Below are 55,250 nucleotides of genomic sequence, written 5' to 3' on the forward strand. Positions count from 1 at the left end.
CAGGATCATGTAGCCGATCTGCGACATCGTCGAACCGGCCAGCGCCTTCTTGATGTCGTCCTTCGCGCAACCGACGATCGCACCGAAGAGGAGCGTGACCGCGCCGACCGTCACGACGGCCAGCTGCGCGTCGGGGGCGGCGTTGAAGATCGCGCCGGATCGGGTGATGAGGTAGACGCCCGCGGTCACCATGGTGGCGGCGTGGATGAGGGCCGAGACCGGGGTCGGGCCCTCCATCGCGTCACCGAGCCACGACTGGAGCGGCACCTGCGCCGACTTGCCGCACGCGGCCAGCAGCAGCATCAGCCCGATGGCCGTGAGCCTGCCCTCGCCGGTGTCCCCGTTCGCGGACGCCTCCAGGACCGGCCCGAAGGTGAAGGTCCCGAAGGTGGTGAACATCAGCATGATCGCGATGGACAGGCCCATGTCGCCGACACGGTTGACGATGAACGCCTTCTTGGCCGCCGTCGCCGCACTGGGCTTGTGCTGCCAGAAGCCGATGAGCAGGAACGACGCCAGGCCGACGCCCTCCCACCCGACGTACAGCAGCAGGTAGTTGTCGGCGACGACCAGCAGGAGCATCGCCGCGAGGAAGAGGTTCAGGTAGCCGAAGAAGCGGCGCCGGCGCTCGTCGTGCTCCATGTAGCCGATCGAGTAGATGTGGATCAGCGTGCCCACACCGGTGATCAGCAGCACGAACGTCATCGACAACTGGTCGAGCTGGAAGGCGACGTCCGCCCGGAAGTCCCCGACGGGAACCCAGCTGAACAGGTGCTGGCGCATCGTCCGCGCCTCGGCGTCGTACCCCAGCATCGCGCCGAACAGCACCACGCCGACCACGAACGAGGCCGCCGCGAGCAGCGTGCCGATCCAGTGGCCCGCGCGGTCGAGCCGCCGGCCGCCGCACAGCAGGACCGCCGCTCCGAGCAAAGGCGCTGCGACGAGCAGCGCAATCAAGTTCTCCACGATTCTTGCGACCCCTTACAGCTTCATCAGGCCGGCGTCGTCGACCGAGGCCGAGTGGCGGGACCGGAACAGCGACACGATGATCGCGAGACCCACCACGACCTCGGCGGCGGCGACGACCATCGTGAAGAACGCGACGATCTGGCCGTCGAGATTGCCGTGCATCCGGGAGAAGGCGACGAACGCGAGGTTGCAGGCATTGAGCATCAGCTCGATGCACATGAAGACGACGATCGCGTTCCGCCGGATCAGCACACCCGCCGCGCCGATGGTGAACAGCAGCGCCGCGAGATACAGGTAGTTGACCGGGTTCACTTCGCGACCTCCGATTCGTCCTGGCCGCGCCCGGACTCATGGCCGGACTCGCGGCCGAGCCGCTCCGCGGCGCGCTGCTCCAGCGCCTTCAGGTCGGCCATCGCCTCGCTCGACACGTCGCGGATCTGACCGCGCCCGCGCAGCGTCTTGTTGACCGTGAGCTCGGACGGCGTGCCGTCCGGCAGCAGGCCGGCGATGTCGACCGCGTTGTGCCGGGCGTACACACCGGGGGCGGGCAGCGGCGGCAGGTGCTTGCCGCGTACGCGCTCCTCGGACATCTCCCGCTGCGTCTTCGCGCGCTCGGTGCGCTCGCGGTGCGTGAGCACCATCGCGCCGACGGTCGCCGTGATGAGCAGGGCGCCGGTGAGCTCGAAGGCGAAGACGTACTTGGTGAAGATGAGCTCCGCGAGGCCCTCGACGTTGCCGCCGGAGGCGGCGTTGGCCCTGCCGAGCCCGTTGAAGGTGGACAGCGAGGCCTGCCCGATGCCGGCGATCAGCAGGACGCCGAAGCCGAGGCCGCACCCCGCGGCCAGCCAGCGCTGGCCCTTGATCGTCTCCTTCAGGGAGTCCGCGGCCGTGACGCCGACCAGCATGACCACGAAGAGGAACAGCATCATGATCGCGCCGGTGTAGACGACGATCTGGACGACGCCGAGGAAGTACGCACCGTTGGCGAGGTAGAAGACGGCCAGGATAATCATGGTCCCGGCCAGGCACAGCGCGCTGTGCACCGCCTTCTTCATGAGGATGGTGCACAGGGCCCCGACGACGGCGATCGTGCCCAGCACCCAGAACTGCACGGCCTCACCGGTCGAAGTGGCCGAGGCGGCAAGCGTGTTCATCCCCCGATCACCTTCTTCGACATCGGCTCGTCCTCGCCGAAGGTCGACGCGGCCTCCTGCGGCCGCTCGCCCCTGCTCAGCGCCACCTGCCGCTCCGTGCCCGGCGCGGCCTCGGTGACCAGGCCCCGGTAGTAGTCCTGCTCGTCCATGCCGGGGAAGACCGAGTGCGGTGCCTCGACCATGCCTTCGTCCAGACCGGCGAGCAACTGCTCCTTGGTGTAGATCAGCGACTCGCGACTGCTGTCGGCCAGTTCGAACTCGTTGGTCATCGTCAGCGCGCGGGTGGGGCACGCCTCGATGCACAGGCCGCACAGGATGCAGCGGGCGTAGTTGATCTGGTAGACGCGGCCGTACCGCTCACCCGGGGAGTAGCGCTCCTCGTCCGTGTTGTCCGCGCCCTCGACATAGATCGCGTCGGCCGGGCAGGCCCAGGCGCACAGCTCGCACCCGACGCACTTCTCCAGGCCGTCCGGATGGCGGTTGAGCTGGTGCCGCCCGTGGAAGCGCGGCGCTGTCGTCTTCTGCTGCTCCGGGTACTGCTCGGTCAGCCGCTTCTTGAACATGGCCTTGAAGGTCACGCCGAAGCCGGCCACAGGATTCTGGAAATCAGACACCGTCGGCCTCCTTTCCGTCACTTGTAGTGTCCGGCCCACCACTGACAATCAGCTCGCGCTCGTGGCGCGGCCGCCTGCGGGGCACCGGCGGCAGCTCCTGCCCCGGCAGCGGAGGTACCGGGAAGCCGCCCGCCATCGGGTCGAAGGCGGCCGGCTGTGCCGCGTCCCGCGCCGCCTCCTCCTTCTCCTTCTTGTCGCGGAAGATGTCGGCGACGAAGGAGAGGAGCAGGATCGCGACGATCGCTCCGGAGACGTAGAGCACGATGTTCTGGAATTCCATGTTCTCGTTGCGCATCGCGCGCACCGTGGCGACCAGCATCAGCCAGACCACCGAGACCGGGATCAGGACCTTCCAGCCCAGCTTCATCAGCTGGTCGTAGCGCACGCGTGGGAGCGTGCCGCGCAGCCAGATGAAGAAGAACAGCAGCAGCTGGACCTTGACGACGAACCAGAGCAGCGGCCACCAGCCGTGGTTCGCACCCTCCCAGAAGGTGCTGATCGGGTACGGGGCCCGCCAGCCGCCCAGGAACAGGGTGACCGAGACCGCCGAGACGGTGACCATGTTGACGTACTCGGCCAGCATGAACAGCGCGAACTTGATCGACGAGTACTCGGTGTTGAAGCCGCCGACCAGGTCGCCCTCGGACTCCGGCATGTCGAAGGGGGCGCGGTTCGTCTCGCCCACCATCGTGACGACGTAGATGATGAAGGACACCGGCAGCAGGATGATGAACCAGCGGTCCTCCTGCGCCTCCACGATCGCCGAGGTCGACATCGACCCCGAGTAGAGGAACACCGAGGCGAAGGCCGCGCCCATCGCGATCTCGTACGAGATCATCTGCGCGCAGGAGCGCAGGCCGCCGAGGAGCGGGTACGTCGATCCGGACGACCAGCCCGCGAGCACGATGCCGTAGATGCCGACGGAGGCGACCGCGAGGATGTAGAGCATCGCGATCGGCAGGTCGGTCAGCTGCATCGTGGTGCGCTGTCCGAAGATCGAGACCTCGTTGCCGGCCGGGCCGAACGGGATGACCGCGATGGCCATGAAGGCCGGGATCGCCGCGACGATCGGAGCGAGGACGTAGACCACCTTGTCCGCGCGCTTGACGACCACGTCCTCCTTGAGCATCAGCTTGACGCCGTCCGCGAGGGACTGGAGGAGACCCCAGGGGCCGTGCCGGTTGGGGCCGATGCGCAGCTGCATCCAGGCGACGACCTTGCGCTCCCAGACGATGGAGAAGAGCACGGTGATCATCAGGAAGGCGAAGCAGAAGACCGCCTTGACGGCGACGAGCCACCACGGGTCGCGGCCGAACATGGACAGGTCCTCGGCCGCGAGGAACATCGGATTCACGCGATCACCTCCGGTGCGTCGGTGGCGGTGGTGACGGTGGCCGCCGGGCCGATGCGGACGACCTGTCCGGGCACCGCGCCGGTGTCGGAGGCGACTCCTCCGCCCACCGAGTTCAGCGGCAGCCACACCACGCGGTCCGGCATCGGCGTGACCTGGAGCGGCAGGCGGACCGTTCCGGCGGGGCCCGTGACGGCGAGCAGGTCGCCGTCCTTGACGCCCGTGCCGGCCGCGGTCGCCGCGGAGAGCCGGGCGACGGCCGCGTGGCGGGTGCCCGCGAGGGCTTCGTCGCCGTCCTGGAGACGGCCCTGGTCGAGCAGCAACCGGTGGCCCGCGAGCACGGCCTCGCCGGCGCCGGGGTGCGGCAGCGGGGCGGCGGACTCGGCCGGGTCGGCGGCGTGGGCTCCGCCCCAGGCGCCGAGGCGGTCCAGTTCGCGGCGTACGGCACGTACGTCCGGCAGCGCGAAGTGCACGTCCAGGGCGTCGGCCAGCATGTGCAGCACGCGCGCGTCGGCGGGGGCGAGCGTGCGCGTCATCTGGTCGGGCTTGAGCGCGGCCTCGAACATCCGGGCCCTGCCCTCCCAGTTGAGGAAGGTGCCGGGCTTCTCGGCGACGGCGGCCACCGGAAGGACGACGTCCGCCCGGTCCGTCACCTCGCTGGGCCGCAGCTCCAGGGAGACGACGAAACCGGCCCGGTCGAGAGCTTCACGCGCGCGCGGCGGGTCGGGGAGGTCCGCGACCTCGACGCCGCCGACGAGCAGGGCGGCCAGTTCACCGGTGGCCGCGGCCTCGAGGATCTGGCCGGTGTCGCGCCCGTAACGGCCCGGCAGTTCGGCCACGCCCCAGAGGGACGCCACCTCGTCCCGCGCGCGCGGGTCGGTGGCCGGGCGGCCGCCGGGCAGCAGTGAGGGCAGCGCGCCCGCCTCGACGGCGCCGCGCTCGCCCGCCCGGCGCGGGATCCACACCAGGGACGCGCCGGTCGCGGTGGCGGCCCGTACGGCGGCGGTGTACGCGCCGGGCACGGCGGCCAGCCGCTCGCCGACGACGATCACGGCGCCTTCGCCGCGCAGCGCTTCGGCGGCGGCGTTCCCGTCGGTGCCGAGTTCGGTGCGGTCCGTGATCGCGTCGAGCCACTCGGGTTCGGTGCCGGGAGCGGCGGGGAGCAGCGTGCCGCCCGCCTTCGTCAGGCCGCGGGTGGCGTGCGTGGCGACGGCGAAGGTGCGCTGGCCGTGCTTGCGGTGGGCCTTGCGCAGCCGCAGGAAGACGCCGGGCGCCTCCTCCTCGGACTCGATGCCGACGAGCAGGACGGCGGGCGCCTTCTCCAGCGCCGTGTACGTCGTCCCCGTGCCGTCGAGATCGCGTCCGCGCCCGGCCACCCGGGACGCCAGGAAGTCGGCCTCCTCGCTGCTGTGCACGCGCGCGCGGAAGTCGATGTCGTTGGTGTCGAGGGCGACGCGGGCGAACTTGGCGTACGCGTACGCGTCTTCGACGGTGAGCCGGCCGCCGGTCAGGACACCGGCCCGTCCGCGCGCCGCCGAGAGCCCCCGGGCCGCCGCTTCGAGCGCCTCGGGCCAGCTCGCCGGCTCCAGTACGCCCGCTTCGCTCCGTACGAGCGGAGTGGTGAGCCGGTCGGGGCGCTGGGCGTAACGGAAGCCGAAGCGCCCCTTGTCGCAGATCCACTCCTCGTTGACCTCGGGGTCGTCGGCCGCCAGGCGCCGCATGACCTTGCCGCGCCGGTGGTCGGTGCGGGTCGCGCAGCCGCCCGCGCAGTGCTCGCAGACGGACGGCGACGACACGAGGTCGAAGGGGCGCGAGCGGAAGCGGTACGCCGCCGAGGTCAGCGCGCCCACCGGGCAGATCTGGATGGTGTTCCCGGAGAAGTACGACTGGAAGGGGTCGCCCTCGCCGGTGCCGACCTGCTGGAGCGCGCCGCGCTCGATCAGCTCGATCATCGGGTCGCCCGCGATCTGGTGGGAGAAGCGGGTGCAGCGCGCGCACAGCACGCACCGCTCGCGGTCGAGCAGCACCTGGGTGGAGATGGGGACGGGCTTCTCGTACGTCCGCTTCTTCTTGTCGAAGCGGGAGTCCGGGTCGCCGTGGGACATGGCCTGGTTCTGGAGCGGGCACTCGCCGCCCTTGTCGCAGACCGGGCAGTCCAGCGGGTGGTTGATCAGCAGCAGTTCCATCACACCGCGCTGCGCCTTGTCGGCGACCGGCGAGGTGAGCTGGGACTTGACGACCATGCCGTCGGTGCAGGTGATCGTGCACGACGCCATGGGCTTGCGCTGGCCCTCGACCTCGACGATGCACTGGCGGCAGGCGCCGGCCGGGTCGAGCGCCGGGTGGTCGCAGAAGCGCGGGATCTCGATGCCGAGCAGCTCGGCGGCACGGATGACCAGCGTCCCCTTGGGGACGGAGACCGGGATGCCGTCGATGGTCAGCGAGACCGTGTCTTCGGGGGCTTGGGGCGGCCCCGCCGCCTCGCCGCCTCCGGAGGGAGCACTTGTCGTGACGGTCATGCGTTCACCTCCGTGGGGTGAGCGGGCTTGTCGGCCCATACGGTCGACTTGGCCGGGTCGAAGGGGCAGCCCTTGCCGGTGATGTGCTGTTCGTACTCCTCGCGGAAGTACTTGAGCGAGGAGAAGATCGGGGACGCGGCACCGTCGCCGAGGGCGCAGAAGGACTTGCCGTTGATGTTGTCGGCGATGTCGTTCAGCTTGTCGAGGTCGCTCATGCCGCCCTTGCCGGCCTCGATGTCGCGCAGCAGCTGCACGAGCCAGTACGTCCCCTCGCGGCAGGGCGTGCACTTGCCGCAGGACTCGTGGGCGTAGAACTCGGTCCAGCGGGTCACCGCCCGCACCACGCACGTCGTCTCGTCGAAGCACTGGAGCGCCTTGGTGCCGAGCATCGAGCCCGCCGCGCCCACGCCCTCGTAGTCGAGCGGGACGTCGAGGTGCTCGTCGGTGAACATCGGCGTCGACGAGCCGCCGGGCGTCCAGAACTTCAGCCGGTGGCCGGCGCGGATGCCGCCGCTCATGTCGAGCAGCTGGCGCAGCGTGATGCCGAGCGGGGCCTCGTACTGGCCGGGGCTGGTGACGTGGCCGCTCAGCGAGTACAGCGTGAAGCCCGGGGACTTCTCGCTGCCCATCGAACGGAACCAGTCCTTGCCCTTGTTGAGGATCGCGGGAACGGACGCGATGGACTCGACGTTGTTCACCACGGTGGGGCACGCGTAAAGACCCGCGACGGCGGGGAAGGGGGGACGGAGCCGGGGCTGGCCGCGCCGGCCTTCGAGCGAGTCGAGCAGCGCGGTCTCCTCACCGCAGATGTACGCGCCCGCGCCCGCGTGCACCGTGAGTTCGAGGTCGAGACCGCTGCCCAGGATGTTCTCGCCGAGGTAGCCCGCCGCGTACGCCTCGCGTACGGCCTCGTGCAGCCTGCGCAGTACGGGGACGACCTCGCCGCGCAGGTAGATGAACGCGTGGTTCGACCGGATCGCGTAGCAGGCGATCACGATGCCCTCGATGAGGGAGTGCGGGTTCGCGAAGAGGAGCGGGATGTCCTTGCAGGTCCCGGGCTCCGACTCGTCGGCGTTGACGACGAGGTAGTGCGGCTTGCCGTCGCCCTGCGGGATGAACTGCCACTTCATGCCGGTGGGGAAGCCGGCGCCGCCGCGGCCGCGCAGACCGGAGTCCTTGACGTACGCGATGAGGTCGTCCGGCGACATGGCGAGGGCCTTGCGCAGGCCCTCGTACCCCTCGTGCCGCCGGTAGGTGTCCAGGGTCCAGGACTGGGGCTCGTCCCAGAACGCCGACAGGACGGGCGAGAGCAGCTTCTCCGGGCTGGTCTCGCCCCCGGTCTCCGGCCGGGAGGCGCCCCCGTATTGGGTGGACAAGGTCATCACTCCCCCTCCTCGGCTTCCGGTCCGGCCGGGTGAGCGGGGTCGGACGCCGAGGTCTGCTGCGGAGCGTCGTGCGAGCTGAGGTGCTCGGACGGCGAAGGATCGTGCGGTGACCCGTCCTGCCGGGCCTCCCCGCGCGGGTGGACCACGCGGTGCTGCGGTGCCTCGCCCTTGGCGAGCCTGAGGCCGGTGAGCGAGGCGGGTCCGGCGCCGCCCGTGGCCTCGACGGCGCCGGGGCGCTGGTCGGGGAAGCCGGCCAGGATGCGGGCGGTCTCCTTGTACGTGCACAGGGGCGCGCCGCGGGTGGGCCGGACGGGCCGCCCGGCCCGCAGGTCGTCGACGAGCCGCTTGGCGGATTCGGGCGTCTGGTCGTCGAAGAACTCCCAGTTGACCATCACCACGGGCGCGAAGTCGCAGGCCGCGTTGCACTCGATGTGTTCGAGGGTGACCTTGCCGTCCTCGGTCGTCTCGTTGTTGCCGACGCCGAGGTGCTGCTTGAGTTCGTCGAAGATGGCGTCGCCGCCCATCACCGCGCACAGCGTGTTGGTGCAGACGCCCACCTGGTAGTCGCCGCTCGGCTTGCGCCGGTACATCGAGTAGAAGGTGGAGACGGCGGTGACCTCGGCGGTGGTCAGGTCCAGCGTCTCGGCGCAGAAGCGGACGCCGGTGCGGGTGACGTGTCCCTCCTCCGACTGCACGAGGTGCAGCAGCGGCAGCAGGGCGGACCGGCTGTCGGGGTAGCGGGCGATCACCTCCCTGGCATCCGCGTCGAGCCGGGCGCGCACGTCGGCCGGGTAGTCGGGAGCGGGGAGCTGCGGCATCCCCAAAGACATCTCTTGATTTGCTGGTGTGGCTGTCACCGGTCGACGCCTCCCATCACGGGGTCGATGGACGCGACGGCGACGATGACGTCGGCGACCTGGCCGCCCTCGCACATCGCCGCCATGGCCTGCAGGTTGGTGAAGGACGGGTCGCGGAAGTGGACCCGGTAGGGGCGGGTGCCGCCGTCGGACACGACGTGCACGCCCAGCTCGCCCCTGGGCGACTCGACGGTGACGTACGTCTGTCCGGCCGGGACCCGGAAGCCCTCGGTCACCAGCTTGAAGTGGTGGATCAGGGCCTCCATGGAGGTGCCCATGATCTTCTTGATGTGGTCGAGCGAGTTGCCGAGGCCGTCCGGTCCGAGCGCGAGCTGCGCGGGCCAGGCGATCTTCTTGTCGGCGACCATCACGTCGCCCGGTTCCCGGAGCCGGTCCAGGCACTGCTCGACGATCCGCAGCGACTGCCGCATCTCTTCGAGCCGGATCAGGAAGCGGCCGTAGGAGTCGCAGGTGTCGGCGGTCGGCACCTCGAAGTCGTACGTCTCGTAACCGCAGTAGGGGTCGGTCTTGCGCACGTCGTGCGGCAGGCCGGCCGAGCGCAGGACCGGCCCGGTCACGCCGAGCGCCATGCAGCCGGTGAGGTCGAGGTATCCGACGTCCTGCATGCGGGCCTTGAAGATCGGGTTGCCGGTGGCGAGCTTGTCGTACTCCGGCAGGTTCTTCTTCATGGTCTTCACGAGCTCGCGCAGCTGGTCCATCGCGCCCGGGGGCAGGTCCTGGGCCAGGCCGCCGGGGCGGATGAACGCGTGGTTCATGCGCAGGCCGGTGATCAGCTCGAAGGCATCGAGGATCAGTTCACGATCACGGAAGCCGTAGATCATGATCGTGGTCGCGCCCAGCTCCATGCCGCCGGTGGCGATGCACACCAGGTGCGAGGAGAGCCGGTTGAGCTCCATCAGCATCACGCGGATGACACTGGCCCGGTCGGGGATCTGCTCCTCGATGCCGAGCAGCTTCTCGACGCCCAGGCAGTACGCCGCCTCGTTGAAGAACGGCGTCAGGTAGTCCATGCGCGTGACGAGGGTCGTGCCCTGCGTCCAGTTGCGGTACTCGGCGCTCTTCTCGATGCCGGTGTGCAGGTAGCCGATGCCGCAGCGGGCCTCGGTGACCGTCTCGCCGTCGATTTCGAGGATGAGCCGGAGCACGCCGTGCGTCGACGGGTGCTGCGGGCCCATGTTGACGACGATGCGCTCGTCGTCGGCCTTGGTCGCGGCCTGGACGACCTCGTCCCAGTCGCCGCCGGTGACGGTGTAGACGGGACCTTCGGTGGTCTCGCGCGCTGACGCGGGTGGGGTAGTCACGAGTACGACCTCCGCTGGTCCGGAGCCGGGATCTGGGCGCCCTTGTACTCGACGGGGATGCCGCCGAGCGAGTAGTCCTTGCGCTGCGGGAAGCCCTGCCAGTCGTCCGGCATCATGATCCGGGTGAGGGCGGGGTGCCCGTCGAAGACGAGGCCGAAGAAGTCGTACGTCTCGCGCTCGTGCCAGTCGTTGGTCGGATAGACCGAGACCAGCGAGGGAACGTGCGGATCGCTGTCCGGCGCGCTCACTTCGAGGCGGATCAGCCGGCCGTGGGTGAGCGAGCGCAGGTGGTAGACGGCGTGCAGCTCGCGGCCCTTGTCCTCCAGGTAGTGGACACCGCTGACGCCCGTGCAGAGCTCGAAGCGCAGGGCCGGGTCGTCACGCAGCGTCTTCGCCACCTGCACCAGGTGTTCGCGGGCGATGTGGAAGGTGATCTCGCCGCGGTCGACGACGGTCTTCTCGATGGCGTTGTCCGGGAGGAGGCTCTGCTCCTCCAGGGCGCCTTCGAGCTCGTCCGCGACCTCGTCGAACCACCCGCCGTACGGCCGCGGGCTGGCGCCGGGCAGCGTGACGACGCGCACGAGGCCGCCGTAGCCGCTCGTGTCGCCGCCGTTCTTGGCGCCGAACATGCCCCTGCGTACGCCGATGACCTCGGCGGTGTCCTCGCGCTGGGCGGGGAGGCCGCCGTTCCCGGGGACGCCGTTGTTCTGCTCGCTCACCGCAGCAGCCCCTTCATCTCAATGGTGGGGAGCGCCTTGAGGGCCGCTTCCTCCGCCTCGCGGGCCGCTTCTTCCTGGTTCACCCCGAGCTTGGAGTTCTGAATCTTCTGGTGCAGCTTCAGAATCGAGTCGATCAGCATCTCGGGGCGGGGCGGGCAGCCGGGCAGGTAGATGTCGACGGGAACAATGTGATCAACACCCTGCACAATTGCGTAGTTGTTGAACATTCCGCCCGAAGAGGCGCAAACACCCATGGAAATGACCCACTTGGGGTTCGGCATCTGGTCGTAGACCTGCCGCAGCACCGGCGCCATCTTCTGGCTGACCCGGCCCGCCACGATCATCAGGTCGGCCTGGCGCGGCGAGCCGCGGAACACCTCCATGCCGAAGCGGGCCAGGTCGTAACGGCCCGCGCCCGTCGTCATCATCTCGATGGCGCAGCAGGCGAGGCCGAAGGTCGCGGGGAAGACGGAGGATTTCCGCACCCAGCCCGCGGCCTGTTCGACGGTGGTCAGCAGAAAGCCGCTGGGCAGCTTCTCTTCGATTCCCATTGGTGACCCCTCAGCCCCTCAGTCCCATTCCAGGCCGCCGCGCCGCCATACGTACGCGTAGGCAACGAAGACGGTGAGCACGAAGAGCAGCATCTCGACGAGCCCGAAAAGCCCCAGGGCGTCGAAGGAGACGGCCCAGGGATAGAGGAAGACGATCTCGATGTCGAAGATGATGAAGAGCATCGCCGTCAGGTAGTACTTGATCGGGAAGCGACCGCCTCCGGCGGGCGTGGGTGTCGGCTCGATGCCGCACTCGTACGCTTCAAGCTTTGCCCGGTTGTAGCGCTTTGGACCGATAAGCGTGGCCATGACCACGGAAAAGATCGCAAACCCTGCCCCGAGGGCGCCGAGCACGAGGATGGGCGCGTAGGCATTCACGCTCCTCGCTCCTTCCAGTCGTCCTTGACCGTTGGACCGCACCGGAGCTTGCGTTTTCCGCCGCCTCCGCGATCTTCGCCACGCGAAGATCACGTACATGTGAGGCAGTTCACAAACCCGGCTGCTTCGCATCCTATGCCTGCCGGTCTGTGATCTGCGACACGGGGTACGACAACGTCTTTGTGATCTCCAACACCCGACGAAGGATCATGAAGTTGGATGAGCGGTGATCTTTATACGCGAAGCACACGACTGGTCACGAGCCGTCACAAGTGAGGGTGTCGCCGCTGGTCGGGGGCGTGTTGCGCTATCAAGGCAGATGCGCTCAGGCAAATTCGCAATGGGCGGCGCCGGGTGGTAGAGGGCGCGCTCACCCCGACGGGGGAGCTTCGCGTACGAATGTGGACGCGTGCGCGCGTTCACGAGCGCCGACGGCACTCCGAGGGCGGCCAATCTGTGACCTGCATCACACCGCCCCGGCTTCCATACAAGCGGGCTTGGCCAACAGTGTGAACGGATGGTAAGCGCCCGGCAATTGGGACGTATTGCGGAAAACCCATGATCACAGGCTTGATCGCGCATGCCCGTATTGCCCGTTACGGCGTCAATAAAGCCCGAGCGGCGTCCGATTCGGGCCGCCGTGGCGCAACTGTGGCGCACCCCACCTTTCTTGAAGGGAACCGCGAACCCCTGATAGCGGTTGTCCCATGTCCCTCACCGCTCACATACCCAGCCACCGGAAACCCCGCCGCAGCGCCTCCAAGGTCGCGCTCCGTGCCGGAGTTGCCGGTGGCGTCCTCAGCACCATCGCGGTGGCCGGTGCTGCCGGGCCGGCGAATGCCGAGCCGGTGACCGCGACCCTCGAGATGCCCACGATCACCGCGGACCTGGCGACCACCGTCGCCGTCTCCGCCGAGGCCACCCAGCAGGTCGCGCACGCCTACGACCTCCAGGCCCAGCAGGACGCCGCCGCCGAGAAGGCCGCGAAGACCGCCAAGAAGGCCAAGGCGGACGCCGACCGCAAGGCCGAGGCCGAGCGGAAGGCCGAAGAGGCCGCCAAGAAGAAGGCCGCGGAGGAAGCAGCCGCCAAGGAAGCGGCCGCCGAGAAGGCCGAGCAGGAGCGCGCCTCGCGCACCGCGGAGCGCACGACGCTCAGCGCCTCCGCCGGTGACTCCGGCGTCTCCGTCGGTTCCTCCGACTCCTCGTCGTCCTCGTCGGCCCCGTCGTCCTCCACCGCCACGGGCAGCGCGGCGGCCGTGGTCGCCTTCGCGCGCGCCCAGGTCGGCGACGCGTACGTCTCCGGCGGCACCGGCCCCAACTCCTGGGACTGCTCCGGCCTCACCCAGGCCGCGTTCCGCTCGATCGGTGTCGACCTGCCGCGCGTCTCGCAGGCCCAGTCGACCGCGGGCACCCAGGTCGGCCTGGACAACCTCCAGCCGGGCGACATCCTCTACTGGGGCGGCGCGGGCAGCGCGTACCACGTGGGGATCTACGTGGGCGGTGGCAACTTCGTCGGCGCGCAGAACTCCGGCACCGGTGTGGTCGAGCGTCCCCTGGCGTACGACATGCCGACCGGTGCGGTCCGCGTGCTCTGAGCGGTCTCCGCATCTTCTCCACGACGGAGGGCCGTCGTTCCCGGACCCGGGAACGACGGCCCTCCGTCGTGCGTCCGACCGCCGGCCCCCGTCGTCCGGCGTCGCTCAGCCCTTGCGGAACAACTCGACGAGACGCGCGTAGCTGTCCCCGCCGTTCCCCTCCTCGACGGCCCGCTCGATCAACGCCTGCGACAGCTCGGGCAGCCGCCCGTCTATGCCCGGTCCCTCCCCGCGTGGACCAGGTGCGCGATCGCCACGCGCTGCATGGCGAGAGTGGCGTCGTCGCCCGGGTAGTGACCGGCGTCCACCTGCTCGGCGTACGTCCCCATGAAGCCCGTCACCGCGCCCAGCCAGCGGACCGCGACCGGGGTGAACACCGTCGCGGCCACGCCGTCGGCTCCGGCCAGGGCCGTGGCGTGCAACCAGCCGCTCAGCGTCGTCCACATCAGGTCGAGCAGCGCCAGGTCGTAGAGCGAGGCGACGCCGGGGTCGTCACCGAGGCCGACGGGGTCGCCCAGGGCGGCCAGGGTGTCCCGGTGGGCGGCGAAGGCGGCGGGTGAGCCGCTGTAGAGGAACATGCTCGCCGGGTCGCCGACCCCGGGCGGCGTCGACATGACGGCGCCGTCGAGGTAGTCGAAGCCGTGCCCGGCCGCCCAGGCCGCCGTCTGCCGGGCCTGCTCGGGCGAGCCGGTGGTGAGGTTGACGACCGTACGGCCCGCGAGCGACCCGGCCACCGGCTCCAGCAGTTCCCGTACGGCGTCGTAGTGGAGCACGCAGACCACCACGACCCCGGCGGCCGTCACCGCGTCGCCGGGCGTCGCCGCGCGCACGGCGCCCCGGGCGACGAGCGGGTCCGCCTTGGCCGGGGTGCGGTTCCAGACGGTCGTGGGGTGTCCGGCCGCGAGGAAAGCGTCCGCGAGCGCCGTCCCCATCTGTCCCAGGCCGAGGACCGTAACGTTTTCCCGGTTCATTGGCGTATCTCCCAAATGCGCAGTGTGTATGGCTTCTTGGTGAGATCAACCCTCGCAGCGCCCGGCGTCCGCCGACAGTGGCAGGAGTGCCTCCCTCCGCAAAATTCCTGCCATATGCTCGCCCGCATGCACACCGTCGCCATAGCCGTGGCCGAGGACGCCGGCATCTCCCCCTGGGAGCTGCACGAACTGTCGATCGCCTGCGCGGTCTTCGGTGTCCCGCAGCCCGATCTCGCCGACCCCTGGTACGACCTGCGCCTGTGCGGTACGCGCAGGAGCGCCCCCCGTACCGGCTTCTCCCTCTCGACCCCGCACGGACTCGACGCGCTCACCGGGGCGGACACCGTGATCGTGCCCTCGGTCCCCGACCCGTGCGTCGAGGACGGACAGGACGTGCCGCCCGAACTCGTCGACGCGCTGCGCGCGGCCGCCGGCGCCGGGGCCCGCGTGGTGTCCCTGTGCACCGGCGCGTTCGCGCTCGCCGCGGCCGGACTGCTCGACGGCCGCCGCGCCACCGCCCACTGGCAGCACACGGCGGCGCTCGCCGAGCGCTACCCGAAGGTCCTGGTCGACGACTCCGTCCTCTACACCGACGACGGCAACGTCCTCACCAGCGCCGGAGCCGCCGCCGGCCTCGATCTCTGCCTGCACCTGGTCCGCCGCGACTTCGGGGCCCGGGTCGCGGGCCAACTGGCCCGCCGCCTGGTCGTCCCCGCCCACCGCACGGGCGGGCAGGCCCAGTTCATCGACCACCCCGTCCCCGAGACCGACGACGACAATCTCGGCCCGGCCCTCCAGTGGGCGGCGGCCCGCCTCCACGAGCCGCTCACCGTCGACGACATGGCCCGCCGCGCCCGCATGAGCCCGCGCACCTTCTACCACCGCCTCCAGGCATCCACCGGCACCACCCCGCTCCAGTGGCTGCTGGGCCGCCGCCTGGCCCACGCCCAGTCGCTCCTCGAATCGACCGACCTGCCGATCGACCGCATCGGCGAGGAGAGCGGCCTCGGCACGGCGGCCAACCTGCGCCGCCACTTCACCCGCCAGGTCGGGGTCTCCCCCAGCGACTACCGGCGCAGCTTCAGGGCGACGCGCACCTCACCGTGACAGCCCCTGCACCGTCCGAAGCCTGACGTTTGTCATGTGTTTCCGTGCAGAAGATCGTGCTGCGGGCGGAGGGCGGGCCGCGGCGGCGCGACAAGGATGGGGAAATCGAACACCCACCGTGCACGCGTGACGAAACAGGAATGACCATGCCCCTCGCCCGCGTCAACGCCCCCCGCCCGGAGCGCCGGAGACTCCGCCTGGCCGCGGTGGCCACGGCCGCCGTCCTGTCGCTCGGGGCCGTGCCGGCGCAGGCGGCCGCGCCCGCGGCGACCGCTCCCGCCGCCACCGGGTCCGGCTCGTCCGCCGCACCGTTCGCCGGGCCCGGGCGCGGACTTGACCGGGCGGCCCTCCGGAGCTCGCTCGCGGCCTTCCACGAAGCCGGTATGTACGGGGCCTATTCCGCGGTCCGCGACGGCTCCGAGCAGTGGCGGGGAGCCGCCGGGCTGGCCGACGTGGACACCGAGCGCCGGATGCGCCCCGACTTCGAGCACCGGATCGGCAGCATCACCAAGACCTTCACCGCGGTGGCCGTCCTCCAGCAGGTCCGCCAGGGCCGCATCGGACTCGACGCGCCGATCGGACGCTACCTGCCCGAGCTGATACCCGGCGAGCGGGGGCGCGAGGTGACGGTGCGCATGCTGCTCAACCACACCAGCGGCATCCCCGACTACGTCCTTCCCGCCTTCCCCGGCCTGACCGTGGACCCGGGCAAGGAGCTCGACGAGAACCGCTTCCGCCGCCTGCGACCGGAGCAGCTCGTCCGCCTCGGGCTCGCGGCGCCGCCGGTCGCCGAGCGCGGCACGCACTCCTACGCGAACACCAACTACGTGATCGCCGGGCTGCTGTTGCAGAAGGTGACGGGCGAGGACCCGGAAACGTACATCACCCGCAACGTCATCCGTAAGGCCGGGCTGCGGCACACCTACTTCCCGAGCTCGCCCCGCGTATCCGGGCCGCACGCCAGGATGTACGAATCGATGTACGGCTACATCGAGCCGGCCCGCGACTACAGCGTCTACGACATGTCCTGGGCGGGCACGGCCGGAGCGATGGTCTCGACGATGCGGGACCTCAACGACTTCCACCGTCAACTGCTGGGCGGCAAGCTGCTCGGCCCCGCCGAACTGCGCGCCATGAAGACCACCGTCCCGGCCTACGAGCCCGATCCGGGCCAGGACGTCGCGATGCGCTACGGCCTGGGCATCTACACCCTGCGCATGCCCGGCGGCGGCTGGTACTGGGGCCACGACGGCGGTGTCTTCGGGGCCGGGACCTGGGCGCTCTCCACCGAGAACGGCCGCAGGCAGGTCGCCGTCGGCTACAGCCTCATGAAGTACGAGCGGTTCGACGAGCAGAACAAGCCGAAGCCGGACCCGATAGGGGCGGCGCTGTTCTCGTACGTCGACGGAGCGCTCAGCGGCGGAGCGGGCAAGCCCTCGACGACCCTCCGCCAGTCGGCGCCCGGCTCCCTGCCCCCGCTCCGGTCCCTGGTCACGCCCGAACAGTTGCGCTGACAGCCCCCGGCCGGGTTCTGTGCCGAGCGGCCGGGTGGTGACTTCCGTGTGCCGGGGTAAAGGAACGGAACCGACCGATCCAGCACCAGCCCCACGAAGGACTCGAAGATGACGGACGACGCCTACCTGTTTCTCGCGGACGCCTCGGCCACGCACCTGGGGGTGGCGTTGTCCGTCGTCGGCGACCTCGAATGCCTGGAGACCTCCGCCGTGCAGGCGTGGTTCGACGCCCAGGGCGTCACGGCGCACCAGGAGCACGTGCGGGTACTGCCGCCCGAGGAGAACGGTTTCGTCCCCGAGGGGGCCGAACGGCTGCCGGTCCCGCTCAGCGAGGAGGAGCTCGAACGCGTCCGGCGGGCCGGTGCTCCGGAGGAGACGGCCCGCCTCGAAGAGGAACTCCTGGCTTTCCGCGACTGCGCCGACGGGCGGGACGCATTGCTCGGCAAGGCCCTGGCGGCCGGTGTCCCGCCGCACCGCATCGTGGAGCTGACCGGGGTGGATCCCGCCACGCTGGCGGCGGCCACCGAAGCCTGAGCCCGGCACCGGCGCCGACGCCGGCACCCCGTCCGTCCAGCCGGCCGTGTCCGTCCCCCGGGCCCGCCCCGCGCACGAGCGAGGCGGCGTACTCCGGCACGGTTTCGGAGTACGCCGCCCTGGGGCGCCGGGAGCCGAGGGGGGCCGCGGGCTCATGGCGGTTGCTTCGGGTCGCGGCCGCACTTCGATGTCCCGGCCTGCCGCAGCGTGCGGCCGGGTGGACCCGGCCGTCCACACCGGTGGGCACCGGCCGGGGCGAGCGAGCCGGCTCGGCCCGTGCGGGTCCACGCCGCCGGCTCCGTACTACTGGGCCGGTTCGGCCGCGTCGGCCGGTCCGTCCTGCCCGCCGCCGAACACCTCCTTGGCGAGCCCTTGCGTCGCCTTCTGGAACGCCACCGCCATGGACAGCGCGGCGTCGTCGACATAGTTCAGCGCGGCGGTCAGGGTCTTGCTGCGCCCCGCTCGTCGTGCACGCGCGTCGTCACCCCGGTGAAACCGGACTCGGCCATCTCCTCGATGGCCTTCCGCAGCTCCGGGCGGTCCTGGTCGGCAGGAGTGACGGACATGGTGGTGTGCTCCTTACTGTCACGGAATTCGGCTGGACGGACGGGATCACCGCGGGGCGCCCCGCTCAGAGGCTGCGGGCGGTGATGTCGCCGTAGGCGGTGGTCGCGTGGATGTTCAGGCCGGCGGCGGCGCCGTCGGTGTTCTTGAGCGCGTTGTGGATCCGGCCGTAGGCGGTGCCGGCGTCCAGGGAGGCGGAGACTCCGCGGGCGGCGCCGACCGAGATCTCGCCGGACTCGGTGCGCAGCGTGACCGTCCCGCGCACGGCCTCGGCGATGCGGAGGTCGCCCTTCTGGGTGCTGATCTCCGCGGGGCCGCCCAGGCGGCCGACCGAGACGTCGCCGTCGAGGAGGGCGAGGCGGGCGCTCGCGGTCTCGTCGAGCTTGACCGTGGCCTGCGCGCCCTCGAAGGCGACGTCGCCGAGCCGTCCGACGCCCCGGAACTCGGCACTGGCCGCCTTCGCCTCGACGCGGGAGCCGGCGGGCAGTTGGATGGTCACCTCGACGGATCCGGAGTGGCCGAGGATCCGGTCCTTGGCGGGTGCGGTCCCGATCCGCAGGACACCGTCGCCGTATTCGACCGTGGTCTGCTCCGCCGCCTTCACGTCGCGGCTCTTGGCGGTGTCAGCGGGCAGGACCTCGACCGTGGTGTCGGCCCGGTCGGCGGCGATGAACCGGATGCGTCCCGCGGGGATGTCGAGGATGGCGGAGACCGGGGCGGGGGTGGCGAACTTCTGCATGGTGCGCTCCTTCGGCTCGTTGTTTCCGATGACCAAAACGCTACGTTGCATTCGTAGTTTAGGCAACGTCAACGTTGCATCCAAACCCAATAACCCCAGGTAAAAGCAAGGAAATCGTTGCAATGATTCTGACCGTAACGCAACAGCCCTCACCTCGTTCGTTGCAATGAGTTGAAGGCGAACGCTATGCTGGCGACTCCACGGACCACGAAGGAGACCCCGATGCCGGGAGGCAGACTCACCCAGCAGGAACGTCAGCAGATCGCGCTGGGACTGGCCGACGGCCTCGCCTACGCGGAGATCGCCAGGCGCCTCGACCGCCCCACCTCGACGATCACGCGCGAGGTGATGCGCAACGGCGGCCCCACCACCTACCGCGCCGACCTCGCCCACCGCGCCACCGAACGCCGCACCCACCGGCGCGGGCAGGCCGCGCCCCGGGGGCCGGAGGCTTCCCCGCAGCCCTACGGGCGCGACCCCGAGGCGGTGCACGAGTACGAGGAGACGTTCACCACCGTCCTCCTGACTTCGGGCATGCCCGCGATGATGTCCCGGGTGATGGCCTGCCTCACCCTCAGCGACGCCGGCAGCCTCACCTCGTCCGAGCTCGTCCAGCGCCTCCAGGTCAGTCCGGCGTCCGTCTCCAAGGCGATCACGTTCCTCGAGAGCCAGGGCTTCGTCAGCCGGGAACGCGACGAAGGCCGCCGTGAGCGCTACGTCGTCGACGACGACATCTGGTACCGGTCGATGATGGCCAGCGCCCGGTCCACCGCCCAGATCGCCGAGACCGCACGGCAGGGCGTCGGCGTCCTCGGCCCCGCCACCCCGGCCGCCGCCCGCCTGGAGAACGTCGCCCGCTTCCTCGACTTCGTCAGCGAGAGCACCGCCCACGCCGCGGAGCAGGCCCGCGACATCCTCCACACGAAACCCGGAACGGCCCCGGACAACACCGCCTGAGCCGCGTCCGGACGCGACGGTTCAGGGCGCCGGGCGGAGTTTGTGCGTACGGAGTGCTTCCCGGAGCCGGGCCGCCTTTCCGCGTACGACGTCGGCCGGGAGGCGGTCGTCCCGGCGTACGCACGGTTCGCTGCGGCAGACGCGGCACACGCCGCCGGGCAGGGATTCCGGCATCCCGGGGGCGTGGCAGTCCGCGCACTCCATGACATACCGGCCCTGGGCGGGGGCCGGGGGCACCGGCGGCAGCTTCGTGATCAGCCGGTTCTGTACGAAGCCGAACGGGTGCCGGACGGGGTCGGGCAGCATCGAGGCGACGGCCCGCACGAGTTGCGCCTCGGTGGCGCCCCGCCGGAACCAGTCCCCGGCCAGACCGGCCAGCGCCTCGCATTCCACGCCGGACAGGGCGAGTCGGGGGTGGCTGTGCGCGAGCCGGGCGAGGGCGTCGCGGCCACGCGCGTCGGGTTCCCGCGCGGGCGCGGGGTCGGCCATCCCGGACTGCGGAACGTCACCGCCGAGGAACGCGGCCCACCAGGCGTCGGGGCGTGCGGTGCGGGTGAAGTAGGTGCGGTAGACCCACCGCGCGCCTTCCGCGTCCTGCACGTCCCGGCGTACGCGCCGCAGGTGCCCGGCCTCGGAGAGCCTGCGCAGCGCGGTGCCGACGGCGCACTGGCCGAAGTCGTCCAGCTCCCTGGCCAGCGTCTTGATCGAGATGTCGGCGCCGTCGGGCAGCCGGTCGATGTACCCGGCGATCACCGCTTCACGCTTGGGCAAGTGTGCGAAGTCGCGCCCGCGACGGGGTTCCTGGTCGGGTGCGGACCGCTTCCCGAATCCGGGCTTGGCCATCGGATGGGCGGGCGCGTGCAGGACGGCGCGGCTAAGCTGCTGAACAGCCATGAGATCGGCTCCACGATCTTGTCGGTCAGACCCCTGTGCGGTGCTGGTAACACCGCATGGGGGTCGTTTGCTGTGCCGCACGCTACACGGCAAAAGCCCTGCGTGGCGACCTGATCACAAAAAGTCATCTGCGCTGGTGCACCGGCCGGTTGGCGCACCACAGGGAGGGTGGGTGGGAGGAATCCCCACCCACCCTTCCCAGCAAAAGGCGCTCGCACCTCGCCTCCCGGAGCTCAAGCGCCGCCGGAGCCGTTCGCCCGGCATCGGGGCAGCGGCACGGCGGGTACTCCATCGACCCGGGCGGCAGCTCCGCCCCCTCCACCGGCTCCCCTGCCGCGTCGAGCCGGAGCACGCCGTCCGTTCCGTAATCCGCCATCAGCTCCGCGAGCCGCGCCCGCGCCTCGCTCCTCCGTGGTGCGTTCATCCCTGTTCCTTGCCTCGCTCGATGCGTCGCTTTCCGTGTCCGATCGTTGCGCTGTGTGCATACGATGGGTAGGGGGCAGCGGACAACAACGGTGTTGAAACGCAGGGGAGTTCAGTGGTGAGCAAGCCAAACAAAGGCCTGAGCTTCGCTCAGGGCAAGGTCGGGTGGCCGTTCTTCGGCTCCGAACTCAAGCGGCAGCGAGAAGCGGTAGCGCTCACCCAGCAGCAGCTCGGGGAGCGGGTCTACGTCTCGGGGACGTACATCGGCCAGATCGAGGCCGCCATCCGCAAGCCCCAGCTCGACCTCGCGCAGCGCATCGACAGCGAGCTGGGGACGGACGGGCTACTGGCCCGCATGTGCAAGGAGCTGATCGACAGCAGTCCGCACCCTGCCTATTTCGCCGATGCTGCCGCCTTGGAGTCGGAAGCCCTCACCATCAGCGAGTACGCGCCGACGCTGGTTCCAGGACTGCTCCAGACCGAGGAGTACGTACGGGCGTTGATGGCACCGGCTGCCGCGCTCATCCTCGACCACGACATGGACACGTGGGCCCGGGCCCGTGCGGCGCGGGCTGCCCTGCTCGATGGACCAACAAGGCCCGTGTTGTGGGTCGTCCTCCATGAGGCCGTGTTGCGCATCCCCGTGGGCGGCCCGGAGGTGATGGCTCGCGAACTTGAGCACATCGCCGAATTGGTTCGACGCGGACGCATCCTCGTCCAGGTGCTGCCCTTCGCCGCCGGGGCCCATGCCGCAAGCAGCGGCATGTTCGCAGTCATGACGTTCGACGACGCACCGCCCGTCGCTTACTCGGAAGGGCAGCACTCGGGTCAACTGCTGGACATCCCCCCGCTGGTCGCCAAGTACCAGCGGTCTTACGATCTGATCCGGGCCGCCGCGCTGTCGCCGGAGGCGTCCCTGGCCCTGATCGAATCGGCGGCGGAGGACTTCGCACCATGAGCACTGCGCATGACCTGAGCGGCGCCACGTGGCGCAAGTCGTCCCACAGCAACGCCGAGGGCGGTAGCTGCGTCGAAGTGGCCGACGGCTTCCCAGACGTCACGCCCGTACGGGACAGCAAAATCTCCGGCGGCCCCGCGCTCCTCTTCGACGTGACCGCCTGGTCGTCCTTCGTCTCCGCCGTGAAGGACGACCGCTTGCCGCCCGCCTGAGCGCTCACCGCCAGGCGGTGAGCAACTCCTCGGGACCCACCACCTGTACGCTGTCCGCCGTGGCGCCGCTGCGTGACACCGCGAGCAGCGGGGTGTCCTCGTCCGCGCCCGGCAGTTGTGACCGGTGGACGATCAGGCGCGCCAGGTCACGCGCGTCGAACGGCCGGTTCTCCAGCCACTTGATCGAGCCGACCCATCCGGTCGAGCGCGGCAAGCTCGCGCTCGCGACGGACGAAACCGTCCGTCTGTGCCGTCGCTCCAGCCTTGGTCACACCATGTTCGGTACGCCCAGAAACGGACGTCCCACATGTGGGCGTGTCCTGCGCCATAGGTCAGGGGTCAGGGGTCAGGGGTCAGGAGTTCGGCGCGGCCTTGGCCAGGCCGTTGATGATGCGGTCCATCGCGTCGCCGCCCGTCGGGTCGGTCAGGTTGGCCAGCATCTTCAGCGTGAACTTCATCAGCACCGGGTGCGTCAGGCCGCGCTGGGTCGCGATCTTCATGACCTTCGGGTTGCCGATGAGCTTCACGAAGGCGCGGCCCATCGTGTAGTAGCCGCCGTACGTCTCCTTGAGGATCTTCGGGTAGGCGTGGAGGGCGAGCTCGCGCTGGGCGGGGGTCGCGCGGGCCTGGGCCTGGACGATGACGTCGGCGGCGATCTGGCCCGACTCCATGGCGTACGCGATGCCCTCGCCGTTGAACGGGTTCACCATGCCGCCCGCGTCACCCACGAGGAGCAGGCCCTTGGTGTAGTGGGGCTGGCGGTTGAAGGCCATCGGGAGCGCGGCGCCGCGGATCGGCATCGTCATGTTGTCCGGGGTGTAGCCCCACTCCTCCGGCATCGACGCGCACCACGCCTTGAGCACCTCGCGCCAGTCCAGCTCCTTGAACGCCTTGGAGGAGTTGAGGATGCCGAGGCCGACGTTGGACGTGCCGTCGCCCATGCCGAAGATCCAGCCGTAGCCGGGGAGCAGGCGGTCCTGCGGACCCCGGCGGTCCCACAGCTCCAGCCAGGACTCCAGGTAGTCGTCGTCGTGGCGCGGGGAGGTGAAGTACGTACGGACCGCGACGCCCATCGGGCGGTCCTCCATGCGGTGCAGGCCCATGGCGAGGGAGAGGCGGGTCGAGTTGCCGTCGGCCGCGACGACCAGCGGGGCGTGGAAGGTGACCGGGGTCTTCTCCTCGCCGAGCTTGGCGTTGACGCCGGTGATCCGGCCCGTGCGGGGGTCGAGGACCGGCTCGCCGACGTTGCAGCGCTCGTACAGGCGGGCGCCCGCCTTCTGGGCCTGGCGGGCGAGCTGCTCGTCGAAGTCGTCGCGCTTGCGGACGAGTCCGTAGTCCGGGTACGAGGCCAGGTCCGGCCAGTCGAGCTGGAGGCGTACGCCGCCGCCGATGATGCGCAGGCCCTTGTTGCGCAGCCAGCCCGCCTCTTCGGAGATGTCGATGCCCATCGAGACCAGCTGCTTGGTGGCGCGGGGCGTCAGGCCGTCGCCGCAGACCTTCTCGCGCGGGAACGCGGTCTTCTCCAGCAGGAGGACGTCGAGTCCGGCCTTCGCCAAGTAGTAGGCGGTCGTGGAGCCGGCGGGTCCGGCCCCGACGACGATCACATCTGCGGTGTGCTCGGAGAGGGGCTCGGTCACGGCGGGATCTCCCGTAAGACTCGACGTCGCGTGCCCGGGGGCACAGGTCGAAGGCAGTCTATTGGGGCGTGCCGAGCGCCCTCCCCAAGGGTCGGCGGGTCAGTCGAGGGTCCAGGTCGCCAGCGCGGTGTCGAAGGTCTTGCGGGCGTACTGCCAGTCGCGGTCCCGTGCCTTGGTGTAGATCGAGTAGTCGGTTCCGTCCTCCGCGATGTAGCCCTGGTCGATCGCGTGCAGGGTCTCGCCCGTCTGCTTGTCCGTGAACGTGTACTCCCAGATCGCGCCCGGCCGGCCCTGGAAGGTGTCCCGTTCCAGGCGCAGGCGCCGGAAGTCCCTCTGGTTCGCCTTGGCCTTCTTCTCGATGGTCAGGAAGTTCTCGTACGAGGAGGAGTACGGGGGGTCGGAGACGACACCGACGAGCAGGTGCTCCATCCCGGTGGAACCGGCGTAGGTGATCTGGCCGCGGTCGGCGCCCTGGCGGGACCAGACCTCCGGTACGGCGAGGGAGAAACCGGCCGGATCCGTCACCCTCCGGTAGCCGGCGGGCACTTCGGAGCGTGCCGGCGGGGCGGAGGTCGCGGACGGGCTCGGCGTGGTCCCGGTCCCGGAGGCCGAGGGGGACGGGGACGCGGTGGGAGCGGGCGACGTGGAGGTGCTCGGGGTTCCGGTCGCCGGTTCGGTGGGGCTCTCGCTCTCGGCCACCACGGGCTCGCCGTCCTGCGACTGCCGCACGGTGGTGCTCTTGCCGCCGTCGTTGAGCAGCAGCACACCGGCGGTGGCGCCACCGCCGACGAGGAAGGCGGCGGCGAGCGTTCCGGTCCAGAGGAGCGCGCGGCTCCGGGGCTTGGGGGCGGGCGCGGATGTGGGTGTGGGGATGAAGGCGGGAGTGGGGGCGGGCGCGGGAGGGGGGTACACCGGGTGCGATTCCGGGGCGGTGGCCGCCGTCGCCGTCGTCATCGCGGCCAGGGCCTCGGGCGGAACGTACCCGGGCGGGGCCGGTGGTGCCGGCTGGGCCGACGGGGTCGGAGGGGTCGGAGGGACGGGCGGAACTCCCGGTACCGCGTCCGTCCGCCCGCCCCGCACCCGTGGCAGGTACGGCGCGATCAGCACCGCCCCTCCCAGCCACAGCAGCCCGAGGAGCAGCGCGTACCCCGGGCTCGGCGCGACCTCCACCGTGCCCTGCGCGCCGCCGAAGTCGCCGATCCCGCCCGCGAGGTCGGCAGAGACCCCGGTGAATCCGGCGAACAGCAAGTACAGGCCGAGGAAGAAGGCCCCGGCCAGCACGTGTTCGCGCCGCTCGGCCGAGCGGCGGGCCGTCCACAGCGCGCACACGAGCGCGCACACCAGACCCAGCGCCAGCGTGCCCGCCACCGCCCAGCCGTTGTGCACCTCGCCCAGCTCGGACAGGCCGAAACTGCCGTGCTGGAGGCCGCCGCCGAAGTAACCGACCTGGCCCTGGAGGTCGTACTCCACCGGTACGCCCCAGCTCGCCCCGAGCACCAGCAGCCCGATGTTCGGCAGCACCGGCAGCGCGAACAGCAGCGCCTCGCCGTCGACGCCCCCGGTACTCGCGTACACGACGAAGCCGACGAGCGTGCAGAGCACGAGCACGGAGCCGAGCGCCCGCAGTGCCGTCCCGAGCGCGCGTACGGCCGCCTCCGCCGCGGGCCACCGCGCCGGCCACTGCGCGAGGTCGTCGCGCTGGAGCAGGCCGGCGGTGACGGCGAGCGAGAGCACCAGCGCACCGAGGGCGGCGGGCAGCGGCGACGACACGACCTCGACGCCCGCGACCGACGGCTGGGCGAACAGGCCGAGGACCAGCACACCGGCGGTGGCGAGGAGGGTGACGCGGACGGCCGCTTCGAGACCCGCCGTACGCCCGTGCTCGTGCGACGCCACCCGCGCGCGCAGCTTCCGTACGCCGATGAGGTGCGCGCCGATCCACAGGGCGGTGACGGTCAGCGGTACGAGGGAGATCTCCGCGCCGCCCGCCGGGCCGGGGGAGAACTCCGGAGAGCCGAAGTCCCCGCCCCCCGCGCCGAACTGCGACGGTCCCGCGCTCCGCACCTCGAAGCCGCCGCCGAACGCCTGGAGCAGCAGGGCGAGCGCGATGCGCAGCCGGTCGCTCCAGCCGACCACGACGTCTGCGCCGTCTCCGCCGCTGCCGCTGCCGCTGCCGCTGCCGCCACCGTCCTGGCCGTACGACGGGACGGCCAGCGCGACCGCCAGGACGAGCAGCAGCCCGAGCGGCCAGGCGGCGGCCTTCGCCGCGGACGCCCAGTCGCCCCGGAAGGCGCGGCCGAAGAACTGTCCGAGGGGCGAGGGCGTCGCGGGACCGGGTGCGTACGCGGGCGGCGGGGGTGGGGGCAGGGACATCCCGCCCCCGGCGGACGGCCGTTCGTGCCCGCAGCTCATGCAGTGGCGGGCCTCGTCGGGGCCCGGGGTTCCGCAGTTCGGGCAGTGCAGCGGCATGGGGGCTCCGGACGCGGGGAGGGCGGGATGAGCGGGGAGGCAGGGAAAGCGGGGAGAAACGAAGGAAGAGCGGTTCCTGTGTGTTTCCCGTGTGAACTGACTCGTCTTCCCCGCCGGGCGGTTCCCGGCGGGGGGATTCCCGGCGGGGGGGATTCCCGGCAAGGGCCCGTCCCGGAGCCGGCCCGGACCGGCTCCCGAAGAGCGTGCCCCGGTCCTAGAAGACCGACAGTCCCGTCAGCGTCGTGAACCGGTCCAGTGCCGCGACACCCGCCACCGAGTTGCCGCGCTCGTCCAGGCCCGGACTCCAGACGCACAGCGTGCACCGCCCCGGCACGACCGCGACGATCCCGCCGCCCACACCACTCTTGCCCGGCAGCCCGACCCGGTGGGCGAATTCGCCGGCCGCGTCGTACGTACCGCAGGTGAGCATCACGGCGTTGATCTGCTTGGCCTCACTGCGCGTCAGCAGGCGTGAGCCGTCGGCGCGCAGTCCGTGGCGGGCCAGGAAGCGGGCCGCGAGCGCCAGGTCGGCGCAGCTCATCTCGATCGCGCACTGCCAGAAGTAGTGGTCGAGGAGGGTGGGGACGGGGTTGGCGATGTTGCCGTACGAGGCCATGAAGTGGGCCAGGGCCGCATTGCGGTCGCCGTGCGCGGACTCCGACTCGGCGACCTCCGGGTCGAAGGCCAGGTCCGGGTTGCCGCTCTCCTGGCGCAGGAAGTCGAGGAGTTCGCTGCTCGCGTCGCCGGTCAGGGTCTGGAGGCGGTCGGTGACGACGAGCGCGCCTGCGTTGATGAACGGATTGCGCGGGATGCCGTTCTCGTACTCCAGCTGGACGAGCGAGTTGAAGGGGTTGCCGGACGGCTCGCGGCCGACGTGTTCCCACAGGCCGTCGCCGCCCGTGGCCAGGACCAGCGCGAGCGTGAAGACCTTGGTGATCGACTGGGTGGAGAAGGGGCGCTGCCAGTCCCCGACTCCGTACACCTTGCCGTCCATGTCCGCGACGGCCATGCCGAAACGGCGCGGGTCGACGGCGGCGAGCGCCGGGATGTACTCGGCGGTCCTGCCGCTGCCGACCTGTGGTGCGACGTCCTCCGCGATCCGCTCCAGGACCGACTGGTAGTTCACGGGAGGTCTACCGGGGCTTCGTACCGCGGTGCAGGGCGACGACCCCGCCCGTCAGGTTGCGCCACGCGACCTTCGACCAGCCCGCCCGCTGGAGCCGGGACGCCAGCGCCGGCTGGTCGGGCCAGTCGCGGATGGACTCGGCGAGGTAGACGTACGCGTCGGGGTTCGACGAGACGGCGGTCGCGACCGGCGGCAGCGCCCGCATCAGGTACTCCAGGTACACGGTCCGGAAGGGAGCCCAGGTCGGATGCGAGAATTCGCAGATCACGACCTGCCCGCCGGGCTTGGTCACGCGGTGCAGCTCGCGCAGCGCGGCGTCGGTGTCCTGGATGTTGCGCAGCCCGAAGGAGATGGTGACCGTGTCGAAGACGTCGTCGCGGAACGGCAGGTTCATCCCGTCGCCCGCGGTGAAGGGCATCCACGGGTGACGCTGCTTGCCGACCCGCAGCATGCCGATCGAGAAGTCGCAGGGCACGACGTACGCACCGGCCCGCGCGAAGGGCTGCGAGGAGGTGGCGGTTCCGGCGGCCAGGTCCAGGATCTTCTGGGCCGGGCAGGCGTCCACCGCCCTGGCGACCTCCTTGCGCCAGATCCGGTCCTGCCCGAGGGACAGGACGTCATTGGTGAGGTCGTAGCGTTCCGCCACTTCGTCGAACATCGAGGCGACTTCGGCGGGCTTCTTGTTCAGGGATGCGCGGGTCACGCCGCCCATTGTGCCGGGCCCGCCCGCCGCGGGCGGAGCGGGCCCGGTCATCGACGGCACGGGCTCCCCGCCCCGCCCGCCCGCCCACGCCCGCACATCACCTTGACCGTTCAACATCCGCTCTCAACCTTTCCGGCGTGAACCCCCTCTGAAGGGGTGGGAGCCGGTCCCGCGCTCCGGCCTCCGGGCCACCCTCCTGGCGCCGCTGGACGAACTCCCGCCCCGGGAAGGCAGTACGCCGATGATCATCCGACGACCGGGAACGGAGCGAACCATGGTGGGCGAGCAGCACGGAAGAGGCCAGGAGCGGCAGCGTGCGCAGGGGAGCCCGCCGGGGCGCGCACACCTCAGACGGACGGGAAAGCGGTTCCGTACGCGCCGCCGGCGCCGGGGCGGTCTCGTCGTGCTCGTGGCGGTGGCCGCGGTCACCGCGGCAGCGGTGTTCCTGGACCTGCCGTGGTCCGGTTCCGCCCCGCCGGCCACCGGTGAACGCCGTCAGGCGCGCCCCGTTCCGTCCTCGCCCGTACTGACGGCGTCGCCGAGCGCCTCCCCCGCTCGCTCCGCCGGCCCCGGACCGCGCAAGAGCCCCGTGCCGCCCCGGACCGGCAAGGCGTCCACGTCCCCGCCCTCCGTGCCCGCCACGGGCCCCGGCACCTTCACCGTCGCCCGCGCGGGCGCTTCGGCCCCCGGCAGCGGAAGCGGAAGCCGCTACCGGGTCGAGATGGAGGACGGCACCGGCGTGGACCCGGACGAGGCGGCCGAGGACATCGCCGGCATCCTCGCCGACCCGCGCGGCTGGGCGCACGGCGGCACCCACTCCTTCCGCCAAGTCGCGGACGGTCCGGCGGGGTTGGTGATCCGCATCGCCACCCCTGCGACCACCGACCGCATCTGCGGCTCGTACGGGCTGGACACCGGCGGCGAGGTCAACTGCCGCGGCGGCGAGGAGGTCGTGGTCAATCTCAAGCGGTGGCAGCTCGGTTCCCCGCGGTTCGACGGCTCCGCCACCGAGTACCGCGCCCTGATCATCAACCACGAGGTCGGCCACTGGCTGGGCCGCGGCCACGAGACCTGTCCGGGCCCCGGCCGGCCGGCGCCCGCGATGATGCAGCAGATCAAGGGCCTGCGGGGCTGCGTGTCCAATGCCTGGCCGTACGACCGTACCGGACGCTACCTGGGCGGCCCCAGCGTTCCCTGACGACGCCCGGCGGCCCGGCGGACGGGTGCGGTCCTCACCGCCGCCGGTGCACCAGCCGCCCGCCCAGGACCGTCGCGACGCACGTCCCGGTCCCCCGCGCGCGCAGCGCCGCCTCGTCCGGCACGTCGAAGACGGCGAGGTCGGCGCGGGAGCCGACGGTGAGCGGGTGCGCGACCACGGAAGCCGGCGGGGCGCCCCCGGCCAGCGGGTCCAGGCCCGCACCGGGGTACGCCGTCAGGGCCTCCTCCACGGCCCCGGCCCCGCCCTCGACCGTGAGGCCGGCCCGCCGCACCGCCTGGCGGACGGCCGGGATCCGGAGCGGACCGGTGACGGCGACCACACCGTGGGCCAGGAGTTTCTGGGTGCAGCGGCGGGCGCTGTTGCCCCAGCGGGCCTCGGTCATGCGCAGCGCGGCGAGGGCGTCACCGGTGAGGGGGTCCGGGCCGAGCACGTCGAACTCGCCGGGGTCCTCGGGGAAGTAGGTGTGCTCCAGCAGGAAGCCGCCGCGGTCGTTGCGCAGCCCCGGCGTGAGGACTCCGGGCCAGCGGCGGACGCGGGCCGCCGGCCGGGCGGCGGCCACGTCGTCGTACGGGCCGAGGGCGACGACCGTCGCACCGTCGACGGCGACCGCTCCCCGGACGACCGGTTCCCCGGCGACCGGGACGACCAGGTCGGCGGCGTGGATCGTCAGCAACGCGACTCCGTCAGCTCGCGCTGAGGATCTTCAGCTCGGGGTGCGCGGTGCCGCCCTCGATGGCCGTCGACGAGAGGTGCGAGACGACGTGGTCGTCGACCGGGTCGTTCGCCGGGTCGTCGTGCACGACGATGTGCTCGTACGTCGTCGTGCGCTGCGCCGGCACGCGCCCGGCCTTGCGGATGAGATCGATGATCTCCATCCGGTTCGACCGGTGCCTGGCCCCGGCCGACGACACGACGTTCTCCTCCAGCATGATCGACCCGAGGTCGTCCGCGCCGTAGTGCAGCGACAGCTGGCCGACCTCCTTGCCGGTCGTCAGCCAGGAGCCCTGGATGTGGGCGACGTTGTCGAGGAAGAGCCGCGCGACGGCGATGATCCGCAGGTACTCGAAGAGCGTGGCCTGCGTACGGCCCTTCAGCGCGTTGTTCTGCGGCTGGTAGGTGTACGGGATGAAGGCGCGGAAGCCGCCCGTCCGGTCCTGTACGTCGCGGATCATGCGCAGGTGCTCGATGCGCTCGGCGTTGGTCTCGCCCGTACCCATGAGCATGGTCGACGTCGACTCGACGCCGAGGCGGTGCGCGAGTTCCATGATCTCCAGCCAGCGCTCGCCGGACTCCTTGAGCGGCGCGATGGCCTTGCGCGGCCGCTCGGGCAGCAGCTCGGCGCCGGCGCCGGCGAAGGAGTCGAGCCCGGCGGCGTGGATGCGGCGGACGGCCTCCTCGGCGCTCACACCCGAGATCCGCGCCATGTGCTCGACCTCGGAGGCGCCGAGGGAGTGGATGACGAGCTGCGGGTAGGCCGCCTTGATCGCGGCGAAGTGCTCCTCGTAGTACTCGACGCCGTAGTCCGGGTGGTGCCCGCCCTGGAACATGATCTGCGTACCGCCGAGCTCGACGGTCTCCGCGCAGCGGCGCAGGATGTCGTCGAGGTCGCGGGTCCACACCTTGTCGCTCTTGGGCGCGGCGTAGAAGGCGCAGAACTTGCACGCGGTGACGCACGAGTTCGTGTAGTTGATGTTGCGCTCGATGATGTACGTCGCGATGTGCTCCGTACCGGCGTAACGGCGGCGGCGCACGGCGTCCGCGGCCTGGCCCAGGGCGTGCAGCGGCGCGGAGCGGTAGAGGTCGAGGGCCTCTTCCGGGGTGATCCGCCCACCCTCGGCAGCGCGGTCGAGGACGGCTGTGAGGTCGGCCTTCTCAGTCACCGGAGTGTCCCTTTCGGCAGGGTGTGGACGGACCGGCCCAGCCTACGCCAGCCCCTCGGGTGAGCTTCGGGCGCCCGGTTGACGTCGACACGGCGGACGAGGGGTGCATCGCCGTACGGCCGACACGGCACGCGTCACCATCACGCTCCCCGCCGAGCAGGTCGAAGCGCTCAAGCAGACCACCGGCAACGTCTCGGGGTACGTCGCGGAGGCAGTCGCCCGGCGGCTCCCGGGCGAGCTGATCGACCGTGATCCGGAGCGCCACCAGCGCGAGTACGGCGAGTCCACGGAGGAGGAACTGGCCCACGCTCGCGCCGGGATCTACGGCAAGGTGCTTCCCGGGACCGGCTCTGTCGCCGCGTGATCGGGGATCACTTGGACGATCGTGCTCGCCGGCGAGGGCCTCTCGGGCCGGCTCGACGACGATCGCCGCACCGGCGTCATGATCAAGGTGTTCCGGCAGGCCGAAGCCGATCTCGCCATCGGCTCGGCCACCGTCGTCGAAGTCACCCACGGCAAGGCCGACACCGCGAGGATCGACCGGCTGCTGTCCCGCCTCAGGATCGAACCCCTCACCGAGCAGGCGTCCCGGGCGGCCGCCGGCCTCCTCGAGAACACCGGCCCGCACGGCCACGAGTACGCCGTCGACGCGACGGTCGCCGAAGTCAGCGGTCCAGACGGCGCAGCGAGCCCGCCGGGTTCCCGGTTCCCCCGCCCCGCGCCCTGACGGTCATCGTGCCGTCCCTCTCCAGCGTGTACGTGACCTGTACGGTGCCGCTCGCGCAGCCGGGGGTGGAGGGGCGGGCCGGGTCGGCGCGGTCGGTGATGCGGAGCTCGTTCGCGGTCACGGAGGCCAGTTCGCCCAGTCCGTTGCACTTGAGCGGCCCGAACGTGTTCGTCGTACGGGCCACGTCCTCGCCCTTCGTCCCGCCGCTGATCCTGACGGAGTACTGGCTGGCGACGCCGCCCGCCGTGACGCTTCCCTCCCACGTACCGGTGAACGCCTTGGGCACGCCGGCCGCGGCGGCGGGAGGAGCGTCCTGATCGCCGCTGCCCTTCTCGGCGCCGGGGCCGTCGCCCGACAGTCCGCTCAGGTAGACCGAGCCGCCCACCGTCACCACCGCCAGCGCGCCCGCGACGGCGAGAACCACCGTGCAGCTCCTGCGGCGGCCGCGGCCCCCGGCGCCGGAAGCGGAGTTCTCGGTGGTCAGCGAGAACGAAACGCGGCCCGCCGCATCGGACGCGGTGGCGGCCCCGGCCCCACCACCCGGTACGACGGGCGCACCACCCGCACCCACGCCCCCGGTCCCGCTCCCGCTCCCGCTCCCGAAGGAGACCGGCGGCGGTCCGAACACGCCCATCGCCGGGCTGCTGAACGGCACCGGCCCCGAATCCCCCGGCGCCGCCGTCGCCGGTTCCAGGTCGAGCAGCCGCACCGCCGCCCGCCCCGCCCGCTCGACCAGCGGCCCCGGCAGCCACCCCGCCGCCACCAACCGCGCGGCCCCGCCCGGCGCCAGCCGCCGCGCCACTTCCTCCGGGGACGGCCGGTCCGCCGCCTCCTTGGCCAGGCAGGCGCCGACCACCTCGCGCAGTTCACCGTCGAGCGCCTCCAGCCCGTACAGCCGCGGCTCCTCGTGCACCACCTTGTAGAGCAGCGCCGCCGAAGAGTCGCCGGGGAACGGTGCCTCGCCCAGCGCGGCGTACGCCAGCACGGCGCCCAGCGAGAAGACGTCGGCCGCGCCCGTCACGTCGCCCTTGCCGAGGATCTGCTCGGGCGACATGTAACCGGGCGAGCCGATGGACACGCCGGTGGAGGTGAGGGACGCGGTGCCGTCGGTGGCGCGCGCGATGCCGAAGTCGATCAGCCGGGGCCCGTCGAGCGTCAGCATGACGTTCGACGGCTTGACGTCCCGGTGGACGAGACCGAGTCCGTGCACGGCGCTCAGCGCCTCCGCGAGCCCCGCGCCCAGAGCGCGCACCGCGAACACGGGCAGCGGCCCGGCGTCGGCGACGGCCTCCGTCAGCGTGGGCCCGGCGACGTACCCGGTGGCCACCCACGGCACAGGGGCGTCCGGGTCCGCGTCCAGCACGGGCGCCGTCCAGTCGCCGCCGACCCGCCGGGCCGCCGCCACCTCGCGCCGGAACCGGGCGCGGAACTCGTCGTCGAGCGCGAAGTGCGGATGCGCGACCTTGACCGCGACCGTACGTCCCCCCGCGCTGCGCCCGAGAAATACGCGGCCCATGCCGCCGGCGCCCAGCCGGCCGAGGATCCGGTACGCGCCGATGGTCTGCGGATCACCCGCGTCGAGCGGCTGCATGCCCTCGTCCTCCCCCGTGCCACCGCCGGCGACCTGCCCGCTGTCGCGAGCAGCCTAGGGGGCGACGTGGTCAGCCGAGCAGTTCGACCGTGACGTCGGCCGGGTACCCGGTGTCCGGTCCGGTCCGGCGCGCGAACTCCCGTACGCCCGCCAGCTGGTCGGGGCCGAAGCGGAAGTCCAGCGTCGTGAAGTAGCGCTCCAGCAGCTCCGCGTCGAAGACCTCCCAGCGGGCGGCCTGCTCGGCGACCTCGGTCACCTCGTCCAGGGACAGGTCGCGGGAGGTCAGGAACGCCTCGTGGACCTTCTTCACGACGTCCGGCTCACGCGCGAGGTAGTCCTTGCGCGTCGCCCACACCGCGAAGACGAACGGCAGCCCCGTCCACTCCTTCCACATCTGCCCCAGGTCGTGCACCTGGAGCCCGAGCCGGGGCGCATCGTGCAGCGAGGCGCGCAGCGCCGCGTCGCCGATCAGCACGGCCGCGTCCGCCTCCTGCATCATCACGCCGAGGTCGGGCGGGCACGTGTAGTAGTCGGGCTGTACGCCGTACTGCTCGGCCAGCAGCAACTGCGCCAGGCGCACCGACGTGCGCGAGGTCGAACCGAGCGCGACCCGGGCCTTGTCGAGCCGGTCCAGCGGCACCTGGGAAACGATCACGCACGACATGACGGGGCCGTCGCAGCCGACCGCGAGGTCGGGGAAGGCGACGAGGTCGTCGGCGTTGCGGAGGAACTCCACCAGGGTGACGGGCGCGATGTCGAGATCGCCGCGCACCAGCTGCTCGCTGAGCCGCTCAGGGGTGTCCTTCGACAGCTGGAAGTCGAGAAGCGCTCCGGTACGGGCCAGCCCCCAGTACAGGGGCAGGCAGTTCAGGAACTGGATGTGGCCGACACGTGGCCGGCTGCGACGGTGGTCGGCAGCAGTTGAATTGTCCACATCGCGAGGCTAGACCTGTCTGTCGCACAGACCGACGCCGGGGTCCGGGCCCCTTCGGGAGGACTTCGGGAGGACTCCCGAAGCTCTCCGGAAGGTCGCCGGCCCGGTCCCGGAAAGCGGCCCCGCAGACGTCCCGGCAGGCCCCGCCAAACTTCCGGGAGGCGTGATCTTTCCCTCTTCCACTCGCCTCGGAACGCATGCTACGCTCGCCGCAAGTTGCAGTTTGGTTTCCCTTGCAGTACAGAGCCTGCGGAGCATGTGACCCGCAGGCTTTTGTAGTTTTCAGACTTCTTTGCAGGTTCTGGAGCAGGGCAACCCTTTGGCCCATAGGAGGGCTTATGGCTACCGGAACCGTCAAGTGGTTCAACGCTGAAAAGGGCTTCGGCTTCATCGCCCAGGACGGCGGCGGCCCGGATGTCTTCGTCCACTACTCCGCGATCAACGCGTCTGGTTTCCGCTCCCTCGAGGAGAACCAGCTCGTGAACTTCGACGTCACGCAGGGCCCGAAGGGCCCGCAGGCGGAGAACGTCACCCCGGCCTAGTTGCCCGGGCCGACCGGATCGCGGTCGAAGTAGCAGTACCCAAGGAGCCCCGTTCCGCGAGGAACGGGGCTCCTGCCTGTATGCGGCTCGCCCGCCGCCGCGGACATAGGCTCGGGGATCATGGATATCGCGATAGCCCTCCTCGCCCTTGTTCTCGTCGCGCTGATGGTCTCGGTCAACGAACACAAACTCAGGCGCACCAACCACCGGATCGCCCGGCTGGAGCAGAAGATCGACCGCGTCATGGAGCACTTGGGCATCCATGAATCCGATCCGGCGATGGATCAGGTCGCCGCGCTCGCGCGGGAGGGAAAGAAGATCCAGGCGGTCAAGCTCTACCGCGACATCACGGGCGCCGACCTGCTGGAGGCCAAGAACGCGGTCGACCGCCTGGAGTCCCAGGCCTGACCCTGCGAGGCCGCGGAGGGTCCGGTCCGGGCTACGCGACCGGCACCTGGTCCCAGGGCGCCGGGCCGGTCCCCCCGGCCCACGCGGTGAGCGCCTGGTGGTCGATGCAGAGGATTCCGCACTGCTCCGCGTACTCAGCCGCCGGTTCGGTGAACTCGCCCGTGGTCACGACGGCGGCGACCTGGGCACCGTGGACGGCGTAGCACGTGCCGCCGAAACGCTGGACGTCCTGCGAGCCGACCTTGTTCGCCGGTCCGTACCGCTTGCACTGGATCACGACGCACCGCCCGTCCGGAGTGATCGCGATGACGTCGGCCCCGAGGTCCCCGGCGCCGCCGACGACCTGGACCTCCACGCAGCCGTCCCGCTCGCACAGCTCGGCGATCGCCCGCTCGAAGGTGTCCGGGTCCATGGCCGCGTACTCCACGTACCCGGCTCCGGCGGACTCGGCTCCGGCCTCGTCCCGGGCCGCCTCCACACCGTCGACGTCCACGCCGGTGATGTCCGCACCGCTGATGTCCGCACCGCTGACGTCCACGCCGACGACATCCGCCCCGACGGCGGCGGGACGGACGCGCCGCCGGCGGCCGCCCCGGACCACCGCCGCGGCCACGACGACGAGGGCGGCCGTCGCCAGGACGGCCGCCGGGAGGTTGTCGCCCTCCCCCAGCGCCGCTTTGAAGGTGAGTCCGACACCACAGACGACGATGGCGACCAGGCCGAGGCCGAACGCGACAACGCGGAGCCGGGAAGCGGGTCCGCGCCCTGTGGTGCGGCTCCGGCGGGTGGGTATCGGCATCTGCGTCGGCTCCGTCCTCCGTACGACCTTTCCAAGATCGCTCTGATGTCCGTATGCCCCGCCCGGCCGGTTTCAACGGCTCACGGACAGGCACACGACGCTCACCGCGCCCCGCCCCACGCCGAAGTGCCCCCGACGCGGGGCGTCGGGGGCACTTCGTGGTCCGGGTTCCGGCAGCGCGGTTACGCGGCGACCGGCACGGCGGCCTTCTGCCCGGCCTCAGGCGCGTCGTACTCGTCGACCGGCGAGGACGAGGCCGAGTTGTACGCGTCGTGGTCGAGGATCTTCTCCCGGGCCGCGACGATGACCGGCACGAGAGCCTGGCCCGCGACGTTCGTCGCGGTCCGCATCATGTCCAGGATCGGGTCGATCGCCATCAACAGGCCCACGCCCTCCAGCGGGAGGCCGAGCGTCGACAGGGTGAGGGTCAGCATCACCGTCGCGCCCGTCAGACCGGCGGTGGCCGCCGAGCCGATGACCGAGACGAAGGCGATCAGCAGGTAGTCCTGGATGCCGAGCTGCACGTCGAAGATCTGCGCGATGAAGATCGCGGCGAGCGCCGGGTAGATCGCGGCGCAGCCGTCCATCTTGGTCGTCGCGCCGAACGGCACGGCGAAGGACGCGTACTCCTTCGGAACGCCGAGGCGCTCGGTGACCCGCTGGGTGACCGGCATGGTGCCGACCGAGGAGCGGGAGACGAAGGCCAGCTGGATGGCCGGCCAGGCGCCCTTGAAGAACTGGAGCGGGTTGACCCTGGCGACCGTGGCGAGCAGCAGCGGGTAGACGCCGAACAGCACGAGGGCGCAGCCGATGTAGACGTCGGCGGTGAACGTCGCGTACTTGCTGATCAGCTCCCAGCCGTAGTCGGCGATGGCGAAGCCGATGAGGCCGACGGTGCCGACGGGCGCGAGGCGGATGACCCACCACAGGGCCTTCTGGAGCAGCTCCAGGACCGAAGCGCTGAGCTTGAGGATCGGCTCGGCCTTCTCGCCGAGCTGGAGGGCCGCGATACCGGCGACGGCGGCCATGAAGACGATCTGGAGGACGTTCAGCTCGGTGAACGGCGTGATGACGTCGGTCGGCACGATGCCGGTCAGGAAGTCGATCCAGGAACCGGAGCCCTCGGGCTTCCTGCCGTCCTTCGGCGTCAGGCCCGTACCGGCGCCCGGGTTGGTGACCAGGCCGATCGCGAGGCCGATGGCGACCGCGATCAGCGACGTGATCATGAACCAGAGCAGCGTGCGCGAGGCCAGCCTGGCGGCGTTGTTGACCTTGCGCAGGTTGGTGATCGACACCAGGATCGCGAAGAAGACGAGCGGCGCGACGGCCAGCTTCAGCAGCTGGACGAAGATGCCTCCGACCTGCTCCAGCGTCGTCTTGAGCCAGCTGATGTCCTGGCTGCGCGCGAGCCATCCGAGCAGGACACCCAGGACCAGACCGGTGATGATCTGGGCCCAGAAGGGAAACTTTTCGGATATTCGGAAGCGAGGCTTCCGATCCTCGGGCGTGATCGCGGAGTTCGCGGACACGGACACACTCCGTTGCTTACGTATGGGGATACGGGGGCGGGGGTGCGGCGGCCGTGAGCTGCACGTGGAACCGGAGCTGTGGGCGTCGCCGCTGCGTGAAGTCGCTTCTGATGTCAGATGTGGCGGCGACAGGCCGCGGACATGCAGCGGCAGAGATCGACATGCAGGCGCGCCACCAGCACGAGCGGAACGCTCATGACGGGGGAGTGCGCGGCAGATGTCTTCATGCCAAACACGTTAACACTTGTACTTTGAGAACATCAAAGCTGTTCTTTGGGCACGCGCGCTCCCGCCCCGGCCCGGAAAGCGCCAACACCCCGGCCCCGGACGGGCGTCCGGAACCGGGGTGGTGCGAAGTGTGACGTACCTTACGCGGCCCTTACCGGAGCAGGCCGTCCTCCTGGCTGCGGTTCGACTCCAGCTTTGCCTTCACGTGGTCCACGCGCTCGACGATCCGCTCGGACATCGCGTCGCGCTGCTTGCGCAGCAGCACGAAGCTGAGCGGCGCGGAGACGACGATGGCGAGCATGAGCACCCACAGCAGGTTGGAGTCGCCCAGGCCGGCCGGGAGCACGCCGAAGTGGACCAGGCCCCAGATGACGAAGAAGCAGCCCACGAAGACGCCAAGGCGCATCGCGGTGTAGCGAATCGTTGCGTGCTTGGTGTTCACGGGGGACCTTCTCCTCAGCGGCAACCTAAAGGGGCGCTACCAGTCAAACACAGGGGGGCAGAACTCCTGCCGGGCCCCCGCCCTTCCCGGCCGTTCCCGTCATCCCAGCGGCAGCAGCATGATGATGTCGTCGCGGTCGTCGCCCGGTGCGACCCGGATCGCGCCGGGCACGCGCCCGACCTCCTTGTAGCCGCAGGAGGCGTAGAACCGATCGGCTCCGGTGCCGCCGCGGCAGGTCAGCCGTATCGCCTCGATCCCCTCGAAGGACCGCGCCTCCTCGGCGGCCGCCGCCATCAGGTCGCGGCCGTACCCCTTGCCCTGATGGCGCGGGTGGACCATCACCGTGTAGAGCCAGATCCAGTGGGTCATCAGCCGGTGCGTGTTGTACGTGAGGAACACGGTGGCGGCGACGGCACCCTCCTCGTCGTGCCCGACGAGCAGCCGGGTACGGCCCTCGTCGATGGCGGCGAGGTGCTTGACCCACTCGGGCCGGATGTCTTCGGCGGTCACGGGCGGTACGAACCCGACGGCGCCGCCCGCGTTGGAGACGTCCGTCCACAGGGACAGGACGCCGTCGCGCAGGCCGGGGCCGATCCGCGGATCAAGTGTGAAGGTCAACGGCATGCCCCCGACGATAAACGGCCCGGTCCGACGTCCGCACGGCCGGCTCCGCGGCCCGGGCGCCCCCGGGCCGCCCCGCGGCGTCAGACCCGCATCGCCTGCGGCGACTCGCGGCGGTCCGCGTCCGGCCCCGGGTACTCGCGGATGATCTCGTACCGCGTGTTCCGCTCCACCGGGCGGAAGCCCGCGTCCCGGATCAGCTCCAGCAGGTCCTCACGGCCGAGCTTGTTCGGCGTGCCGTAGTTGTCCGCGTCGTGCGTGATCTTGTACTCGACGACCGAGCCGTCCATGTCGTCCGCGCCGTGCTGGAGCGCGAGCTGCGAGGTCTGCACGCCGTGCATGACCCAGAAGACCTTGACGTGCGGGACGTTGTCGAAGAGCAGCCGCGAGACCGCGAAGGTCTTCAGCACGTCGGCGCCGCTCGCCATCGTCGTACGGGCCTGAAGACGGTTGCGGATCTTGCCGTCCTTCATGTCCTCGAAGTCGTGCTGGTAGCGCAGCGGGATGAAGACCTGGAAACCGCCGGTCTCGTCCTGGAGCTCGCGCAGCCGCAGCACGTGGTCCACGCGGTGGCGCGGCTCCTCGATGTGCCCGTACAGCATCGTCGCCGGGGTCTTGAGCCCCTTCTGGTGCGCGAGGCGGTGGATGCGCGACCAGTCCTCCCAGTGGGTGCGGTGGTCGACGATGTGCTGGCGGACCTCCCAGTCGAAGATCTCCGCGCCGCCGCCGGTCAGCGACTCCAGGCCGGCCTCGATCAGCTCGTCCAGGATCTCCGAGGCCGACATGCCCGACACGGTCTCGAAGTGGTGGATCTCCGTCGCCGTGAAGGCCTTCAGCGAGACGTTCGGAAGGGCCTTCTTCAGCTCGCTCAGGGAACGCGGGTAGTAGCGCCACGGGAGGCTGGGGTGGAGGCCGTTGACGATGTGCAGCTCGGTGAGGTTCTCGTTCTCCATCGCCTTGGCGAGCTTGACGGCTTCCTCGATGCGCATCGTGTACGCGTCCTTCTCGCCCGGCTTGCGCTGGAACGAGCAGTACGCGCACGACGCGGTGCACACGTTCGTCATGTTGAGGTGGCGGTTGACGTTGAAGTGGACGACGTCGCCGTTCTTGCGCGTGCGCACCTCGTGGGCGAGGCCGCCCAGCCAGGCCAGGTCGTCGGACTCGTAGAGGGCGATGCCGTCCTCGCGGGTCAGCCGCTCACCCGCCCGGACCTTCTGCTCCAGCTCGCGCTTGAGTCCTACATCTTTGATAGATGCAGTCATCTCCGGCCGCCTCCCATTTGTCTACGAATCAGGCTCAGAACACCGTACTCCCCCGCCCCTCGGCCGGAGGGACCCCCGTCGGCGCTCCCCGTCAGCCTTCCTCGGGCAGTCCCCCGACGCGGTTCTCCCACTTGGTGGAGAGCACGATCGTCGTACGGGTGCGCGAGACACCCCGCGTGCCGGACAGCCGCCGGATCGTCTTCTCCAGGCCGTCGACGTCCCCCGCGCGGATCTTGAGCATGAACGAGTCGTCGCCCGCGATGAACCAGCAGTCCTCGATCTCCTCGAGGTCGCGCAGCCTGCGCGCCACGTCCTCGTGGTCCGCCGCGTCCGAGAGCGAGATGCCGATCAGCGCGGTGACGCCGAGGCCGAGCGACTTCGCGTCGACCGTCGCGCGGTAACCGGTGATGACGCCGGCCGCCTCGAGGCGGTTGATGCGGTCGGTGACGCTGGGCCCCGAGAGCCCGACGAGCCGGCCGAGTTCGGCGTACGAGGCCCTGCCGTTCTCTCTGAGGGCCTGGATGAGCTGCCTGTCCACGGCGTCCATATGCCTGAAGCCTTCCATTGTTCAGCAATACCGCGAGTTTATGTGTGCGATCTAAGGCGTGCAGCGCTCAACGCCCGTTGTCTTTCCGGGAGCCCCCGAGCTCCCCCTCCCAGCGGCGGTACAAGCCGTGCGGCACCCCCGCCGCGTCCAGCACCCGCCCCGCGACGAAGTCCACCAGGTCCTGGATGTGCGTCGCTCCCGCGTAGAACGCCGGGGAGGCGGGCAGCACCACGGCGCCCGCCTCGTCCAGCGCCACCATGTGCTTGAGGGTCTGGCCGCTCAGCGGCGTCTCCCGCACCGCGACCACGAGCGGGCGCCGCTCCTTGAGCGTCACGCTCGCCACCCGTTGCAGCAGGTCCTTCGACAGCCCCAGCGCCACCCCGGCCACGCTCGCCGTCGACGCCGGCACGACGAGCATCCCCTTGGCCGGGTACGAACCCGACGAGGGCCCGGCGGCGAGGTCCCCGGCCGCCCAGTACCGCACGTCGCCCACCTCGGCGGCGAACGTGTCCGGCCTGCCGTCCGCGCCGCGCGCCAGCCACGTCCGCAGGTCCTCCTGCCAGTGGGCGTCCCGGAACGCGATGCCCGTCTCGTCGAGCAGCGTCAGGCGCGAGGCCCGGCTGACCACCAGGTCCACGCTCTCGCCCGCGTCCAGCAGCCCGCGCAGCACGGCGGCGGCGTACGGCGTGCCCGACGCCCCGGAAACCCCTACGACCCATGGCCGGCGCGGCTGCTGACCGCGTGTATGTCCTGACTCCACGTGCCCGACCTTATCCGGGCTCCCCCGGGCGGAACCGAGTCAGGTGCCCGGGACGTTCCACCGGCAGAGCCGCACGTACCGCAGGGGGACGCCATGTCACCGACCGCCGTTGGACGGAGCCGGAACCGGAGCCGGGGACACCGGGCGAAGGCCGCCGCCGCGCTGATGCTCGGCTGGGTCGCGCTGCTGTGGGCCCTGGAGGCGCTGGACGCCGCGACGGGCGCGCTGAACACGTACGGGCTGAGCCCGCGCGACGTCGGCGAACTGCGCGACGTGCTCCCGATGTCGTTCCTGCACCACGGCTTCGACCACGTCGCCTCGAACACCGTCCCGCTGCTGGTCCTCGGCTTCCTCGCCGCCCTGAGCGGCATACGCCGCTTCGCGGGCGTCGTCCTGGTCGTCGTGCTCGTCAGCGGCCTGGGGGTCTGGCTCACCGCTCCCGACCACTCCAACACGGCGGGCGCGTCGGGCGTCGTCTTCGGCCTCTTCGGCTACCTGCTGGTCCGCGGCTTCGTCGACCGCAGCGCGCTGGACGTCGTGACCGGCCTGGTGGTGGCCGCGGTCTACGGCTCGATCCTGTGGGGCGTCCTCCCGGCCAATGCCGCCGTCAGCTGGCAGGGCCACCTCTTCGGCCTGGCCGGCGGCGTACTCGCCGCGTTCCTGTTCCGGCGGCGGACCTACCCCACGGGTCCCGCGCGCCTCACACCGTGAGGCCGCGCACCAGCAGGTCGACCAGCGCGCACCCGAACAGGGCGATCCCGATGAAGCCGTTCGTCGTGAAGAACGCCCGGTTGAGGCGGGACAGGTCGTGCGGCTTGACGATCGTGTGCTCGTAGAAGAAGGCCGCGGTCACTATCACCAGGCCGGCCCAGAAGAACGCCCCCGCGTCGGTGGCCAGCGCGTACCAGACCAGCAGGACGGTCGTCACCGCGTGGCACGCCCGCGCCCCGTACAGCGCGGCCGGGACCCCGAAGCGGGCCGGCACGGACTTCACCCCGTGCGCGCGGTCCGCCTGGACGTCCTGGCTGCCGAAGATCAGGTCGAAGCCGCCGATCCAGATGCCGACCGCGAGGCCGAGGATCACCGCGTCCCAGGACCACTCCCCCGTGATCGCGAGCCAGGCGCCGACGGGGCCCATGGCCTGGGCGAGGCCGAGGATCGCGTGCGGGAAGTGGGTGAAGCGCTTCCCGTACGGATAGACCACCATCGGGACCACCGCGACCGGCGCCAGCGCCAGGCACAGCGGATTCAGCGCGGCCGCGGCGCCGAGGAAGACCACCACGGCGACGAGCGCGCCGGTCCAGGCCGACCTGACCGAGACCGCGCCGGTGACCAGCTCCCGGTTGGCGGTGCGCGGGTTGCGGGCGTCCAGCTCCCGGTCGATGATCCGGTTGCACGCCATCGCGAACGTACGCAGCCCGACCATGGCGACCGTGACGAGCAGCAGCTCGCCCCAGTGGATGTTCCGGTCCAGCTGGAACATCGCGGTGAGCGCGGCGATGTACGCGAAGGGCAGCGCGAAGACCGAGTGCTCGATCATCACGAGCCGCAGGAACGCCTTGACCCCGCCGACCTGCGGAACGGCGGCCGCCGCGCTGGTCACAGCCCGTACTCCTTCCAGCGCCTCGACACCCGTTCAGAGGTCCCGGGGTCGGACTCGACCATGTTCGGCCAGCCCCCGTCCCGGGTGTAGCCCTCCTCGGGCAGCTTCTTCGTCGCGTCGATGCCCGCCTTGCCGCCCCAGAACTGCTGGTACGACGCGTGGTCGAGGTGGTCGACCGGTCCTTCCACCACCGTGAGGTCGCGGGAGTAGTCGACGTTCCCCAGCGCCCGCCAGGCCACCTCGTGGTAGTTGTGCACGTCGCAGTCCTTGTCGACCACGATGATCAGCTTCTCCAGCGAGAGCATGTGCGCGCCCCAGATGGCGTGCATGACCTTCTGCGCGTGCTTCGGGTACTTCTTGTCGATCGCCACGATGACGCAGTTGTGGAAGCCGCCCGCCTCCGGCAGGTGGTAGTCCACGATGTCCGGGACGATGATCTTGAGCAGCGGCAGGAAGAAGCTCTCCGTGGCCCGCCCCAGCGGCCCGTCCTCCGTGGGCGGCCGCCCCACCACGATCGACTGGAGCAGCGGACGCCGCCGCATCGTGATCGTGTCGATCGTCAGCGCCGGGAAGTCCTCCTGCGGCGTGTAGAACCCGGTGTGATCGCCGAAGGGCCCCTCCGGCAGCATCCTCCCGGGCTCCAGCCACCCCTCCAGCACGACCTCCGCCTGGGCCGGGACCTGGAGCGGGACCGTCTTGCAGTCGACCATCTCGATGCGCTTGCCCGACAGGAAGCCCGCGAAGAGGTACTCGTCGATGTCGCCCGGCAGCGGAGCCGTCGAGGCGTACGTCACGGCCGGCGGCGCACCGAAGGCGATCGCGACCGGCAGCCGCTCGCCCCGCCGGGCCGCCACCTGGTAGTGGTTCCGGCTGTCCTTGTGGATCTGCCAGTGCATCCCGATCGTGCGCTTGTCGTGGCGCTGGAGCCGGTACAGCCCCAGGTTCCTGATGCCCGACTCCGGGTCCTTGGTGTGCGTGAGCCCCAGGTTGAAGAAGGACCCGCCGTCCTCGGGCCAGGTGAACAGGGCGGGCAGCCTGTCGAGGTCCACGTCCTCGCCCGTGAGCACGACCTCCTGGACCGGCGCCGCGTCCGACTTGACCTTCTTCGGCGGCACGTGCGCCATCGACCCGAGCTTGCCGAACGCCTCCCGCACCCCCACGAAACCCTGCGGGAGCTCGGGCTTGAGCAGCCCGCCGATCTTGTCCCGGATGTCGTCGTACGACTTCAGGCCGAGCGCCTTGAGCAGCCGGCGGTCGGTCCCGAAGACGTTCATCGCCAGGGGCATCGACGAGCCCTTGACGTTCTCGAAGAGAAGCGCCGGACCGCCCGCCTTGTTCACCCGGTCGACGATCTCCCCGACCTCCAGGTACGGATCGACTTCGGCCTTGATGCGCTTGAGGTCGCCCTCGCGCTCCAGCGCCCGGAGCAGGGAGCGAAGATCGTCGTAAGCCATGCGGTCCAGTATCCGGTACGCACTACGCTTGGCCCGTCACCGGGGCTGCCCACGGCGCCCTGCGGTCCGCGCTCTGGGAGCTTGCCCTCATGCTCAGGTATCTGCCGTTCCTTCTGGTGCTGGCGCTGTGGATCTACGCCTTCATCGACTGCCTGAACACTCCCGAGGAAGAGGTCCGCCACCTTCCCAAGGTGGTCTGGGTGATCATCGTGCTGCTCTTCGGCGAGGTGCTGATCGGCCCCGTCGCCTGGCTCGCGGTCGGCAAGGTCCGCAAGGGGGCCCGCGACGGCTCCGGCGGCGCGCCCTCCGAACGGCGCCGCGGGGACAAGCAGCGATGGGTCGCCCCCGACGACAATCCCGACTTCCTGAAGTCCCTCGAGGACGAGACCGCCTCTTCCGGAACGGGCGGCGAGGACGAGTCGATGATGAAGGACTGGGAAGCGGACCTGCGCCGCCGCGAGGAGGAGCTCAAGCGGCGCGAGGACGGCCCCGGGGACTCCGTCCCGCCGAAGTCCTGACCCCGCCCCGCACACCATGGCACCGGCCCCGGCGCCCCCGCGAAGGACGGCCGCCGCACCGCCCCGCAACGGCTACCCGGCGTACAGCTCGCGGTAGCGGTCCGGGTCCCACTGCGACCAGTCCCGCGGGCGGCCGTCGAGTGCGGCCAGGAGGTACGCGAAGTGCTGGTGCCAGCCCGCGAGGCGGCTCAGCCGATCGGCGTCGCCGGCCGCCGCCACCTCGTCGGTGAAGCGCAGCACCGTGCCGATGGCGCCCGCCCAGGCCGGCTCCAGGTGGAAGCGGACCCGCCCGTGCACGGCGACGGTGTACTCGGCGACGTGCTCCGGGTCCCAGGCGGTGACCGTGCCGTGCTCGACGGCGTCGTCGCCGTCGTCCCCGGGGTTCAGCCACCGCAGCGTGACCGCGCCGCCCAGGCGCGGCTCCAGCCGCTCGACGGCGGCGAGCCACTCCCGCAGGCCCTCCGGGGTCGCGACGGCGGGCCAGACCCGGTGCGCGGGCTGCGGGAGGTCCAGCGTGAACCTCAGTACGGCCCCGGAGTCCCGGGGTTCACTGGTGCCATGAGGGATCTCGTCCGTCATGACACCAGCCTCTCCCCTCGGCCCGGCTCGTGCGAGCCGGGCCCGGGAGCGGGTCAGACCCCCGCGTACGAGTGCTTGCCGCTGAGGAAGATGTTCACGCCGTAGTAGTTCCACAGCCAGCAGCCGAACGCGAAGAGCGCCAGGTAGGCGGCCTTGCGGCCCTTCCAGCCCGCCGTCGCGCGCGCGTGCAGGTAGCAGGCGTACGCGACCCAGGTGATGAAGGACCAGACCTCCTTGGGGTCCCAGCCCCAGTAGCGGCCCCACGCGTCGCCCGCCCAGATCGCGCCCGCGATGATCGTGAACGTCCACAGCGGGAAGACGGCGGCGTTCACGCGGTAGGCGAACTTGTCGAGCGAGGCGGCGGACGGGAGGCGCTCCAGGACGGACGAGGCGAAGGCGCCCGGCTTGCCGCCGCCCGCGAGCTTCGCCTCGTAGCCGTCACGGAAGAGGTAGAGCAGCGTGCCGACCGCGCCGAGGTAGAACACCGCGCCGCAGAAGATCGCGGTGGAGACGTGGATCCACAGCCAGTACGAGTCCAGTGCGGGCACCAGCTGGTCGCTGTCGGTGTAGAGCCACGTCGTGGCGATGCCCAGGTCCAGCAGGACCGTGGTGACCAGCGGCAGGCCGGCCCAGCGGACGTTCTTCTTCGCGGCCAGGATCGCCAGGTACACACCGACGACCACGGTGGAGAAGGTGATCGAGAACTCGTACATGTTGCCCCACGGCGCGCGCTGCACCGACAGGGCGCGGGCCACCACGCCGCCCGCCTCGACGAGGAAGGCGAGGACGGTCAGCGAGACGGCGACACGTCCGTAGAGGTCGCCCTTCTCGGTGCCGCCCGCCGCTCCCGGACCGTCCGGCACGTCGCGGGTGCCCGCCGCGGACCGGGTGACGACCCTCGGCTTGTCGAGGACGGCCGTGGAGCCGCCGGAGCGCACGGTCACCGGAGGGGCCGCCGCTGTGCCGGCGGTCAGCGCGGCGGCCGTGCGGCCGACCTTGCTGCGGCTGCCGAAGACCCACTCGGCGATGTGGGCGAAGAAGGCCAGCGTGTAGACGGCCATCGACGAATAGATCAGCACATTGCTGATGTGGGCGAGGTTCTCGTTGGTTGCGGCCGCGAGATTCACGCGCGGACTCCTTCGACGGGTTCAGCGGGATCAGGTGCCGTCGGCGCCTGTGAATTGAGCGTTGCGGCCAGGTCGGCCAGTTCCTCGGGAAGCTTCGAGGACTCACTGCGGCCGAGTCCGGCCATCTCGACGACGGTGACGCCGTCCTTGCCCCGTACGGCCCGGACCCAGACGCGGCGGCGCTGGATGAACAGCGATCCGGCGAGCCCCGCGATCGCGGCGACGGCCCCCACCAGTGCGGGTACGTTGCCGGGCTGCTGCGAGATCTGGAAGGTCGCCCACTCCTTGACGTCCTTCTCGAACGTGATGGACCCGGCGCCGTCCGGCAGCTTCATGGTCTCGCCGGGCAGCAGTCGCTGCTTGAGGTCGGCGCCCCGGTCGTCCTTGAACGCCTTCATCTTGCGCTTGTCGAGCTGGTAGACGTTCTGCGGCAGGCCCGCGTCCACGCCGAGGCTGCCGTGGAAGGCGTTGAGCGCGAGGACGGGGAAGTCGAGACCCGGGTACTGGGAGAGCATCGTGCCCTTGCCGGCGCCCGCGAACGTCGGCACGAAGAACGCCTGGAAGCCCAGCTGCTCCTTCTTGCCGTCCTTGTCGCGGTAGCCGTCCATCACCTTGATCGCGCCGGACGAGGTGACGTTGGAGTCCATGGGCAGCAGCGGCACCGCGCCCTTGAAGACCTCCCTGCCCTTGCCGTCCCTGACGGTGACGACCGGGGCGTACCCGTGGCCGATCAGGTAGACCTTCGAGCCGTCGACCTCCAGCGGCCGGTTCACCTCGATCCTGGTCTTCTTCCCGGCGCCGTCCGCCCCCTCGGCGTACGTCACATGGGCCTCGTACGTACGGGGCGTGCCGCGCTGGGGGCCGGTGCGCTCGTACGTCCCGACGAACTTGTCGAGTGTGAAGCTGAACGGCGCCAGGTCGTGGTCCCGGTCGAAGAGCGACCCGGACTTGAAGTCGTCGTACTGCGTGAGGGTGTTCGCGAAACCGCCGCCCTCGACGATCAGCTTGCCGCCCTCGGACTTGAAGAGCTGCCCGGTGGCGAAGGACACCAGCATCACGATGAGCGCGATGTGGAAGATCAGGTTCCCGGCCTCGCGCAGGTACCCCTTCTCGGCGGCGACCGCGTCCCCGACGGCGTGGGACCGGAAGCGGCGCTGCTTGAGCATCGCCAGCGCGGCCTCACGGACCTGCTCGGGGTCCGTCTCCGTACGCCAGGTGGTGTACGCCGGAAGCCGCGTCAGGCGGCCGGGCGCGCCCGGCGGGCGGCTGCGGAGCTGGCCCACGAACTGCCAGGTGCGGGGCACGATGCAGCCGATGAGCGAGACGAACAGAAGGATGTAGATCGCGGAGAACCACACCGAGCTGTAGACATTGAAGAGCCCGAGGTCGTCGTAGATCGGCGCGAGCGTCTCGTGCGCCGCCCTGAAGTCCTCGACCTTCGTCTCGTCGACACCGGTCTGCGGGACCAGCGACCCGGGGATCGCGCCCAGTGACAGCAGGAACAGCAGGATCAGCGCGACGCGCATCGACGTCAGCTGCCGCCAGAACCAGCGCACCCAGCCCGTCGTCTCGCGCCAGGCCCAGGCGATCCGGCCGGCCGCGCCGGGCTGCATCACGCCGCCGAAGGAGCCGGGGACCACCCGCTCCCGGGGAACGGTGGAGAGCTGGGCACCGGCTTCGCCGAGCTCCTGCTCGTCGTGTTCGGCGGCCGCGGCGGCCGCGGCCGTCTCGTCGGTCGTCTCGGTCTTGCTCATGGAACTCAGATCCCCACCGTGAAGCTTTCCGTCCAGCCCTGCATGTCCTGAATGATGCCGTTCCAGATCCCCGTGACGAGCAGGATGCCGGTCGCGATCATCATCAGTCCGCCGATGCGCATCACCCAGGCGTAGTGCTTCTTGACCCAGGCGAACGCACCGAGCGCCCGCCGGAACGCCATCGCGGCGAGCACGAAGGGCACGCCGAGGCCGAGGCAGTACGCGACGGTCAGTACGGCCCCGCGTCCCGCGCTCCCGTCGCTGAGGGCGAGCGTCTGGACCGCGCCGAGCGTCGGACCGGTGCACGGCGCCCAGCCGATGCCGAAGAGGGCACCGAGTACGGGCGCTCCCGCGAGTCCGGCCGCCGGCCGCTTGTGGAAACGGAACTCGCGCTGGGTGATCCAGGGCAGCAGCCCCATGAAGAAGACGCCCAGGAGGATCATCAGCCCGCCGAGCACCATGGAGAGCGTCTCCTGGTGCTCCTGGAGCGTCGAGCCGAAGTAGCCGAAGAGCGCGCCGGTCGAGACGAAGACTGCACTGAAGCCGAGCACGAAGAGCGAGGCGCCGGCGACCATACGGCCGCGCTTGGCCTCGGCCAGGTCGGTGCCGCTGATCCCGGTGACGTACGACAGATAGCCGGGTACGAGCGGCAGCACGCACGGCGAGAAGAAGGAGACGAGACCGGCGGCGACGGCGATCGGCAGCGCGAGTATCAGGGCACCGCTCAGAACCGTCGGGTTCGGGTCGGTGACCGCGGCGGCGAGAACGCTCACGTGGTCACTTCTCCGCGATCAGCGGGTCGATCATCTGGTGCAGCTTCTTCTCGTTGAGGGCCATCAGCGAGCGGGCCGCGATCTTGCCCTCACGGTCGATCACGATCGTCGACGGAATGGCCTGGGGATTCAGGCTGCCCTTGGGAAAGCGGAGAACCAGCTTGCCGATCGGATCGTAGAAGCTGGGATAGGTGATGCCCCACTGCTTTTCGAACTCGATCGCGGGGCCCTTGGAGTCGTCACGGGTGTTGATCCCGACGAACTCGACTCCCTTGTCCTTGGTCTCCTCGGAGACTTTCGCGAAATTCGGCGCCTCGGCCCGGCAGGGCGAGCACCACGAACCCCAGACGTTCAGGACGACGACCTTGCCCTTGAAGTCGTCGATGTCGAGCTTCTCGCCTTCGAGCGTCTCGCCGTCGAGCTTCGGGGCGTCCTGCCGCTCGCCCTTGGCGACGGTGGAGATGCCCCCGCTGCCGGTCACGAACTTCGCGCCGCTCGACCCCGACGACGTGGCGCCGTCGCCTCCGCACGCGGAGAGGGTGAGTGCGCCCGCGACCGCGACGGCGGCCGCCGACGCTGCGTGGCGGGTGCGGTTCGAGCGGCGGCGGGAGACGCGGCTAAGGCTCATGTGAAAAGTTTCGCATGAGCGTTCCAGGGATCTTCCGCGCCCCCCGCGGTGCCCGTAAAGCCCCTTGTCAAGAGCTCTTAAGGAAAGACTTCCAGCCGCCCGCCGGGGACTGGCCCACCTGGAGGGAGCGCAGTTTGCCGAGCACCTTCGGGTCCTGCACGTCGAGCCAGTCGCAGAACTGCCGAAAGGAGACCAGCCGCACGTCCTTCTTGCCCGCCATGCCCTTGAGCGCTTCCTCGACGGCGTCCATGTAGATGCCGCCGTTCCACTGCTCGAAGTGGTTGCCTATGCAGAACGGCGCGCGATTGCTCTCGTACGCCCGCCGGAAACCGGAGAGATACGCCTCGGTGGCCTGCTTCTTCCAGCCCGGGTAGCGGGACGGCACGCCCTGGGTCGAATTCTTCGACTGGTTGGCGAGGATGTTGTAGTCCATCGAGAGCACCTCGAAGGAGTGGCCCGGGAACGGCATCGCCTGGAGCGGCAGGTCCCACAGGCCGCCCCGCTTGACGGGCCAGATCTGGTGGCCGCCGGGCGAGCTGGCGTCGTAGCGCCAGCCGAGCTTCTTCGCCGTCGGGAGGAGGTTGTCCTGGCCGAGGAGGCAGGGGGTACGGCCGCCGGCGAGTTCCTTCTCGTAGTCGAAGGGCAGCGGGTCGAGGTCGGTCCAGCCGCTGTTGGTCTTCCACTCGGTGACGAAGGACTTGGCCTGGGCGGTCTCGTTCTCCCACTGGGCGGGCGTCCAGTTGCCGACGGTGCCCGAGCCCGCGCAGAAGTGCCCGTTGAAGTGCGTGCCTATCTCATGGCCTTCGAGCCAGGCCTGGCGGACGTACTTCAGCGTGTCCTTGATGTGCCCGTCGGTGAGGTAGCCGATGTCGGAGGCGCCGACGGGGTTGTTCGGCGGCTTGTAGAGGCTCTTCTTCGACTCGGGGAGCAGGTAGAGCCCGGAGAGGAAGAAGGTCATCGCCGCGTCGTGGTCCCTGGCGAGCTTGAGGAAGCGCGGGAACAGGCCGTTGCCGACCTCGCCCGCCCCGTCCCAGGAGAAGATCACGAACTGGGGCGGCGTCTCACCGGGCTGGAGCGGTACGGGCTTGTCCGGCTGGTTCGGCTGCTTGCCGGTGTCGGCCGTCGAGCCGTCGCCTATCAGGCGTACGTCGCCGCCCGTCCTGGTCGGGGGCGGGGTGCCACCGCCGTCGCTTCCCTTGCCCTTGGCCGGGCCGGGGTGCCCCGGGTCCGACGCCCCGGAAGCGCCGCAGCCGGCCAGGCCGGCCGCGGCCGCCGCTCCGAGTCCCAGTCCCAGTCCCAGCAGACCCCTTCGACTCATGTCCCGCATACCCGTGTCCCCATCCGCACTCGTCATCCCCGTAGACGCCCGTCGGCTCTTACGACGGACGCCGGGTTAGAGGTGCTGATGAAGACGCCGGTTCCGACGAACCGACATGTTTTTCCCAGGAGTGACCCGAAAATGACCAGGAAGTGATTGGTATTACGCGCCGAATGCCTTCGTTTTACCCTTCACGGGCTTGGCTCCGGCCAGCAGGTGCGGGGGCACGAGATCGCGGGCCGGCTCGCTGTAGCCGACGGACACGATCTTGTCGCCCTGGAACGTGAAGGTGGTGAGCGAGGCGAGCGTGCACTGCCGCCTGCGCGGGTCGTGCCACAGCCGCCGCCGCTCGACGAAGCTCCGTACGATCCAGATCGGCAGCTGATGGCTGACGGCGACCGCCTCGTGCCCGCGGGCCGCGTCGCGCGCGGCGTTCAGGGCGCCCATCATCCGTACGACCTGCTCGATGTACGGCTCGCCCCAGGACGGCTGGAACGGGTTCGTCAGGTGCCGCCAGTTCCCGGGCCTGCGCAGCGCGCCGTCCCCGACCCCGAAGGTCTTGCCCTCGAAGACGTTGGCCGCCTCGATCAGCCGCTCGTCGGTGGCCAGGTCGAGCCCGTGCGACCTGGCGACCGGCGCCGCGGTCTCCTGGGCGCGCTCCAGCGGCGAGGAGACGACGTGCGTGATGTCGCGCTCCGCGAGGTGCTCGGCGACCCGGTCGGCCATCTGCCGGCCGAGGTCGGAGAGGTGGTATCCGGACCGGCGCCCGTACAGCACCCCGTCCGGATTGTGCACTTCACCGTGGCGCACCAAGTGGACGACGGTGGTCTCGCTCATGCCGTGGCCTCCGCTGCGGCGCGGGCGGCGGCGGGCAGCGCGGCGGCGATGCGCTCGACGGCCCGCGCGTCGTGGGCGGTGGAGACGAACCAGGACTCGAAGGCGGACGGCGGCAGGTAGACGCCGTCGGCGAGCATCGAGTGGAAGAAGGCGTTGAAGCGGAAGGCTTCCTGCTTCCGCGCGTCGTCGTAGTTGCGCACCTCGTCGGCCGTGAAGAACACGGAGAACATGTTGCTGGCGCTCTGGACGCGGTGCGCGACACCTTCCTTGGTGAGCGCCAGGGTGACCAGCTCCTGGATCTCCCTCGACACCGCGTCGACCACGGCGTACGCCCCGTCGTCGAGCAGCCGCAGCTGCGCGAGGCCGGCGGCGGTCGCGACCGGGTTCCCGGAGAGGGTGCCCGCCTGGTAGACGGGGCCGGCCGGCGCGAGGTGCGCCATGACGTCGGCGCGGCCGCCGAAGGCAGCGGCCGGGAAGCCGCCGCCCATGACCTTGCCGAAGGTCATGAGGTCGGGGGCGACGCCGTCGACGCCGTACCAGCCGGCCTTCGACGTACGGAAGCCGGTCATGACCTCGTCGGAGATGTAGAGCGCGCCGTCGGCCCGGCACAGGTCCTTGAGACCGGCGTTGAAGCCGTCGGCCGGCGGGACGACGCCCATGTTGCCGGGCGAGGCCTCGGTGATGACGCAGGCGATCTCGCCGGGATGCGCGGCGAAGGCGGCCCGTACGGCGTCCAGGTCGTTGTACGGCAGGACGATCGTGTCGCCGGCCTGAGCACCCGTCACGCCGGGCGTGTCCGGCAGCGCGAAGGTCGCGAGGCCGGACCCGGCGGCGGCGAGGAGCGCGTCCACGTGGCCGTGGTAGCAGCCGGCGAACTTCACGACCTTGGCCCGGCCGGTGAAGCCGCGGGCGAGGCGGATGGCCGACATGGTCGCCTCGGTGCCGCTGGAGACGAGTCGCACCTGCTCGACGGGTGCGACCCTGGCGACGATCTCCTCGGCCAGTGCGACCTCGCCCTCGCCGGGCGTGCCGAAGGAGGTGCCGCGGGCGACGGCCTCCTGGACCGCGGCGACGACCTGCGGGTGGGAGTGGCCGAGGATCATCGGCCCCCACGAGCACACGAGGTCGACGTACTCACGGCCGTCGGCGTCGGTGAGGTACGGACCGGTACCGGACACCATGAACCGGGGCGTACCGCCCACGGCACGAAATGCGCGGACCGGAGAGTTCACGCCGCCGGGCGTCACAAGGGACGCGCGGTCGAAAAGCGTCTGCGAAACTGGGGCGTCATAGGGGAAGCTCACACAAGCCATGGTGTCAGAGGCTCCGGCGGTCTTGCGGTCAGGTGTTTCACCGCACGGTCGCGGGGGAGGTCACTGACACGATGATCGGGTTGCGCGGCCGTGGCCGCGAGTGGTCGGGTGGAGATATGCATCGCGGTGGCGGAGTGGGCGAGGGGACCGACGACCTGGGTCCCGACGGGTCCCAGCGCGGCCGGCACAGGCGTGAGCGGGGGCGCGGGGCGCGGGCGGACAGGCGCGAGGCGAACGTGAACGCGGACACGGGAAACAGGAGCGGCCGGGTGGGGGTGACCTACAAGTACTTCGGCGCTCCGAACGGAGCCACTGCGGCCCGCGTGCCCATCTCGATGCGTCCGGAGGAGCTGGGCGGCGACGAGCTCGGCATGGGCGGCATGTTCACGAAGATCAAGCCGGAGACGGTGGCCGCGATGGTCCTGACCGGCATCGAGGGCATACCCCTGCACAAGGTGCCACCGCTGGAGCTGGTCGTGCTCCACCCCGATTACGCGGTGGTCAAGCTCCCCATGACGGTCGTCGACCCGCTGCGCGGCGTCGGCGAGGAGTCGGTGGGCGCGGCGGCCTTCATCTGGTCCACGGTCCCGGACCGCGGGGGCCCGCGCGACGCGTTCAACGTCTACCAGCTGCTGCACGAGTGGCAGGACTTCAGCCACCGCCTGCACGAGGCGGGGCACCAGGCGTACTGCCTGGTCTGGCCCTGAGCCGGGGCTTCGGTGGTCGTGGGCGGGGTCTTCGGGCCCCGCCCTTTCCGTTCCGCGGCGGGCGCGCGGCGCGGTGCTCCCGCGCCGCGCGCCCGCTCCGCCCGTTTCAGGGACGGGTCCCGGGAGGGGAAGGGGACGGCGTCCTGCGGGCCGGTGGGCCGGCCGGGGACGACGGGATCGCCGACGAGGACGCTGCCGACCGTGAGCGGGAGGGGGCCGGGGTCTTCGCCGACGACGGAGACGACGGTGCTGTGCCCGGTGCCGCCGTCGCCGCTGGTGCTCTCCGGGCCGACACCGGCGCAGGCCGTCCCGGCGCCGGAGAGGGTGATCCCGAACGCCCGCGGCCTGCTCGGCGGGACCGGCCTGCGTGCCGCCCGGGCCGAAGGCGGTGACGGGCAGGCCGCCGGGCGGGACGCAGGTGAGGTCCGGCGTGGCCTCGACGCCGCCCGGTAGCAGCCGCCGGCCTGGATCAGGGGCGGATGACGGGGTCCGTGACCGGGACGGGCCGGGGCGCGCCGGCGGTCGCGGCCCGCCGGCGGTCTTCCTGGAGCGCAGCGGAGCGGGGCGGCGAGGCCGCGAGGAGGGGGCCGCGCAGAGCCGGTGCGCGCAGGGCGAGGGTCACCAGGGCGTAGCCGACGAGTCCGCCGAGGGTATTGGCGAGGAGGTCGTTGACGTCCACTGAACGGCCGTTGTTCAGGGCGATGTAGGACAGCAGCTGGGCTGCTTCCACGGACAGGCTGGCCGCCGCCGTCATCAGGGCCGCCCGCGAGGCCGAGGTGGCCTGCCGGAACAACAGGGGCAGCAGGAATCCGGCCGGCACCATCATGATGACGTTGGGGACGATGGTGATGTCCGCGGTGAGCAGCGGGATGAAGTTGATCTGACCGGTCCAGGGGGCCTGGTTGGCGTACTCCCCCCAGGTCACGTT

General features: G+C 70.8%; 58 protein-coding genes and 1 pseudogene (2 of these 59 only partly in view). 16 read left to right on the top strand and 43 right to left on the bottom strand.

What is annotated here, in order from left to right; genetic code table 11:
- The 12 genes in view from nuoL to BN1555_RS13535 are tightly spaced (at most 35 nt apart) and all read right to left on the bottom strand, a layout consistent with a single transcriptional unit that may run on beyond the window.
- On the bottom strand, positions 1–966 hold the start of the coding sequence (gene nuoL, locus BN1555_RS13480) for an NADH-quinone oxidoreductase subunit L (protein WP_093799613.1). 987 nt of this gene lie to the left of the window's left edge; only the first 966 of its 1,953 coding nucleotides appear in the window; its start codon is at positions 964–966; its stop codon lies beyond the left edge, outside the window.
- 15 nt (positions 967–981) lie between these two features.
- A complete protein-coding gene (gene nuoK / locus BN1555_RS13485; protein WP_093799614.1) occupies positions 982–1,281 on the bottom strand; it encodes an NADH-quinone oxidoreductase subunit NuoK in 300 nt (99 codons plus the stop codon).
- A complete protein-coding gene (locus BN1555_RS13490; RefSeq protein ID WP_093799615.1) occupies positions 1,278–2,123 on the bottom strand; it encodes an NADH-quinone oxidoreductase subunit J in 846 nt (281 codons plus the stop codon). Before BN1555_RS13490 ends, nuoK begins: the two co-directional genes overlap by 4 nt.
- Positions 2,120–2,758, bottom strand: coding sequence for an NADH-quinone oxidoreductase subunit NuoI (gene nuoI / locus BN1555_RS13495; RefSeq protein WP_093799616.1), 639 nt, complete (start codon positions 2,756–2,758; stop codon positions 2,120–2,122). Before nuoI ends, BN1555_RS13490 begins: the two co-directional genes overlap by 4 nt.
- Entirely contained in the window at positions 2,730–4,082 is a 1,353-nt protein-coding gene (nuoH, locus tag BN1555_RS13500; protein WP_093803371.1) for an NADH-quinone oxidoreductase subunit NuoH, read from the bottom strand. Before nuoH ends, nuoI begins: the two co-directional genes overlap by 29 nt.
- A gap of 5 nt (positions 4,083–4,087) precedes the next feature.
- Positions 4,088–6,607, bottom strand: coding sequence for an NADH-quinone oxidoreductase subunit G (locus tag BN1555_RS13505; protein WP_093799617.1), 2,520 nt, complete (start codon positions 6,605–6,607; stop codon positions 4,088–4,090).
- Entirely contained in the window at positions 6,604–7,989 is a 1,386-nt protein-coding gene (gene nuoF, locus BN1555_RS13510; RefSeq protein WP_093799618.1) for an NADH-quinone oxidoreductase subunit NuoF, read from the bottom strand. The genes BN1555_RS13505 and nuoF overlap by 4 nt, the downstream gene beginning before the upstream one ends.
- Positions 7,989–8,810, bottom strand: a complete 822-nt coding sequence (gene nuoE / locus BN1555_RS13515; protein ID WP_093799619.1) for an NADH-quinone oxidoreductase subunit NuoE — start codon at positions 8,808–8,810, stop codon at positions 7,989–7,991. Before nuoE ends, nuoF begins: the two co-directional genes overlap by 1 nt.
- 35 nt (positions 8,811–8,845) lie before the next feature.
- Positions 8,846–10,171: an NADH-quinone oxidoreductase subunit D gene (locus tag BN1555_RS13520; RefSeq protein WP_093799620.1), complete on the bottom strand. Its 1,326-nt coding sequence runs from the start codon at positions 10,169–10,171 to the stop codon at positions 8,846–8,848.
- Positions 10,168–10,890 carry an NADH-quinone oxidoreductase subunit C gene (locus tag BN1555_RS13525; protein ID WP_093799621.1) on the bottom strand — a complete coding sequence of 241 codons (723 nt, stop codon included), beginning with the start codon at positions 10,888–10,890 and terminating at the stop codon, positions 10,168–10,170. The genes BN1555_RS13520 and BN1555_RS13525 overlap by 4 nt, the downstream gene beginning before the upstream one ends.
- A complete protein-coding gene (locus BN1555_RS13530) occupies positions 10,887–11,441 on the bottom strand; it encodes a NuoB/complex I 20 kDa subunit family protein (RefSeq protein WP_093799622.1) in 555 nt (184 codons plus the stop codon). The genes BN1555_RS13525 and BN1555_RS13530 overlap by 4 nt, the downstream gene beginning before the upstream one ends.
- 18 nt (positions 11,442–11,459) lie before the next feature.
- The gene (locus tag BN1555_RS13535; protein WP_073792966.1) at positions 11,460–11,819 is read right to left on the bottom strand and encodes an NADH-quinone oxidoreductase subunit A; all 360 of its coding nucleotides are present in this window, start codon (positions 11,817–11,819) and stop codon (positions 11,460–11,462) included.
- Between the two features lie 707 nt (positions 11,820–12,526).
- Between BN1555_RS13535 and BN1555_RS13540 the strand changes: the two genes are divergently transcribed.
- Positions 12,527–13,414 (top strand): C40 family peptidase, encoded by an 888-nt coding sequence (locus tag BN1555_RS13540; RefSeq protein WP_093799623.1) that lies wholly within the window; start codon positions 12,527–12,529, stop codon positions 13,412–13,414.
- A gap of 105 nt (positions 13,415–13,519) precedes the next feature.
- Here BN1555_RS13540 and BN1555_RS13545 read toward each other — a convergent pair.
- Positions 13,520–14,385: pseudogene (locus tag BN1555_RS13545) on the bottom strand (NAD(P)-dependent oxidoreductase).
- 126 nt (positions 14,386–14,511) lie between these two features.
- On the opposite strand from BN1555_RS13545, the gene BN1555_RS13550 reads away from it, so the two are divergent.
- From BN1555_RS13550 to BN1555_RS13560, 3 genes are all read left to right on the top strand, one after another.
- Positions 14,512–15,492, top strand: coding sequence for a helix-turn-helix domain-containing protein (locus BN1555_RS13550; RefSeq protein ID WP_093803373.1), 981 nt, complete (start codon positions 14,512–14,514; stop codon positions 15,490–15,492).
- Positions 15,493–15,638: 146 nt separating this feature from the next.
- Entirely contained in the window at positions 15,639–17,006 is a 1,368-nt protein-coding gene (locus BN1555_RS13555) for a serine hydrolase domain-containing protein (RefSeq protein ID WP_093803375.1), read from the top strand.
- A 108-nt stretch (positions 17,007–17,114) separates the two neighbouring features.
- A complete protein-coding gene (locus BN1555_RS13560; RefSeq protein ID WP_093799624.1) occupies positions 17,115–17,540 on the top strand; it encodes a DUF6003 family protein in 426 nt (141 codons plus the stop codon).
- 440 nt (positions 17,541–17,980) lie between these two features.
- On the opposite strand, the gene BN1555_RS40310 is transcribed toward BN1555_RS13560, so the two are convergent.
- Both BN1555_RS40310 and BN1555_RS13565 read right to left on the bottom strand, forming a co-directional pair.
- Positions 17,981–18,106, bottom strand: a complete 126-nt coding sequence (locus BN1555_RS40310; RefSeq protein WP_255306021.1) for a hypothetical protein — start codon at positions 18,104–18,106, stop codon at positions 17,981–17,983.
- Between the two features lie 65 nt (positions 18,107–18,171).
- The gene (locus BN1555_RS13565; protein WP_093803377.1) at positions 18,172–18,843 is read right to left on the bottom strand and encodes a DUF4097 family beta strand repeat-containing protein; all 672 of its coding nucleotides are present in this window, start codon (positions 18,841–18,843) and stop codon (positions 18,172–18,174) included.
- A 222-nt stretch (positions 18,844–19,065) separates the two neighbouring features.
- Here BN1555_RS13565 and BN1555_RS13570 point away from each other — a divergent pair, with 222 nt between their 5' ends.
- Complete coding sequence (locus tag BN1555_RS13570; RefSeq protein ID WP_093799625.1) at positions 19,066–19,800, top strand: GbsR/MarR family transcriptional regulator; 735 nt, start codon at positions 19,066–19,068, stop codon at positions 19,798–19,800.
- A gap of 21 nt (positions 19,801–19,821) precedes the next feature.
- On the opposite strand, the gene BN1555_RS13575 is transcribed toward BN1555_RS13570, so the two are convergent.
- The gene (locus BN1555_RS13575; RefSeq protein WP_255306022.1) at positions 19,822–20,694 is read right to left on the bottom strand and encodes a hypothetical protein; all 873 of its coding nucleotides are present in this window, start codon (positions 20,692–20,694) and stop codon (positions 19,822–19,824) included.
- A 541-nt stretch (positions 20,695–21,235) separates the two neighbouring features.
- Between BN1555_RS13575 and BN1555_RS13585 the strand changes: the two genes are divergently transcribed.
- On the top strand, positions 21,236–22,075 hold the full coding sequence (locus BN1555_RS13585) for a helix-turn-helix domain-containing protein (protein WP_255306023.1): 840 nt from the start codon (positions 21,236–21,238) through the stop codon (positions 22,073–22,075).
- Positions 22,072–22,287, top strand: a complete 216-nt coding sequence (locus BN1555_RS13590; RefSeq protein WP_093799627.1) for a DUF397 domain-containing protein — start codon at positions 22,072–22,074, stop codon at positions 22,285–22,287. The genes BN1555_RS13585 and BN1555_RS13590 overlap by 4 nt, the downstream gene beginning before the upstream one ends.
- 4 nt (positions 22,288–22,291) lie before the next feature.
- On the opposite strand, the gene BN1555_RS13595 is transcribed toward BN1555_RS13590, so the two are convergent.
- The 5 genes from BN1555_RS13595 to BN1555_RS13615 form a co-directional block, all read right to left on the bottom strand.
- Entirely contained in the window at positions 22,292–22,501 is a 210-nt protein-coding gene (locus tag BN1555_RS13595) for a hypothetical protein (RefSeq protein ID WP_369688973.1), read from the bottom strand.
- A 139-nt stretch (positions 22,502–22,640) separates the two neighbouring features.
- Entirely contained in the window at positions 22,641–23,924 is a 1,284-nt protein-coding gene (locus BN1555_RS13600; RefSeq protein ID WP_093799628.1) for a geranylgeranyl reductase family protein, read from the bottom strand.
- 99 nt (positions 23,925–24,023) lie between these two features.
- The gene (locus BN1555_RS13605; protein ID WP_176710032.1) at positions 24,024–26,393 is read right to left on the bottom strand and encodes a hypothetical protein; all 2,370 of its coding nucleotides are present in this window, start codon (positions 26,391–26,393) and stop codon (positions 24,024–24,026) included.
- 214 nt (positions 26,394–26,607) lie between these two features.
- A complete protein-coding gene (locus BN1555_RS13610) occupies positions 26,608–27,519 on the bottom strand; it encodes a glutaminase (protein WP_093799629.1) in 912 nt (303 codons plus the stop codon).
- Positions 27,520–27,526: 7 nt separating this feature from the next.
- Positions 27,527–28,222, bottom strand: a complete 696-nt coding sequence (locus BN1555_RS13615) for a demethylmenaquinone methyltransferase (protein ID WP_093803381.1) — start codon at positions 28,220–28,222, stop codon at positions 27,527–27,529.
- A 274-nt stretch (positions 28,223–28,496) separates the two neighbouring features.
- Here BN1555_RS13615 and BN1555_RS13620 point away from each other — a divergent pair, with 274 nt between their 5' ends.
- Positions 28,497–29,420, top strand: a complete 924-nt coding sequence (locus BN1555_RS13620) for a DUF3152 domain-containing protein (RefSeq protein ID WP_255306024.1) — start codon at positions 28,497–28,499, stop codon at positions 29,418–29,420.
- Positions 29,421–29,454: 34 nt separating this feature from the next.
- Here the strand turns inward: BN1555_RS13620 and BN1555_RS13625 are convergent, their stop codons facing one another.
- Positions 29,455–30,114: a hypothetical protein gene (locus BN1555_RS13625; protein WP_093799630.1), complete on the bottom strand. Its 660-nt coding sequence runs from the start codon at positions 30,112–30,114 to the stop codon at positions 29,455–29,457.
- 10 nt (positions 30,115–30,124) lie between these two features.
- Entirely contained in the window at positions 30,125–31,321 is a 1,197-nt protein-coding gene (mqnC, locus tag BN1555_RS13630; protein ID WP_093799631.1) for a cyclic dehypoxanthinyl futalosine synthase, read from the bottom strand.
- 103 nt (positions 31,322–31,424) lie between these two features.
- Between mqnC and BN1555_RS13635 the strand changes: the two genes are divergently transcribed.
- Positions 31,425–31,685: a hypothetical protein gene (locus tag BN1555_RS13635; protein WP_093799632.1), complete on the top strand. Its 261-nt coding sequence runs from the start codon at positions 31,425–31,427 to the stop codon at positions 31,683–31,685.
- A 21-nt stretch (positions 31,686–31,706) separates the two neighbouring features.
- Positions 31,707–32,048: a PIN domain-containing protein gene (locus BN1555_RS13640; RefSeq protein WP_093799633.1), complete on the top strand. Its 342-nt coding sequence runs from the start codon at positions 31,707–31,709 to the stop codon at positions 32,046–32,048.
- On the opposite strand, the gene BN1555_RS13645 is transcribed toward BN1555_RS13640, so the two are convergent.
- Both BN1555_RS13645 and BN1555_RS13650 read right to left on the bottom strand, forming a co-directional pair.
- Entirely contained in the window at positions 31,987–33,639 is a 1,653-nt protein-coding gene (locus tag BN1555_RS13645; RefSeq protein WP_093799634.1) for a serine/threonine-protein kinase, read from the bottom strand. The genes BN1555_RS13640 and BN1555_RS13645 overlap by 62 nt on opposite strands.
- A 70-nt stretch (positions 33,640–33,709) precedes the next feature.
- On the bottom strand, positions 33,710–34,573 hold the full coding sequence (locus tag BN1555_RS13650; RefSeq protein WP_093799635.1) for a menaquinone biosynthetic enzyme MqnA/MqnD family protein: 864 nt from the start codon (positions 34,571–34,573) through the stop codon (positions 33,710–33,712).
- 338 nt (positions 34,574–34,911) lie between these two features.
- Between BN1555_RS13650 and BN1555_RS13655 the strand changes: the two genes are divergently transcribed.
- Positions 34,912–35,115, top strand: coding sequence for a cold-shock protein (locus BN1555_RS13655; RefSeq protein ID WP_008738468.1), 204 nt, complete (start codon positions 34,912–34,914; stop codon positions 35,113–35,115).
- 120 nt (positions 35,116–35,235) lie between these two features.
- Positions 35,236–35,523, top strand: a complete 288-nt coding sequence (locus tag BN1555_RS13660; protein ID WP_093799636.1) for a hypothetical protein — start codon at positions 35,236–35,238, stop codon at positions 35,521–35,523.
- 31 nt (positions 35,524–35,554) lie between these two features.
- Here BN1555_RS13660 and BN1555_RS13665 read toward each other — a convergent pair whose 3' ends face one another.
- From BN1555_RS13665 to BN1555_RS13695, 7 genes are all read right to left on the bottom strand, one after another.
- On the bottom strand, positions 35,555–36,322 hold the full coding sequence (locus BN1555_RS13665; RefSeq protein WP_093799637.1) for a restriction endonuclease: 768 nt from the start codon (positions 36,320–36,322) through the stop codon (positions 35,555–35,557).
- Positions 36,323–36,504: 182 nt separating this feature from the next.
- On the bottom strand, positions 36,505–37,851 hold the full coding sequence (locus BN1555_RS13670; protein ID WP_093799638.1) for a dicarboxylate/amino acid:cation symporter: 1,347 nt from the start codon (positions 37,849–37,851) through the stop codon (positions 36,505–36,507).
- Positions 37,852–38,230: 379 nt separating this feature from the next.
- On the bottom strand, positions 38,231–38,521 hold the full coding sequence (locus tag BN1555_RS13675) for a DUF4229 domain-containing protein (RefSeq protein WP_255306025.1): 291 nt from the start codon (positions 38,519–38,521) through the stop codon (positions 38,231–38,233).
- Positions 38,522–38,620: 99 nt separating this feature from the next.
- The gene (locus BN1555_RS13680) at positions 38,621–39,145 is read right to left on the bottom strand and encodes a GNAT family N-acetyltransferase (protein WP_093799639.1); all 525 of its coding nucleotides are present in this window, start codon (positions 39,143–39,145) and stop codon (positions 38,621–38,623) included.
- An 80-nt stretch (positions 39,146–39,225) separates the two neighbouring features.
- Entirely contained in the window at positions 39,226–40,404 is a 1,179-nt protein-coding gene (gene mqnE, locus BN1555_RS13685; protein ID WP_093799640.1) for an aminofutalosine synthase MqnE, read from the bottom strand.
- A 91-nt stretch (positions 40,405–40,495) separates the two neighbouring features.
- On the bottom strand, positions 40,496–40,951 hold the full coding sequence (locus BN1555_RS13690; protein WP_093799641.1) for an Lrp/AsnC family transcriptional regulator: 456 nt from the start codon (positions 40,949–40,951) through the stop codon (positions 40,496–40,498).
- Between the two features lie 67 nt (positions 40,952–41,018).
- Positions 41,019–41,711, bottom strand: a complete 693-nt coding sequence (locus tag BN1555_RS13695; protein WP_093799642.1) for a UbiX family flavin prenyltransferase — start codon at positions 41,709–41,711, stop codon at positions 41,019–41,021.
- 165 nt (positions 41,712–41,876) lie between these two features.
- Between BN1555_RS13695 and BN1555_RS13700 the strand changes: the two genes are divergently transcribed.
- A complete protein-coding gene (locus tag BN1555_RS13700) occupies positions 41,877–42,422 on the top strand; it encodes a rhomboid family intramembrane serine protease (RefSeq protein WP_255306408.1) in 546 nt (181 codons plus the stop codon).
- On the opposite strand, the gene mqnP is transcribed toward BN1555_RS13700, so the two are convergent.
- A complete protein-coding gene (mqnP, locus tag BN1555_RS13705; RefSeq protein WP_093799644.1) occupies positions 42,412–43,314 on the bottom strand; it encodes a menaquinone biosynthesis prenyltransferase MqnP in 903 nt (300 codons plus the stop codon). The two genes, BN1555_RS13700 and mqnP, sit on opposite strands and share 11 nt — an antisense overlap.
- Positions 43,311–44,768, bottom strand: a complete 1,458-nt coding sequence (locus BN1555_RS13710) for a menaquinone biosynthesis decarboxylase (RefSeq protein WP_093799645.1) — start codon at positions 44,766–44,768, stop codon at positions 43,311–43,313. The genes mqnP and BN1555_RS13710 overlap by 4 nt, the downstream gene beginning before the upstream one ends.
- 89 nt (positions 44,769–44,857) lie before the next feature.
- Between BN1555_RS13710 and BN1555_RS13715 the strand changes: the two genes are divergently transcribed.
- Entirely contained in the window at positions 44,858–45,286 is a 429-nt protein-coding gene (locus BN1555_RS13715) for a PLD nuclease N-terminal domain-containing protein (RefSeq protein WP_093799646.1), read from the top strand.
- 72 nt (positions 45,287–45,358) lie between these two features.
- Here the strand turns inward: BN1555_RS13715 and BN1555_RS13720 are convergent, their stop codons facing one another.
- The 8 genes from BN1555_RS13720 to hemL all read right to left on the bottom strand — a co-directional run bounded on the left by BN1555_RS13720 (position 45,359) and on the right by hemL (position 53,615).
- Positions 45,359–45,865: an SRPBCC domain-containing protein gene (locus BN1555_RS13720; protein ID WP_093799647.1), complete on the bottom strand. Its 507-nt coding sequence runs from the start codon at positions 45,863–45,865 to the stop codon at positions 45,359–45,361.
- Between the two features lie 53 nt (positions 45,866–45,918).
- Entirely contained in the window at positions 45,919–46,992 is a 1,074-nt protein-coding gene (gene ccsB / locus BN1555_RS13725; RefSeq protein ID WP_093799648.1) for a c-type cytochrome biogenesis protein CcsB, read from the bottom strand.
- Positions 46,989–48,746 (bottom strand): cytochrome c biogenesis protein ResB, encoded by a 1,758-nt coding sequence (locus tag BN1555_RS13730; protein ID WP_093799649.1) that lies wholly within the window; start codon positions 48,744–48,746, stop codon positions 46,989–46,991. Before BN1555_RS13730 ends, ccsB begins: the two co-directional genes overlap by 4 nt.
- Positions 48,747–48,751: 5 nt before the next feature.
- On the bottom strand, positions 48,752–49,519 hold the full coding sequence (locus BN1555_RS13735; protein ID WP_093799650.1) for a cytochrome c biogenesis CcdA family protein: 768 nt from the start codon (positions 49,517–49,519) through the stop codon (positions 48,752–48,754).
- A gap of 4 nt (positions 49,520–49,523) precedes the next feature.
- The gene (locus tag BN1555_RS13740; RefSeq protein ID WP_093799651.1) at positions 49,524–50,147 is read right to left on the bottom strand and encodes a TlpA family protein disulfide reductase; all 624 of its coding nucleotides are present in this window, start codon (positions 50,145–50,147) and stop codon (positions 49,524–49,526) included.
- Positions 50,148–50,214: 67 nt separating this feature from the next.
- Positions 50,215–51,474 (bottom strand): polysaccharide deacetylase family protein, encoded by a 1,260-nt coding sequence (locus BN1555_RS13745; protein ID WP_093799652.1) that lies wholly within the window; start codon positions 51,472–51,474, stop codon positions 50,215–50,217.
- Between the two features lie 153 nt (positions 51,475–51,627).
- Complete coding sequence (locus tag BN1555_RS13750; protein ID WP_093799653.1) at positions 51,628–52,302, bottom strand: histidine phosphatase family protein; 675 nt, start codon at positions 52,300–52,302, stop codon at positions 51,628–51,630.
- Positions 52,299–53,615, bottom strand: a complete 1,317-nt coding sequence (gene hemL, locus BN1555_RS13755) for a glutamate-1-semialdehyde 2,1-aminomutase (protein WP_093799654.1) — start codon at positions 53,613–53,615, stop codon at positions 52,299–52,301. The genes BN1555_RS13750 and hemL overlap by 4 nt, the downstream gene beginning before the upstream one ends.
- Before the next feature lie 116 nt (positions 53,616–53,731).
- On the opposite strand from hemL, the gene BN1555_RS13760 reads away from it, so the two are divergent.
- Both BN1555_RS13760 and BN1555_RS13765 read left to right on the top strand, forming a co-directional pair.
- The gene (locus tag BN1555_RS13760; protein ID WP_093799655.1) at positions 53,732–54,322 is read left to right on the top strand and encodes a hypothetical protein; all 591 of its coding nucleotides are present in this window, start codon (positions 53,732–53,734) and stop codon (positions 54,320–54,322) included.
- A 201-nt stretch (positions 54,323–54,523) separates the two neighbouring features.
- Positions 54,524–54,775, top strand: coding sequence for a hypothetical protein (locus tag BN1555_RS13765; protein ID WP_141662847.1), 252 nt, complete (start codon positions 54,524–54,526; stop codon positions 54,773–54,775).
- A gap of 16 nt (positions 54,776–54,791) precedes the next feature.
- Here the strand turns inward: BN1555_RS13765 and BN1555_RS13770 are convergent, their stop codons facing one another.
- Positions 54,792–55,250, bottom strand: partial view of a VanZ family protein gene (locus BN1555_RS13770; protein ID WP_093799657.1) — the 3' portion only. Its footprint extends 177 nt past the window's final position; the window shows 459 of its 636 coding nt (coding positions 178–636); its start codon lies off the right edge, out of view; its stop codon occupies positions 54,792–54,794.

The sequence above is a fragment of the Streptomyces sp. Wb2n-11 genome, assembly GCF_001049855.1.
Lineage (GTDB): Bacteria > Actinomycetota > Actinomycetes > Streptomycetales > Streptomycetaceae > Streptomyces > Streptomyces altiplanensis.

Bases quoted from the DNA above. Each gene is read 5' to 3' on its own strand.
- BN1555_RS13490 (WP_093799615.1), bottom strand. From the start codon at position 2,123: ATGAACACGCTTGCCGCCTCGGCCACTTCGACCGGTGAGGCCGTGCAG.
- nuoH (WP_093803371.1), bottom strand. From the start codon at position 4,082: ATGTTCCTCGCGGCCGAGGACCTGTCCATGTTCGGCCGCGACCCGTGG.
- BN1555_RS13505 (WP_093799617.1), bottom strand. From the start codon at position 6,607: ATGACCGTCACGACAAGTGCTCCCTCCGGAGGCGGCGAGGCGGCGGGG.
- nuoF (WP_093799618.1), bottom strand. From the start codon at position 7,989: ATGACCTTGTCCACCCAATACGGGGGCGCCTCCCGGCCGGAGACCGGG.
- nuoE (WP_093799619.1), bottom strand. From the start codon at position 8,810: ATGCCGCAGCTCCCCGCTCCCGACTACCCGGCCGACGTGCGCGCCCGG.
- BN1555_RS13530 (WP_093799622.1), bottom strand. From the start codon at position 11,441: ATGGGAATCGAAGAGAAGCTGCCCAGCGGCTTTCTGCTGACCACCGTC.
- BN1555_RS13540 (WP_093799623.1), top strand. From the start codon at position 12,527: ATGTCCCTCACCGCTCACATACCCAGCCACCGGAAACCCCGCCGCAGC.
- BN1555_RS13550 (WP_093803373.1), top strand. From the start codon at position 14,512: ATGCACACCGTCGCCATAGCCGTGGCCGAGGACGCCGGCATCTCCCCC.
- BN1555_RS13555 (WP_093803375.1), top strand. From the start codon at position 15,639: ATGCCCCTCGCCCGCGTCAACGCCCCCCGCCCGGAGCGCCGGAGACTC.
- BN1555_RS13560 (WP_093799624.1), top strand. From the start codon at position 17,115: ATGACGGACGACGCCTACCTGTTTCTCGCGGACGCCTCGGCCACGCAC.
- BN1555_RS40310 (WP_255306021.1), bottom strand. From the start codon at position 18,106: ATGTCCGTCACTCCTGCCGACCAGGACCGCCCGGAGCTGCGGAAGGCC.
- BN1555_RS13565 (WP_093803377.1), bottom strand. From the start codon at position 18,843: ATGCAGAAGTTCGCCACCCCCGCCCCGGTCTCCGCCATCCTCGACATC.
- BN1555_RS13570 (WP_093799625.1), top strand. From the start codon at position 19,066: ATGCCGGGAGGCAGACTCACCCAGCAGGAACGTCAGCAGATCGCGCTG.
- BN1555_RS13575 (WP_255306022.1), bottom strand. From the start codon at position 20,694: ATGGCTGTTCAGCAGCTTAGCCGCGCCGTCCTGCACGCGCCCGCCCAT.
- BN1555_RS13590 (WP_093799627.1), top strand. From the start codon at position 22,072: ATGAGCACTGCGCATGACCTGAGCGGCGCCACGTGGCGCAAGTCGTCC.
- BN1555_RS13605 (WP_176710032.1), bottom strand. From the start codon at position 26,393: ATGCCGCTGCACTGCCCGAACTGCGGAACCCCGGGCCCCGACGAGGCC.
- BN1555_RS13620 (WP_255306024.1), top strand. From the start codon at position 28,497: ATGGTGGGCGAGCAGCACGGAAGAGGCCAGGAGCGGCAGCGTGCGCAG.
- BN1555_RS13645 (WP_093799634.1), bottom strand. From the start codon at position 33,639: ATGCAGCCGCTCGACGCGGGTGATCCGCAGACCATCGGCGCGTACCGG.
- BN1555_RS13655 (WP_008738468.1), top strand. From the start codon at position 34,912: ATGGCTACCGGAACCGTCAAGTGGTTCAACGCTGAAAAGGGCTTCGGC.
- BN1555_RS13660 (WP_093799636.1), top strand. From the start codon at position 35,236: ATGGATATCGCGATAGCCCTCCTCGCCCTTGTTCTCGTCGCGCTGATG.
- BN1555_RS13665 (WP_093799637.1), bottom strand. From the start codon at position 36,322: ATGCCGATACCCACCCGCCGGAGCCGCACCACAGGGCGCGGACCCGCT.
- BN1555_RS13680 (WP_093799639.1), bottom strand. From the start codon at position 39,145: ATGCCGTTGACCTTCACACTTGATCCGCGGATCGGCCCCGGCCTGCGC.
- mqnE (WP_093799640.1), bottom strand. From the start codon at position 40,404: ATGACTGCATCTATCAAAGATGTAGGACTCAAGCGCGAGCTGGAGCAG.
- BN1555_RS13690 (WP_093799641.1), bottom strand. From the start codon at position 40,951: ATGGACGCCGTGGACAGGCAGCTCATCCAGGCCCTCAGAGAGAACGGC.
- BN1555_RS13700 (WP_255306408.1), top strand. From the start codon at position 41,877: ATGCTCGGCTGGGTCGCGCTGCTGTGGGCCCTGGAGGCGCTGGACGCC.
- BN1555_RS13710 (WP_093799645.1), bottom strand. From the start codon at position 44,768: ATGGCTTACGACGATCTTCGCTCCCTGCTCCGGGCGCTGGAGCGCGAG.
- BN1555_RS13715 (WP_093799646.1), top strand. From the start codon at position 44,858: ATGCTCAGGTATCTGCCGTTCCTTCTGGTGCTGGCGCTGTGGATCTAC.
- BN1555_RS13720 (WP_093799647.1), bottom strand. From the start codon at position 45,865: ATGACGGACGAGATCCCTCATGGCACCAGTGAACCCCGGGACTCCGGG.
- BN1555_RS13730 (WP_093799649.1), bottom strand. From the start codon at position 48,746: ATGAGCAAGACCGAGACGACCGACGAGACGGCCGCGGCCGCCGCGGCC.
- BN1555_RS13740 (WP_093799651.1), bottom strand. From the start codon at position 50,147: ATGAGCCTTAGCCGCGTCTCCCGCCGCCGCTCGAACCGCACCCGCCAC.
- BN1555_RS13745 (WP_093799652.1), bottom strand. From the start codon at position 51,474: ATGCGGGACATGAGTCGAAGGGGTCTGCTGGGACTGGGACTGGGACTC.
- BN1555_RS13750 (WP_093799653.1), bottom strand. From the start codon at position 52,302: ATGAGCGAGACCACCGTCGTCCACTTGGTGCGCCACGGTGAAGTGCAC.
- hemL (WP_093799654.1), bottom strand. From the start codon at position 53,615: ATGGCTTGTGTGAGCTTCCCCTATGACGCCCCAGTTTCGCAGACGCTT.
- BN1555_RS13760 (WP_093799655.1), top strand. From the start codon at position 53,732: ATGCATCGCGGTGGCGGAGTGGGCGAGGGGACCGACGACCTGGGTCCC.